Source organism: Frankia sp. CpI1-P, from assembly GCF_001421075.1.
Taxonomy (GTDB): Bacteria; Actinomycetota; Actinomycetes; order Frankiales; family Frankiaceae; genus Frankia; species Frankia torreyi.
In genome coordinates this window covers 1-57671 of record NZ_LJJX01000021.1, presented here as the reverse complement: position 1 = coordinate 57671, position 57671 = coordinate 1, and the positions used below count along the sequence as shown (strand labels likewise).

Sequence of the window (57671 nt, the reverse complement as noted above, 5' to 3'; positions counted from 1 at the left end):
ACCCACTGTGGCCAGGGACGGCCGTCCACGCCGGTGGCCCTCCGCCACGGTGGGTCGGCGCATCGACCTGGCCTCCTATGCGTTTGCCGAGCCGGACCTGATCAGCGCCTACGCGGCGGAGCTCATCGAGCATCTCAACGTCGGACATGCGGATCAGATGCGCCAGCTCGCCCGACACGCTCTGCCGGCGACGATCGAGGGCGACATCGCCGGCGTCCAGGTCAGCGGCCTGGATCGGTACGGCATGGACCTGTGGCGGGTGGACGGCGCCGGAGCCGAGCAGGTACGGGTCGCCTTCCGGCAGCCGCTCGTCGAACCGCGCTCCCTCGGACGCGAACTGCGTCGATTGCTCGACCAGTCGGCCAACGCCTCGGAATGACGCCCATAATCGGCGCCGGACGTTCCTGCCCCACGCCCGGAGGCTCAGATGCCGCGATCACATCACCGTCTGAGCCTTGCAGTCACGGCACTCGTCACGCTTGCGACGCTGACTACCGCAGCCTGTTCCGGCGGATCGGACGGTCCCGACGCTTCCGGTCCAGCCGCNGGATCCGCGCGGCCGGCGAGCCCGGCGTCGCCGAGAAACGAGAACCCGGCGGTCACCCGAACCACTCGGCTCACTGCCGGCAAGGATGGCCCCGTCGAGATCGGGCTCGTCGACCTGCATGTCAGCGGCAGACTCGCCGTCCTGCGGCTGATCTTCACACCGCACCTGCGCACAGACCGGCCCGGCGGCGTCTCCCTGTTGGACATGGCGGGTGGTCGAGGCGCCAGCGTGAGCCTGGTCGATACCGAGCACCTGCGCCGCTACCTGGTCGTCCGCGACAGCCACAATGAGCCGCTCGGTCCGAACCCGGTCCTGGCTCGCACCGCCAACGACAGTCCACTGGCTGCGACCTTCACGTTCGCCGCGCCGCCGGCCGAGGTCAAGAAGATCGACGTCTATCTGGACGATCAGATCGTCTTCGACGGTGTGGACGTCGCCTCGTGAGTGGACGTCGCCTCGTGAGTGGGACGGCCCGAGCGATGTTGGCGTTGGTCGCCGTGCTGGCGCTCGTCGCTGCGGCCCCCGTGCCGGACGACGAGCTGCGTACCGCGGTGCACGAGCTGCGGACCGATGAGGCGGTCCGCCCGATCGACCTCGCCAGGAGCGTCGTCGAGCTTCGCACCGAGGAACATCGTGGCACCGAGACCACGCTCACCCTGAGCGCGGACGTGCTGTTCGCCTTCGACTCAGCCGAGCTCACCGCGATCGCGCGCCGCCAGATCGCCGACGTGGCGGGCCGGCTCGCCGACTCCGTCACGCCGGTCCGGGTAGACGGGTACACCGACAGCTTCGGCACCCTGGCCTACAACGTGATCCTGTCCCAACGGCGCGCCAGCGCCGTCGCCGATCTTCTGCGTCCCGCGGCGCCAGCGGGGGTGCTCGTCTCCGCCAGGGGACATGGATCCGCCGATCCGATCGCCCGCAACACCCTGCCCGACGGCTCGGACGACCCGGCCGGACNAGCGATCAACCGCCGAGTGACCATCACCTTCGGCGACCAGTGAGTCCAATTTGACATCGGCATCGAAAATCGTTTCCAATTAGGTCATGTCCCGACCCGCCGCGATCGTCTTCGACCAGGCGAGCATCGCCTATGGGCGGGTGCCTGCGTTGGAGCAGGTCCACGGCACGGTGCGCCGAGGGGAGATCGTCGCGCTCGTCGGGCCCAACGGCGCCGGCAAGTCAACCCTGATCAAGGCGCTGCTTGGCCTGGTGCCGGTCGCGTCGGGTTCGATCACCGTCCTCGGCCAGGCNCCCGCGCAGGCGCGCCGGCTGGTCGCCTACGTNCCGCAGGCGGACACGCTCGACCCGGACTTCCCGATCTCGGTGGCACAGGTCGTCCTGATGGGCCGCTACCGGCGGATCGGCTGGCTGCGGCCACCCGGGCGGGCTGATCGAGATGCGNCCGCCGAAGCACTGGCGGCAGTGGGCCTCGCGCACCGGGCGGCAGACCGGTTCGGCACGCTGTCCGGGGGGCAGCGGCAGCGGGTGCTGCTCGCGCGGGCGATCGCGGCGCAACCGGAGGCTCTACTGCTCGACGAGCCCTTCAACGGGGTCGACGCGGTCTCCCAGGAGGCTCTGCTGGACACGATCAAGACTCTCGCCGCCGGCGGCGCCGCGGTCGTCGTGTCCACCCATGACCTGGGCCTGGCGCAGTTGACGTGCGACGGTATCTGCCTGCTCAACCGGCATCAGTTCGGTTTCGGCCCGCCTGCCGACGTGCTCACCCCCGACCTGCTGCGGGCCGCCTACGGCGGGGCGGCGTTGGAGCTGGGCGATCGCGGGCTGATCGTCGCTCGCTCATGATTGACATCCTGGTCACGCCGTTCGACCGGCCGTACATGACACGGGCTCTCGTCGAGGCACTGCTCCTCGGTGCGCTCTGCGGCGCGGTCGGCGTGTATGTGCTGCTACGACGGCTGGCGTTCCTGACGGACGCCGTCACCCACACCGTCTTTCCCGGGGTCGTCGTCGGGTTTCTGGTCTCGGGCCGGTCCGGCATCGTGCCGGGCGCGCTCGTCTGCGCGGTGGCCGCCGCAGCCCTGTTCACGGCGATCGCGGCGACCCGGCGGGTGAACGAGGACGCGACCCTGGCCGTGCTGCTGACGGCCTTCTTCGCGGTGGGGGTGATCCTCATCTCGCGGCAGCATTCCTACACCGCCGATCTCACCGCCTTCCTGTTCGGGCACGTGCTGACCATCGACACGACGGACATCGTGGTCACCGCGGCGGTGACCGTCCTGGCCGNCCTGGTTCTGCTCGGGCTGGGCAAGGAGCTGCTGCTGCGGGCCTTCGATCCGGAGTGGGCCCGGGCGACGGGCTACCGGATCACCGCGCTCGATCTGGTCAGCAACATGCTGATCGCGCTGGTCGTGGTCGCCTCGGTCCAGGCTGTCGGGACCGTGCTCGTGATCNCGATGCTCGTCGTGCCGGCTGCGGCGGCGCGGCTGCTGTCCGAGCGGCTCGGCGTCATCGTCGCCGTGGCGGTGCTCGTCGGCATGGTCGGCGCCTGGCTGGGTCTCGCCACCAGCTACGAGGCGTCGGTCGGTCACGACCTGCGGCTCGCCGCCGGGGCCACGATCGTGCTCGTCCTCGTCGCCTTCTACGCCCTGGTGACGCTCGGCCAGGCCACCCGCCGGCTGGTGCGGCGGTGATTCTGCTCACCTCGCTCGGCGACGGCTACGTGCGGCGCGCGCTGCTGGAGGTCGTGATCGTCGGGGTGCTCTGCGGTGCGGTCGGCGTCCATGTCGTGCTGCGTCGGCTGAGCTTCCTGACCACGGCGTTGACCCACGCGACCTTCCCCGGAGTGGTGATCGCGACGCTGCTCGGCCTGGGCCTCGTCCTCGGCGCGGGGGTGTTCGGCGTGCTTCTCGTGGCTGTCGTGGCGGCGCTGACCGGCCCGCGCGGCGCTGAGCACGGGCGGGAGACGACCAGCGTCACCGCCGTGGTGCTCTCCGGCGGCTTCGCCCTGGGGATGGCGCTGATGTCGACACAGGAGGGCTTCAGCCGGGACCTCACCGCCTTCCTGGTCGGTTCGGTGCTCACCGTCCAGCCGAGCGATCTCGTCGTCAGCGCGGTGACGGCGGCGGTCGTGCTGGGGATGCTGGCGGCGCTGCGCAAGGAGCTGCACCTCGCCGCCTTCGATCCGGACGCCCTCNCCGCCGCGGGCTATCCGGCCCGCCGGCTCGATCTCGTCCTGCTGCTGGCACTCGAGGCGACGGTGGTGACCTCCCTGCCCGCTGTCGGCACGATCATGGCTGTCGCCCTGATCGTGGGTCCGGCGGCAACCGCCCGGCTCTGGTGCTCCCGGACATCCACGATGACCGCCGTGGCCATCGGCGTCGGCGTCGCCTCAGGGGTGATCGGACTCNCTGTCAGCGAGCAGTGGAATGTCGCGGCCGGCGGTGCAATCGTCCTCTCCGTCGCCGCATTCTTCATGACCTCGCTGGTGTTGCGGTCACTCCCGTGGGGTGAACTGGCCGTCGCGGTCGTGGGCCGCCGGAAATCCGCTGGACGCCCCACCTACTCTGGGTAGATGGAGTTCACCCAGTCCGACAAGCTCGCCGACGTCTGCTACGACGTCCGCGGGCCTGTCCTCGACGAAGCGACCCGGCTGGAAGCCGCGGGCGCGCGCATCCTCAAGCTGAACATCGGCAACCCGGCGCCGTTCGGCTTCTCCGCACCGCCGGAGGTACTTGAGGCCGTCGTGGCAAACCTGGCGGACGCACAGGGGTACAGCGACTCCAAGGGTCTGCGCGCCGCGCGCGAGGCGGTCGTGGGCTACCACAACCGCAAGGGCATCACCGGAATCACGTCCGACAGCGTGTACCTGGGCAACGGCGTCTCCGAGATGATCATGATGTCGTTGCAGGCGCTGCTCAACAACGGCGACGAGGTGCTGCTGCCGGCGCCGGACTACCCGCTGTGGACGGCCGTGGTGAGCCTCTGCGGCGGGCGGCCGGTGCACTACCTCTGCGACGAGACCGCCGGCTGGGCGCCGGACGTGGCGGACATCGCTCGCAAGGTCACCCCGCGGACCAGGGCGATCGTCATCATCAACCCGAACAACCCCACCGGCGCCGTCTACGACCGGCGGGTGCTGGAGGACATCGTCGAGGTCGCGCGGCGCCACCATCTGATGCTGCTGTCCGACGAGATCTACGATCGGATCCTCTACGACGACGCTGAGCACATCGCGACCGCGTCGCTGGCTCCGGACCTGGTCTGCATGACCTTCAACGGGCTGTCGAAGGCGTACCGGCTGGCTGGGTTCCGCTCCGGCTGGATGGTGCTGTCGGGCCCGCGTGGACACGCCTCGTCCTACATCGAGGGGCTGAACATCCTCGCGAACATGCGGCTGTGCGCGAATGTGCCCGGGCAGTTCGCCACGCTCGCCGCACTCGCCGAGAACGGCGGTGCGGGTGATCTCGTCCTGCCCGGCGGCCGGCTGCGGGAGCAGCGGGACACGGTCGTGAAGCTGCTCAACGACATCCCGGGCGTGTCCTGCGTGCCGCCGCGAGGCGCGCTGTACGCGTTCCCGAGGCTCGACCCCGAGGTCTATCCGATCGAGGACGACGAGCGGTTCGTCTTTGACCTGCTGGCGGCCGAGAAGATTCTTCTTGTGNAGGGAACCGGCTTCAANTGGCCACATCCCGACCATGTCCGGATCGTGACGCTGCCCTCGGTGGACGATCTCACCGACGCCGTCGGGCGGATCGACCGGTTCCTGGCCCGGTACAAGCAGAACTAGTCCTATCGACACCATCGACGAGGTTGTCCACAGGCAGGCGGCGGCTTGTGGACAACCTGTGGACAACTCGCGCCGCGACCTGCGGGTCGCGCTTCTGCTCGCCGTCGCCGTCATCGCGGTGGAGATCACGCTGCACGCCCGGATCGGGCGTCCGCTCTGGTACGACGAGCTCTGGCGCCCGCACTTCGCCGGCGAGCCGTGGCCGACGTTCTGGCCGGAGCTCAAGTCGGCAAACGCGCCGTCGTCGCTGGGATCGATCGCGCTGACCCGGCTGACCGGCAACGTTCTCGGCTGGCATGCCTGGACGCTGCGCACCGTCACGGCCGGCATCTGNCTGCCGGTGCTGGCGGTGGCGACATTCCTGTCCGCGCGGCGCTTCACCGGCGTCCTCCCGGCCGCGGGCGGCGCGGTCGCGGTGGCGCTGAGCGGCACCGTCGTCGACTCCGGCACCCAGCTCAAGCCGTATGTCCTCGAGGCCGTCGTCTCCCTCGCGGTGTTCGCCCTGTGGACGGCGCCCGGCGCGCCGCTGCGGAACCGAACTGCCGCCGGCGCCCTGGCCGCGGTCTCGCTGCCCGCCGTGTTCCTGCTGGTACCGCTGGCCGTGGGCGACCTCGTCCGCGACCGCCGAACCGGCTGGCGCGCCGCGCCGGCGCTGCTGCTGGCCGGCGGGCACACGCTGCTGTTCGTCTCCCACCAGTCCAGCCAGCGCGCGAGCCACTTCTGGGACGATCAGTTCCTCGCCGGGCGAGGCGTTCTCGGCGGGCTGCGCTTCACCGCCGACCAGGCACTCGCGGTGCTGGGCGGCGCGCCACCCGGCATCGACCGCTACGACCCCAACCTGGTGCATTCCCTGCTCGAGGGCCACCGACTCGCCACGGCCCTCGTGGGAACCGCGACGNCCGTCGCCATGCTCGCGGGCGCCCGGGCGCTGCGCCGCCGGACGGACGGCGCGACCCTGCTGTGGAGCCTGGTCGGCGCCGAGCTCCTTCAGCTCGCGGCGAGCGGCGGACGTTACTGGCCCTTCGGGGCCTGCCGGCCGAACCTGTTCCTCGTCCCGTTGCTGACCATCGTCGCGGCGGTCGGCGCGGGCGAGCTGGCGGCCGCGGCCTGTCGGCGCCGCGGTCACGTCATCAGGGCGGCCAGCGTGCTCTGCCTCGCGGGCGTCGCGGCGACGCCGGTCTGCGCGGCCGCCGGGATCGGCACCATGTGGCGGGAGCGCCACGATGTGCGCCCGATCGAGGGCATGGTGGACGCCACTCTGGCAGTGCGCGACCAGTACCGCCCGGGTGACGCCGTCATCGTCGGCGGCCGCCTCGCTCGGGCGGGCTGGCTGTACGGGATGGAGCTCAGCGCCGACGGCCCGCGGCGACCAGGTGCACGGGTGCCGCGCTCGGCGACGACGTTCCTGACCGCCATCGGTCGCGGTGGGGCGGAGCGGGCCGTGCGGACCCGCCAGCATCCCCCGCGGCGCGTCCTGCTGTTCGTCCTCGCCTACGACCGCCGGGGCACGGCCGCAGAGCTCGCCACCCTGCGCCGCGGCGGATGGTGCAACCGCGGCGTCCGCTCGTTCCCGCTGACCGGGACGTTGCACGAGCTGGACCGCTGCGCGGTCACGGGGCGGCGGGGGCCGCCGTCGCCATCGGCTGGCCGATGATCGCCGCCAACGCCGCCCACTCCCGGTCACCGTCGGCCAGCGAGGTGCGGATGCGCTGCTGCAGAACGCCGACCTCGATGCGGGTGCCGTCGAACAACTGGGCGCAGGAGGCCGTCGCCGCGGTATAGCCACGGCCTCCTGCGTCGTAACGGGCCCGTGCCCCGGCGGTGGGTGGCACCGGCGCGGTGATCGCCGCCGAGATGTCGGTTCCAAGGGTGGCGCACGCGGGTTTCAGGGCGGCGCCGTTCTGCGCGGCGAGCTGGGAACGGACGGTGGCCACGTCGGTGGCCACCCGGATCCGTAGTCCCTCGCTCCCGTGGTACCAGGACGCCAGCTCCGCGGCGTCGTTCTCGGCGGACACCGGGACGGCCGAGACGGGGGCCGTCGAGACGGGGGCGGGGGTACTCGCGTGCGTGCCACCGGCGGGCAGGCCGGATGCGGGCTGCTCGCCCCCGGTCACGATGGCCACGGCGCCACCGATGATCAGCGCGATCATGCCGAGAATGGCGAGCCGGCTCCCGATCGGATTCTGCAACGGGTCCGGCTCACGCAGCCAACCCGGCCGGCCGCCCTGCCGCGCCATGCCGATCCTCCTCCGCCCATCCGGCCCTGACACCCGACGCAGGGCAAAGGTTATGCCGCGGGGAGGGGCCGGCCGGCGCCGGGGGAGCTCAGCAGTTGACGAGCTCGGGCTTCTGATTGAGGATCTGCGCCTCGCGGGACACGAACTGCCGGTACTGCTCCCCACCGATCGCGTCGAGGCCGAACATCCCGACCCGGTGGCAGTTCTGAAACACGAGGGCCACGCCGAAACGCCGCTCCAACGCTGAGCGGATGGAGGTGCTGGCCATCGCGCGCAGTAGCTGGCCCCCCTCCGCGTCGGTGGGCGGCGTGCCGTCGAAGGCGGTGAAGTCCGACCCGGCGGCTTGGGCCGGCCCGAGCTCGGCCGCGAGCCGCTCGACCAGCTCATAGGCGAACGGCAGCGAGGTGCGGACGCAGTCCAGGAACGCCTCGTCGGTCAGTTCGCCGACACGGGCGGCCTCAACGAGCTGCGGAGTGACTGTGAGTGACATCGGAACCTCCGGGAGTGGTGGCGAGCCTGTTCCCGCCGCGATCCACCTTTTCAGAAATGAATTCCATTGTCAATAACGTTGCCATCGGAGTGCCATCCGGGTCGGCCGAACGGCCCTGACAGCGCGCGAAGGTGAGAAAATGAGATCGTGAAGCACCCCGAGCCGCGACCCGAGCCGCGAGGACGTCGCGGCCCGGCCGGGGTCGACGGCACCTCGGATCTCTGGGGCGTCTCGGACCTCCGGGGCGTCTCGGACCACAGCACGGACGCGGCGAAGGGAGTGACGGTGAGCATCGCGAGGAACGAGCCCAGATCGCCCGATGCGGACCCGTCCCCTCGGCCGGTCCCCGGCGCGGCGGCGCGCGGCGCACCCGGCCGCGGCACGACGGTGCGCGCCACCCGGCAGGGCGACGCGGTGTGCGCCGCCCTCGCCGAGACCGACGCCTTCACCAGCGCTCAGGACCTGCACGCCCTGCTGCGCTCACGGGGCGCCGGGGTCGGGCTGACCACCGTGTACCGCCATCTCCAGGTGCTGGTGGACCGGGGTGAGGTCGACATGATCCGCCGCGACGACGGCGAGACGGTCTACCGACGCTGCGCCACCGCGGCGCACCACCACCACCTCGTCTGCCGGGTCTGCGGGCGGACCGTGGAGATCGCCGGCCCGGAGATCGAGGCGTGGACCGCCGCCATCGCCGACGCCGAGGGCTTCGTCGACGTCGAGCACACCGTGGAGATCTACGGCACGTGCGCCGACTGCGCGGCAGCGTCCGCCGCCTCCTGAACCATCACGGACCAAACCAGCACGGATCAAACCATCACGGGGCGGTGGCCGCGAGGCCGGTGCAGCCACGCAGGGCGTTCCAGGCGGCGAGCGCCTGGCTGCCGGCGGCGCCGCTCAGCGGCCGCGGTGCGCCCCCCACGATCCGGGCGGGCACCCAGGTGGCGTCGGTGACCGCCCTGCCGGCCACGGTCAGGCGCAGCACCCCGGACTCGGTGTTGCGTCCGGTCCCGGAGGAATAGAAGACGAAGTTCCCCAGGCCGTAGTCGACGTAGACGCCGTCGCTGGTCCAACCCGCCCCGAGCAGGACGTGGGCGTGGCTGCCGACGACGACGTCCGCCCCGGCTGCGGCGAGCCGGGGGACCAGGGATCGCTGCGTGTCGCTCGGGCACTGCTGCTGCTCGACCCCCCAGTGCAGGAACACGACAACGGTGTCGGCCCGCGCCCGCGCGCCCCGCACAGCGGCGACCAGCTTGTCGACCTCCTTCGCCGAGGCGAGGCCAGGCTTGTGCGGCCCGGCGGTCCAGGCGGCGATGAGCTGGTCGTCGAGGACCTGGGTCGCCCCGATGACGGCGATGCGCTGCCCCTTCACCGTCGTCGTGTACGGGGCGAAGGCGCTGGTGTCGTCCTCGCCGATGCCGATGACCGGGAAGTGGGCGTCGCGGGCGTGGCGCAGCGAGTCCTGCAGCCCGGTCAGGCCGTAGTCCATGCCGTGATTGTTCGCCATGGTCACGACATCGATGCCGGCGGCGCGCACCGCGTCGAACGCGGTGGGCGGGGCACGGAAGGTGAACTCCTTCGGCGCCGGGGTGCCGCCGTCGGTCACCGCGGTCTCCAGGTTCGCGACGGCGAGGTCCGCGGCGGCCAGGGTCGCCGAGATCGGCCCGATCGCCGTGGCGGGATCGGCCGCGAGGCGCTGGCCGGGCGTGCCGGCAAAGTGGATGTCACCGCCGAACGCGATCGTGACGGGCTGCCCCGTCGGCCGTCTCGGACCGTTCCCGACCGGGCTGGAACCGTCGGCCGAACCGGTGCCCCCGGCGGCCGCACCCGGGGTGGCCGGGGAACCGGTCCCGCCCCGGCTGGCCGCTGTGGCGGTCGCACCGGTCGGCGCGGGAGTCGGATCCGCGTCGTCGCCGTAGGGCATCGAACAGGCGACGAGCCCGACCAGCAGGACTCCGGCCGTGCCGAGGGCCAACCCCGCGACTGCCGACCGACGCCCGGTCAACCGCCGCGCGAACCCCCCGCCCCCGCCCATGCCGCGTTCCTCCGTCCGACGTCCCCGTCCGGCAAGCCTCGCCGACCCGGCCGCGCCGGGCCAGTGGACGTCACCGGACCGACAGCCGGGACAGGGTAACCAGCCGAGACCGCGCTGACGGCCACCCGGCCGACAGCGGCCACCCGGCCGACAGCGGCCACCCGGCTGACAGCGGCCACCCGGCTGACAGCAGTTACAGGGCCGACAGCGCCGACAGCGCCGGTGCCAGTTCGCGCCACTGCCGGCGGGGCAGCCCGCGGCGGTCGAAGTCCAGGACCTGTACGGCGACCTGGTCGGCCCCGGCGTCGAGATGCTCCTTGATCCGGCCGAGCAGGACGTCGGGGTCGCCCCAGGGGACGATCGTGTCGACCAGGCGGTCGGAGCCCGCGCCGGCGAGGTCGTCGTCGTCGAACCCGAACCGGCGCAGGTTGGACGTGTAGTTCGGCAGCCGCAGGTAGGACCCGGTGTGCCGGCGCGCCAGCTCCCGAGCCTGCTCGGGGTCGTCGTGCAGGACGAACGCCTGTTCGGGGACGAGCAGCTTGTCCGGGCCGAGGATCTCGCGGGCCGCCGCGGTGTGCTCGGGCGGGACGAAGTAGGTGTGCGCGCCGTCGGCGCGATCGCGGGCAAGACCCAGCATCTTCGGCCCGAGCGCGGCGAGGACCCGCGGCGGCGGCTCGGCCGGCGCCACCGCCCGGTACTGCTCGGCGGCCATCCGGTCCATCTCGTCGAGGTAGGCCGCCATCTGCGCGAGCGGGCGGGTGTAGGCGGCGCCCCGGATGTGCATCAGCTCGGCATGGGAGACGCCCAGCCCGAGCAGGAAACGGCCGGGGAACGCTTCCGCGAGGGCGAGCTGCGCGGCGGTCATCGTCAGCGGGTTGCGGGCGAGGATCTGCGCNATCCCGGTCGCGATCGTGATCCGTGAGGTGGCCGCGAGGGCGAGGCTCGCGGTGACAAGGACCTCCCGGCCCTTGACCTCACCCGTCCACAGGGTGGGGTAGCCGAGCTCGTCAAGCTCGGCGATGGCCTCCCGGACGACGCCGGCCGGGGAGAAGTCGAACTGCCCGCTCCAGATGCCGACCTTCCCGATGTCGCGGCGGGCCGGCGGGCGGGGCACGTCCTGCGCACTCGTCACCGCGACACCGTACCGACCCGCGGCCCCGGCACCGAGCGGGGAGGCGTGACCACCCGCGCGGCGGACTCGCAGATCGGGTTGCCGGCCTCCGTCTGAGGTCTATCGTTGCCGAGTGTGACGGAGCTCATGCAGCTACTCACTCCGACCGGTCATCGGATCACCGTCGCGTCCCGGGCCAGGACGCCCGAACCGGACGCGCCGCCCGCCGCGCCGCCCGACCGGCCGGCAGACACACCGCCGACCCCTGGCCGTCCGACGCCCGGCCGACCGACCCCCGGCCATCCGAAGGCTGGTCCGGACGCCGGACCGCCGAGTGGAGAACTCACCGCCGTCGACATCGACCTGCCCGCGTACGTCGCCGACCTCACCGACGACGAGCTGTTCGGTCTGTACCGGGACATGGTGCTGGTCCGACGCATGGACGAGGAGGCGACCAGCCTGCAGCGGCAGGGCGAGCTCGGGCTGTGGGCGAGCCTGCGCGGCCAGGAGGCGGCGCAGGTCGGATCCGGGCGGGCGCTCGGGCCCGACGACATGGCGTTCCCGTCCTACCGCGAGCACGGGGTGGCCTGGTGTCGCGGCGTCGACCCGGCGGCGGTCCTGGCCATCTTCCGCGGCGTCAACCTAGGCGGTTGGGATCCGGCCACGCACGGCTTCGCCCTCTACTCGATCGTCGTCGGTTCGCAGACGCTGCACGCCGCCGGCTACGCGATGGGGATGACCTGGGACCGCTCGGCCGGGGCCGCGATCGTCTACTTCGGGGACGGCGCGTCCAGCGAGGGCGACGTCAACGAGGCGTTCGGCTGGGCGAGCGTGTTCTCCGTCCCCCTGGTGTTCTTCTGCCAGAACAACCAGTGGGCCATCTCGGAGCCGACCCGCCGGCAGAGCCGGACCGAGATCTTCCACCGGGCGGCCGGATTCGGCTTCCCCAGCGTGCGCGTCGACGGTAACGACGTGCTGGCCTGCCTCGCCGTGTCCCGGTGGGCGCTGGCGATCGCCCGGGCCGGTCGGGGGCCGGTGCTCGTCGAGGCGGTGACCTACCGGATGGGCGCGCACACGACGGCCGACGACCCCACCCGCTACCGGTCGCCGGTCGAGCTCGAGGTGTGGCGTCGGCGGGATCCGCTNGACCGGATGCGCGCCCATCTTGCGGCCCGTGGCCTGCTCGGTGAGGAGCGTGACCGGCACCTGGCCCTCGAGGCCGACACCTTCGCCCACGAGCTGCGCGCCCGCTGCACGGCGATGCTCGACCCGGACCCGACCAGCCTGTTCGACCATGTGCAGGTCACCGAGAATGGGCTGGTGGCGGAGCAGCGTTCGGCGTTCGCCGCCACGCTCGATCCGGGTGACGGCGGGACGGACGACCGGCTCGACCGGGAGGATCGACCCGGCACCGGGGATCGACCCGGCACCGAGGATCGACTCGGCGTGAGGAATGGGCTCGGCGTGAAGGGTGGACTCGTGGCGGGCGAGACGCACGTACCAGGCGAAACGCAGCTACCAGGGGAGGCGTGGTGACCAGCGGAGCCGTCATCACCGGCGAGCAGCCCGCCGAGGTCGGCGGGGAGCGAACCGGCGAGCCCGCCACCCCCGTGCCGATCACCCTCGCGAAGGCGTTGAACCTGGGCCTGCGCTCGGCGATGGCGGCCGATCCCAAGGTGATCGTGATGGGCGAGGACGTGGGCACCCTCGGCGGCGTGTTCCGGGTGACCGACGGCCTGCAGAAGGAGTTCGGCGAGGCCCGGGTGATCGACACGCCGCTGGCCGAGTCGGCGATCATTGGAACCGCGATCGGGTTGGCCATGCGCGGCTACCGGCCCGTCTGCGAGATCCAGTTCGACGGCTTCGTCTACCCCGCGTTCGACCAGATCGTCAGCCAGCTCGCGAAGCTGCACTACCGCTCCGGCGGGCGGATCAGGCTGCCGGTGACGATCNGCATCCCGTTCGGCGGGGGCATCGGCGCCGTCGAGCACCACAGCGAGTCCCCGGAGGCGTACTTCTGCCACACCGCGGGGCTGAAGGTCGTCGCCTGCTCGCACCCGGTCGATGCCCACCAGATGATCCAGCAGGCGATCCGCTCCGACGACCCGGTCATCTTCCTGGAGCCGAAGCGGCGGTACTGGGAGAAGGCGGTGGTGGACCCCCGTCCGCTGGGCGAGGTGTCCCCGGATGGGACCACCGGCCTGCACAGCAGCGCGGTGGTGCGGGCGGGCACCGACGCGACCCTGGTCGGCTACGGCCCGACGGTGCGGACCTGCCTGGATGCCGCCGAGGTCAGCGCGGCCGACGACGGCCGGTCGTTGGAGGTCGTCGACCTGCGCTCGTTGTCCCCCCTCGACCTCGAGCCGGTGCTCGCCTCCGTGCGGCGGACCGGACGGCTGGTCGTGGTGCACGAGGCGCCGTCGAACGTCTCGGTCTCCGCCGAGGTCGCCGCCCGCGTCGCCGAGCAGGCGTTCTACTCGCTGGAAGCGCCGGTGCTGCGGGTCACCGGGTTCGACACCCCTTACCCTCCCGCCCGTCTCGAGGACCACTACCTGCCCGACGTCGACCGCATCCTCGACGCGGTGGACCGGTCCTTCGGCTACTGACCCGCCCGCACTATCCGAACTGGGGTTCCCCGTGGCGCAGCGACAGTTCCGGCTCCCTGACCTGGGCGAGGGTCTGACCGACGCGGACATCGTCCGCTGGCTCGTCCAGGTCGGCGACTCCGTCACGGTGAACCAGCCGCTCGTGGAGGTCGAGACCGCCAAGGCGGTCGTCGAGATCCCGAGTCCGTTCGCCGGGGTGCTGGTGGAGATCCACGGCGAAGCGGGCAGCACCCTGGCCGTCGGCGAACCGCTGCTGACGGTCCGGACGGCCGATGCCGGGCAGCCCGAGCCCGCGGACGCGGCCCCCGCACCGGCGACGGCCGCGTTCGGGTCCGCCGGCGGCGCGGCGGGCGGGGGGCGGCTGCCGGCCTCCCGCGACGGTGGTGCCGGCGAGCGCGTGCCCGTGCTCGTCGGCTACGGGCCGCGCCAGGGTCAGCAACGTCGCCGCAGTCCCCGCCGTCAGGCTGCCCCGGGACCCGCCCGCGGGAGCGGACCGGCGCGGGTGGACGGCGCGGGGCTCGACAAGCCCGCGGTGCTCGCCAAGTCCGCGGTGCTCGCCAAGCCACCCGTCCGCAAGCTGGCTCGCGACCTCGGTGTCGACCTCGCCGGGATCGCCGGTACCGGCCCCGACGGCACGATCAGCCGGGACGATGTCCAGGCCGCCGTGCACACCGTCGCCCGAGCGGCGCCCGCGGCGACTCCGGCGTCGCAGCCGACCGCACCGGAGGCGACGGCTACGCCCACCGCACCGGAGGCGACGCCGCCCGCCAACCGGCGGATCGGCGCGGTCCCGGCCGACGCGGCTTTCTCCTCCGCGACCGGGGCCTGGCACGTGCCCGTCGTCGGGGTACGGCGGTCGATGGCTCAGGCCATGGTCGCCAGCGTCACCGCCGCGCCGCACGTCACCGAGTTCCTCAGCGTCGACGTGACCGCCACCATGGCCGCGCGCGAGCGCGTGGCGGCGCTGCCGGAGTTCGGCGGCATCAAGGTCACGCCGCTGCTGTTCGTCGCCAAGGCCCTGCTCGTCGCCGTGCGCCGGCATCCGATGATCAATTCTCGCTGGGTCGAGGACGGGGGCGCGGGGCGGGCGGAAATCCAGGTCCCCGACCGGGTGAACCTCGGCATCGCCGTGGCGGGGCCGCGCGGCCTCGTCGTGCCGAACATCCCCGACGCGGGCCGGCTCGATCTCGTCGGCCTCGCGCGGGCACTCGCGGGGCTCACCGCATCGGCCCGGGCGGACCGGCTCGACCCGACGGATCTTCGTAGCGGGACCATCACCATCACCAACGTGGGGGTGCTCGGCGTCGACGTCGGAACGCCGATCCTGAACCCGCCGGAGGCCGCCATACTTGCTCTGGGCTCGATCCGTCCCACTCCCTGGGTGCACGACGGTCAGCTCACGGTACGTACGGTGGTGCAGCTCGCCCTGTCCTTCGATCACCGCATCGTCGACGGGGAACTGGGTGCGGCGGTGCTCGCGGATGTGGGTGNAGTGCTGACGGATCCCACGCTCGCCCTCGCCTGGTCGTGATCGACTCATCGGATCCACCAGCACGCCACAAAGCACACGAGAGGGGCGCACAACGGCGCACAGTCGGCCCCCTGGTACGGTTGCGCCTCTGACCGGCTTCCGGCACAAAGAGGTGGAACCATGACGCGAGTGGAGGCACTTCAGGCCGCGGACGAGTTCGTCGCCAAGGTTCTGACCTCCGCCAACTCCAGCGGCCGGTTCACCGGCACGCTGAACCTGGCCGAACGGGTCGACCTCACGCTCCGGGTGGCCCGGTTCCTCCTGGAGGGGCAGTCCTCCTCGGACACCGACGACCTGCTGAAGCGGGACATGCGCAACGAGCTGGACCAGGCCTTCCCGCCGCTGCGCACGTCCTGACGCCGACCCCGGACGAACAAGCCGCCCGGAGCCCGGTTCCCCGGACCCGGATCACGGGTCGTTCGGGGAGCCGGGTCGTTCGGGGAGCTGGGCCGGGCGGCGGCGGGCAGGCGGACGGGCCCGGCAGGAGACAGGAGACAGGAGCTCACCGCCGCGACGCGGAGCGCTCCTCGCTGCCGACGTGCACGACGGGCTGCGGCTCGGGGTTCGCCTCCGGGTGGCGCGCGGAGTTCAGCTTGCGGTCCTCCTCGGGCGTGAGGTCCGGCTCACGCCGACGCGGTGCCTCGACCGGGGTGACCGGGTCGACCAGGATCGTGTCGTCGACCGAGATCGGCGTCGGCACGCCGCTCTCCACCGACTCCTCGACGATCTTGCGGCGCCACTGGTTCTGGTACAGCGTGATGCCGAGACCGACTGCGCTGACGAGCATCATGATGAGGCCGACCATGTCGAGGCTGAGGCCGGAGGGATCGGAGCGGANGGCGAAGGCGAGGATGGCNCCGAGGGCGAAGAAGGCGAGGCNCAACGGGATTCCCATGCCGCCCCATCTACCCGCGGAACCGCCCAATACAACCCCGCCGGGCCGGCAATTGCCACGGACCGCGCGAGACCTTCCGCGATCCGTGGCAACCCTCGCGGACCCACCGCGACTCGTGGATCATCGAGCTCAGAACGCATCCTCGGGGAGATCCATGAGTCCGAGCCCGGTCGACTCGACCACGGCCCGGCGCGCCTTCAGCTCGGGCAGCACGTTCGCCGCGAACCAGCGGCCCGCGGCCACCTTGCCCTGGTAGAAGGCCGTGCCCTGGTGCCCGGCCCGGGCCGGGCCGGTGCCCGCCTCGTCGAGGGCGCGCAGTGCCGCCTCGGCGCCCCGCAGCAGCAGCCAGCCGATGAGCACATCACCGATGCTGAGTAGCAGGCGGGTGGAGTTCAGGCCCACCTTGTAGACCTGCCGGGCGTCGTCGGCGGCACCGGTGAGGTAGCCGACCAGCGAACCCACCATCGCCTGGACGTCGTCCAGCGCGGCTCCCAGCGCCTCCCGCTCGTACTGCAAGGCGCCGTTGCCGGCCTCCGCCTTCACGAAGGTCTGGATCTCCCCCAGCACGGCGGTCAGCGCCTGCCCGCGATCCCGGACGATCTTCCGGAAGAACAGGTCCTGGCCCTGGATCGAGGTGGTGCCCTCGTAGAGGGTGTCGATCTTGGCGTCCCGGATGTACTGCTCGATCGGGTAGTCCTGCAGGTAGCCGGAGCCGCCGAAGATCTGCAACGAGGTCGAGAGCAGCTCGTAGGACCGCTCGGAGCCGACCCCCTTGACGATCGGCAACAGCAGGTCGTTGATCCGGACCGCGAGTTCGTCGTTCTCGCCGCGTGCCGCCGCCTGGGCCACCCGGTCCTGGAACGTCGCGGTGTACAGCACCAGTGAACGCATGCCCTCGGCATACGCCTTCTGCAGCATGAGCATCCGGCGGACGTCGGGATGGTTGATGATCGCCACCCGGGGCGCGGTCTTGTCGGCGGACCGGGTGAGATCGGCGCCCTGTACCCGGGTGCGGGCGAAGTCGAGCGCGTTGAGGTAGCCCGACGACAGCGTGGCGATGGCCTTCGTACCGACCATCATCCGGGCGTACTCGATGACCTGGAACATCTGCGCGATGCCCTCATGCACGTCGCCGACCAGCNAGCCGACCGCCGGCGCCCGCTCGCCGAAGTTCAGCTCGCAGGTCGCGGAGACCTTCAGGCCCATCTTCTTCTCGATGTTGGTGACGTACACGCCGTTGCGCTCCCCGGGCGCTCCGGTCGCCGGATCCGGCATGAACTTCGGCACGACGAACATCGACAGGCCCTTCGTGCCCGGGCCGTGCCCCTCCGGCCGGGCGAGGACAAGGTGGAAGATGTTCTCCGGAACATCCCAGTCGCCGCTGGTGATGAACCGCTTGACGCCCTCGATGTGCCAGGTCCCGTCGGTCTGCTCGACCGCCCGGGTCCGGCCGGCGCCGACGTCGGATCCGGCGTCCGGCTCGGTGAGCACCATCGTCGCGCCCCAGTGCCGCTCGATGGCGTAGCCGGCGAGTGTGCGCTGCCACTCGTTGCCCAGCCGGTGCAGGATCGCCGCGAAGGTCGGACCGGCCATGTACATGAACACGGCCGGGTTCGCCCCGAGCAGCAGCTCCGCGGCAGCCCAGGCAACCGTCGGCGACGCGCCGAGGCCCCCGAGGTCCGTCGGGACGAACAGCCGCCACCACTCGCCGTCCTGGACCGTCCGGTAGGAGCGTTTGAAGGACTCGGGCAGGGTGACCGAGCCGGTGGCCGGGTCGAGCGTCGGCGGGTTGCGGTCGGCATCGGCAAACGACTCCGCGACCGGGCCGGTGGCCAGATGCTCCAGCTCGGCGAGCACCTCGTGCGCGGTCTCGGCGTCCATCTCCTCGAACGGAGCGGTGCCGAGCGTGCGATCGACGCCGAACACCTCGAACAGATTGAACTCGAGATCCCGCAGGTTGCTCCGGTAGTGGCCCATGAACGGCTCCTTTCCGGGAGCGCCGGGCGGCGCGCACGGCCGGGACCGGCTTGCTACTCGTGAGTACGGTGTTCCCATGCTACCCACGAGTAACCCGTTGACAAGTAGGGCGACGCAGTAAACAGCTCCACCAATCCGCACCGACCGCGACAAGCGCGGATCGGGCGATGTCCGGCACGTCTACCCTTGCCACCATGCGTGACGAGACGACCCAGGAAGTGCGGCTTGCGGTCGTCATGACCGGTGGCGCCAGCCTCGCCGTGTGGATGGGCGGAGTCGCCACCGAGATCAACCTGGCCACCAGCCCCGGGCACACCCGCGCCGACGATGCCGACGCCGCGGTCGCCGCCCGGTACGCGCGGCTCGCGGCCATCCTCGACGTCGAGCTCAGCGTGGACGTGCTCGCCGGGGCCTCCGCCGGCGGGATCAACGCGACCATGCTCGGCTTCGCGAACGCCCGTCACGGCGACCTCGCCCCGCTGCGCGAGCTGTGGCTGTCCCTGGGCTCGCTGGACACGCTCATGCGCACCCCGGACGAGAAGGCGTACCCGTCGCTGCTGCGGGGGGACGCCGCCGTGCTGCCCGCCCTGCACACCGCCCTCGGCGCCGTGGCCGGGACGACCGCACCGCAGCAGGCCGCCGCCCGGCCGACCTCGGTGTTCGTCACGACGACGATCCTTCGGGGCGAGGTCGCCGAACACTCCGACTCGCTCGGCGGCACGATGTACGACGTCGACTACCGGGGCCTGTTCGTGTTCGGCACACCGGACCTCACCGATCCCGCGGCGATCCCACGCCTGGCGCTCTCCGCCCGGGCCAGCTCCGCGTTCCCTGGGGCGTTCGAGCCGGCCTACGTGCCGGTCGGTCACGCCCTCGACGACACCCACCCGGACATGGCGCGCTTCGTCAACGCCNCCCGTTCCTTCCACGCCTCCGACGGCGGGATCCTCGTCAACCGGCCGATCGGCCCGGCGCTGGCGGCCATCTTCGACCGCCCCGCCGAACGCCAGGTCCGCCGGGTGCTGACCTACGTCGTGCCCTCTCCCCGTCCGACCCCGGCGACGCGCGACGCGCAACCCAGTGACCGGCAGACCCCCGGAACGCACCAGCTCCCCGAAACGCACCAGACACACGGGCCTGGGCTGTTCCGCGGAACCCGGCTGTTCCGCGGAACACAGCCCGAGCCGGGGCGGGCGACCGATGCGCCGCCAGCGCCACCAGCGCCGCCGCTGCCGTCGGTGAGCGGCACCCTGCTGGGGGCGCTCGGCGCGGCCCTGAACCAGTCGATCGGCACGGACCTCGCCGCGCTGCGCGAGCACAACGAGGCCGTCCGCGGAGCCCGGGCCGGCCGCCGGCGTCTGCTGCGGCTGGCTCCGGCGGGCTCGGCCCGGCTGGCCGACGACAGCGTCTACGACGCCTACCGGCGCGCGGTGGCCGAACAGATCGCGACGCCGGTCATCGAGGCGCTGCTGCACGTGCTCACCGACCGCGCGGACCTGCCGCGCCCACCGGACGCCGATGCGCTGCGCACCGATGCCGCGGGCCGCGCCCGGATGACCAACGCCGCCGTCGGCGCCGTCCTGGAGACGTTGCCCGGCCGGTTACCGGGCGTCGGAGACCTCGACGAGCTGTGGCGGCTCGGTCAGCCCGCCCTCGACGGTGTCCGGGGCATCCTCGTCTCCATGATCAACGAGGGGTACGTGCTGTGCCCCGAGCCGGTCGAGCGGGCCCGCCTCGCCCGGCTCGCCGCCGCCGTGCACGACGCCGCCCTGGCCGGATCCGGCAGCCCGCCGCACCCCACCGGATCCGGCCGCGCAGGGGGGTGCGCGGCCGGGTCGGAAACCGCGGACGCGCGCGGGCCCGCTTCGCTCTACACCTCGTCGCCGCGGCCGGGGGTGTTCACGACAGTCAGCGAGACCCTCGCCGCGATGCCCGGAGCCCCGCTGCTCGACGTCCTCAAGGAGGCGACCCGCCGGTGGCTGCGCTCCGATCCCGCGGGGGCGGCGGATTCAGCGGGTCCCAGCGTTCCAGCGGGTCCCAGCGTTCCAGCGGGTCCCAGCGTTCCAGCGGGCCCCGGCAGCCCAGCGGGGCCCGACGACCCGGCGGGGCCCGACGACCCGGCGCAGCCGGGGTCCGGGTGGGCGTCCCTCGCGCCGGTCGTCGGCGAGCTGCGCGGTGAGATCGCCGCCCTCGTCCGCCGCTGGACCCCGCCCACACCACCCCCCACGGGGCCCGGGATCCAGCCGGCGGGGCTCAGCGTCGGGCAGCGCCGGGCGCTCGCCGCCCGCACGCTCACCGACTTCGTCCACTACCTGCCGACGACCGGTGCGGACGCATTGATCGCCCTGCTCGATCTGCACCTGGTCGAACGCGCCACGACCGGCGGCGTGCTGGACCAGCCGGTCGAGCTCGTTCAGATCAGCGCCGACCTTCCGACCGCCCTCGACCCCGCCCGCCGCCTCGCCGAAGACAAGATCACGGGCCTGCAACTGGGCAACTTCGGCGCCTTCGCGAAGTCCTCCTGGCGGGCCAACGACTGGATGTGGGGGCGGCTCGACGGCGCTGGCTGGCTCGTGCGCATCCTGCTCGACCCGCGCCGGCTCGTGCTGCGGCGGGACCTCGCCGTGCCCACCGGCCCCCCGGCCGGCCCAGGCGGTGCTGCCGACGACGGGCGGGTCGCCGGCACCGCGGCGCTGGCCCGGCGGGGCTGGCTGGTCGCGCTCGTCGACGACCTCGCCGAGGTCGCGGGCACCCCCGTCTCGCAGGACGCGCTCGACGAACTCGCCTTCCTCGCCGATCCGGAGGCGCCGGTGCCGCCCAGCCTGCCGGTCACGGCCACCTGGGTGGCCGCCGGAATTCAGCGGGACATCGCGGCCAAGGAGCTCGTCGGCCTTGCCCGGGCCGTCCGCCAGGACAACGACTCCGGCCTCGATCCGCGACCCACCGCCGACTTCCTCGCCGCCGTCGACCGAGCCCTCGCCCCCGAGCCGGCCAGCACCCCACCGGCCAGCACCAAGCCGCCGACCAGCACCTCCCCGGCCGGGAACGCTGACGGGACGATGGCGGGTGCTTCCACCGGTGCGGAGGTGATCTCGCTGGCGGCTGCCGCAGCCGCCCGGGTCGCAGCATCGCAGCGGGCCGCGGGAGCGCCGGCGACCGCGCAGGAGCCGCCACCCGCCACGACCGCCACCTCACAACCGTCAACCCCGCCACGACCGCCGGGCCTCAGCGGGGTGCCGGTGGCACCGGGAATGCTCGCGCCGCGAGCCGTGGACGACGTGCTGCGGGCCTGCCAGGTCCCGGCGGAACGCATCACCGACCGGGCGCAGGGCCCGATCCTCGTCACCGACCTGGTCCAGATCGTCGCCGTGGTCGCCGCCTGGATTGCCACGATGCGGATCCTGCCGCGGCCCCTGCGACCGGCGGCGTTCGTGGTGCGCACGGCGGCGCGGCTGGCCTGGGAGCTGGTCCGGGACGTGTCCCATGGCCGGCGGCGGGTGGTGATCGGGCTGGGGGCGGCGCTGGTGGTCCTGGGGATCGTCGGTGGTGTGGTCAGTTCCGGCGTGGTCGGGGGACTCGGCATCCTCGTCGCCCTGCTCGGCCTGCTGATGATCGGNCTGACGAGCTGGCGACGGGTGCCCGGCGGGCTGGCCGTGCTCGCCGCCGGGCTGATCGCGGTGATCGCGGCGGCGGGAGTGTTCCCGGTGCTGCACGACCGGCTGTTCGACTGGTTGGAGGACGACGCGGTTCCCTACCTCGCCGACCATCCCTGGGCCTGGGCGACCGTGTTCGGCGCGCTCGTGCTGCCCGGTGCCTGGTCGCTCGCGGAGGCCCTCACCACCCGCCGGGCCCGCCGCCGGGGCTGAGCGCGGGCTGGCCGACCCCTCCGCGGTCGCTCAGGAGACGTCCGACCAGCTCAGCAGGCCGTTCGGGTCCCGCAGACAGGACACCGGCCGCCCGGCGGAGTCCCGCAGGACCCGGCCGACGTCCGCCGGCTGGCACGACCCGCCCTCTTCCGGCCGCGACTGGGCGGAGGACGTCGGCGGCTCGGTGGACCACCGGCCGTCGGCGGAGGACACACCACCGACGGCGGAGGACGCACCACCGTCGGCCGGGACGCAGTACAGCACCAGGCCGTTGACGGCCATCGCCGGGGCTTTGCTGCGGTCAGGCGCGCACGCCTCGCCGAGGAACACCGCCGACGGCTGCGGGGTCGGCACCGCAGTGGTCGCGGCGGCCCCGCCGGCACCGGCACCCCCGCTGGTCGCGCCGGGGGCGGGGCTCGCCCCGGGAGCCGCCGGCGCCGCGCCCGCACCCGACCCGGCCGACCCAGCCGCGCCCCCCGACCCAGCCGCGCCCCCCGACCCAGCCGCGCCCCCGGACCCGGAGGCGCCGGACGAACCACCGCCGGCCGTGGCGCCGTCGGGCGCGGCGCTCGCCGACCCGGTGGCACCCCCGGCGGCCGGCGGGGTCGCCGCGGGCGCGGCCGAGGTGCCCTGGTCCGGCGGGAAGGGGCTGGTTGTGACCGAGGTGTCCGACCGGGCGGCGACGTCCTCGCCCGTCGAGCCGGACTCCGAGCAGCCGACCAGAACCGCGAGCAACAGTCCGCCCGTCATGGCCAGACCGAGCCGCCCCGGGCCCGAACGGGCGGCCGGCCGGCCGTTCCCCGGACGCGGGCGGGCGGACCCGTGCCGTCCCGGTGCTTGCGCACCACTCACGGCGAACCTCCCGTCGCAGGTCGGGAGCCGAGTCATACCCGGTTTCGGGCCCGGCCGACCAAGGCCCCCGGTCCAGCTTAGGTAGCCTCCTGCTCCCGCCGGGGCAACTTGCCGGGAACTGGGCCGTCCGGGCTCGTTCCCGGCGATGTGGGGACCCGTTGGGCAACGCTGCGCATTGTCGCGGCCGCCTCCACGTCACGAACGCACAACGCAAGCACCGTCACCACCAATGCAAGTTCCGCCACCACCAATGCAAGCTCCACGGGGACGAGGAGGGCCCAACGTCTCGCGAGCGCGTCGGCCGCGCCGAAGCCCGCGGCCGGCAGCGCCAGAACGGTGGCCACGAGCGCGACGCCGAACGCGGAGGCGAGCTGCCGCTGGGCGGTGGACAGCGCCGAGGCGTCGCCGGTGCGAGCCGGGGTGACGGTCGCGAAAGCCGCAGTCTGGGTCAGCAGGAAGACGAAGGACTTGAGACGGGCCGGTCGACAGGGCGTACCGGATGCCGGCCAGCCCACCCCCGGCGAGCAGGTAGCCGACGAGGTCGAATCCACGCGCCGCCGTCGTGGACGTCGGCGGGGCGCAGCACGCGAATCGCGGCCACCTACCCGACCGGGCCCGAGCGCGCCGAACCGACCGGCTGCACGGCCCCGGCGGTCGTCGCGACCTGGTCCGGGACGGCTGCGGCGACGGGCCGCAGCGTGCCGTCCACGGCCAGCTCGGCGGCGACCCGGTCGAGCGGGACCGCGGGCCGCGGCGGCAGCGGCGCGGCCTGGGCCTGCGTGCCGAGCTCGACCCAGCCGACCAGCTCCTCGCCGTCGGCCAGCCCGAAGGCAGCCCGGACCTGCGCGCTGTCCGGCAGCGGCACCGACTTCCAGGCCGAGGCCAGGCCGAGGGCGTGGGCGGCCAGGCAGATGTTCTGCGCCGCGGCGGCGGCGGAGGCGTCCTGCTCGGCGACGGGCACCTTCGACTCGACGCGGGCCGCGACGACGGCGATGAGCGCCGGGGAGCGGGTGGCCTTGCCGGCGGCCTTGCGCACGACCGGCTCGGGCAGGGTGCCGACGGCCTGCGCGGCCGCGGCGATGGCGCCCGCGAGGGTCGCCCGCGCGTCGCCGCGGACGACGACGAACCGCCACGGCCGCAGCATCTTGTGGTCGGGCGCCGTGGTGGCGGCGCCGAGGAGGACGGCGAGCTGCTCGGTCGTCGGCCCGGGCTCGACGAGTCGGGTCGCGGTGCGACGCGTCATGAGGCAGGCGAGGGCATCCACGTGGGACTCCTTCATTGGCGAGGTACCCTCACTATGAGGAATACCATCCTAAGATAACGCCATCACCACCGTAGACGAGGAGGGCGCCCGGATGCCGCCACCGGACACCGGCGACGAGGTCGTGAACCTGCTGCTCGCCGCCGGCCACCAGGTGCGGAACGCGGTCGACGAGGCGTTGCGGGCCAGCGTCGGGCTGACCCTGCGCCGGTTCAAGGTCCTGCAGTTGCTCGCGGACAGCGGGNCCTGCCGGCTGCGCGACCTCGCGGACGCGGTCGCGGTGGCGCCCCGGACGATGACCGAGACGGTGGACGACCTGGAGTCCGACGGCCTGGTGGCGCGCCGCTCGCATCCCACCGACCGGCGTGCGGTGCTGCTGGCGCTCACCCCGGCGGGCCGGGAGGCGCTCGCCGTCGGCCGCCGTCGGCGGGCGGCGACGGTGGCCGGCTTCACCCGCCATCTCACCGCGGCGCAGCGGGCCCAGCTCATCGAGCTGCTGGCGTCCATCCCGCGGCACGTACCCGCCGCGCCCGGACCCACCCCTTCCGGGGCAGCCCAACGGGAGACCGCGGGGAGCGAGCCGCTACCGTAGAGGTCGCCCCGATCGGACGATCCGCCGGGAGGCTCCCGTCACCGCCGTCGTCCAGGTAGACCGCCTGACCAAGCGATACGGGTCGCATCACGCCGTGCGGACCATCAGCTTCGCGGTTCGCGAGGGCGACGTCACCGGGTTCCTCGGCCCGAACGGCTCCGGGAAGACGACGACGCTGCGCGCCATGCTGGGCCTGGTGGCCCCGACCTCCGGAGCGGCCCTGGTGTTCGGTCACGCCTACCGTGACCTCGATCATCCCGCCCGCAGGGTCGGCGCGGTGCTGGACAGCGCGTCCCATCCCGGCCGCAGCGCCCGTGACCACCTGCGCGCCCTGGCGCTGCCGCTGCGCGTCGGCCGGCGCCGGGTGGACGAGGTCCTGTCGACGGTCGGGCTGGACGCCGCCGCGGACCGCCCGACCGGCGGGTTCTCCCTCGGCATGCGGGGCCGCCTGGCGCTCGCCGCGGCCCTGCTCGGCGATCCCGCGCTGCTCATCCTCGACGAGCCGACCGGCGGCCTGGACCCGCAGGGCATCCGGTGGCTACGGGGTTTCCTGCGGTCGTGGGCGGCCGAGGGACGCACCGCGCTGCTGTCCAGCCACGTCCTCGCCGAGGTCGGCCAGACCGTCGACCACATCGTGATCATCAGTCGGGGTCGCGTCGTGCTCGACGCGCCCGCGGACCGGCTGGGAGGCGGCCACGTCGAGGTGCGCACGGCCGACGCGGCGCGGCTGGCCGGCCTGCTCGCGGAGCAGGGTNTGGTCCCCACCATCGTCGGACGCGACGGGCTGCGGCTGCCGGCCGGAACGGCCGAGCGGGNCGGCCGGGTCGCCGCCCGGCACGGGATCGCGCTCGTCGAACTGCACACCCACGGCCAGGACCTGGAGGAGATCTACTTCGCACTGACCAACCCCGGCGCCGCCGGCCCAGACGGTCTGGACGGTCTGGACGGCCCAGACGGCCCAGCCGGGCCGGACGGCCCAGACGGGCGACCCGGTCCGGGCGGCCCAGCCGGCCGGGCGGGGCCACCGCAGGGTGCCCGCTGAGATGCCCGGACGACAGGCCGGAACAGGCCTGCTGGTGCGTACCGAGCTGTTCAAGATCGCCAGCAGTCGCTGGCAGCCGGTCGCCCTGACGGCGGTCCTGATCCTGCACGTGCCACCGATGCTGTGGGCCGGCCAGGACGCGGCGGCGAGCTGGAACGGGCTGCGGTCGCGCTCGGGGTTGTTCNCCGGCTACGCCATGATGGCGTTCGGTGTCCTCGTTGTCGCGCAGGAGTACCGTCACCGAACGGCGGCTCTGGCGTTCCTCGCCGTTCCGGGGCGCCGTCGGATCACGATCGCCCAGTACCTCGCCGTCGCCGCCGTCGGCCTGGTGCTGAGTGCGGCGCTGTTCGCCGGGTGGCTCGCCGTCGGGGCCGTCCGCTACGGCAGACCCGGAATGCACCTCGACCGCCCGGCCGACGTCGCCGCGGCCTACGGGATCGTCGCCGTCACCGTGTGCGCGGCGGGCGCCGTTGGCGTGGGAGCCGGCACCCTGCTGCGCGGATCGACGGGCGCGCTGCTCGCCCTGGGCTGCTGCGGCGCGTTCGAGCCGCTGCTGGACGCGACCCGCTTCCGCGGACCGGTCACCGCACCGTTGGGCGTGCTGGCCTGGCCGACGTCCGAACTTGACACCGCCTCTCTGGCGAGTGCCGTCGGCTGGGGGATTCTTGCCCTGGTCGCCGGGCTGTTCGCGGTGGGACGGGACCTGTCCTCGTGATCGAGGCATCTCGCCCGGCAGCCGGCGGCCCACGCGGTCCGGACCGATCGCCCCGCCCCGCGGGCCCACCGTACGGACGGGGCAGAAATGTGGCACCAGTGTGGGACGGATCACCTCCGACGCGTCGGGTAGGCGCATCCCCCACCGCGCCGGCCCGAGATCGGCCTACCATCCGGCACATGGTGCCGTGCCCGACATGCGCGGAGGACAACCCCGAGCGGGCGCGCTTCTGCTCCGGGTGTGGGAACCCCCTGCCCACCGCGGGAAGCGGGGCGCGCAAGACTGTAACGATCATGTTCGTGGACATCGCCCGGTCGACGGACATCGGCGAGAAGATCGACTCCGAACCGCTGCAGCAGGTGATGTGGCGGTTCTTCACCACGGTGCGCGAGGTGATCTACAACCACGGCGGCTCGGTCGAGAAGTTCATCGGCGACGCCGTCTTCGCCGTCTTCGGCATCCCGGTGCTGCACGAGGACGACGCGCTGCGCGCCGTGCGCTCGGCACTGGACATCCGGGCCGCCATGGAGGCGCTCAACGCCGACCTGCAGGAGAAGTGGGGCCTGCGGCTGCGGGTGCGGATCGGGATCAACACCGGTGAGGTCACCGTCGCCGGCGGCGGNGTCACCGGGGACGCGGTCAACGTCGCCGCCCGGCTGGAGAGCGCCGCACCGCCGGACGAGATCCTCATCGGTGACACCACCCACCGGTTCATCCGCCACAGCGTCACGGTGACCCCGGTCGGCCCGCTGGTCGTGCAGGGCAAACGTGACCCACTGCGGGTGCACCGGCTCACCGGCCTGGTCGACCCGACGGCGGGCCCGGGCAGCCGGGCGCAGATCCACGGCTTCACCGCGCCGGTGATCGGCCGCAACCGGGAGCGCCGCCGCCTGCAGGACGCGTTCGAGGCGGTCGTCGAGGAGCGCGCCTGCCACCTGTTCACCGTGCTCGGCTCGGCGGGCATCGGCAAGTCTCGGATGGTCGGCGAGTTCTGCACGTCCATGGCCACCAGGGCCACGGTGCTCACCGGCCGTTGCCTGTCCTACGGCGAGGGCATCGCCTACTGGCCCCTGATGGAGATGGTGCGCCAGGCCACCGGGCTGACCGCCGACGAGGCCGCCCCGGACGGCCGGCGCCGGCTGCGCGAGCTGCTCGACGGCGTCGGGCAGGCCGCCGAGATCGTCGAGGCGCTCGCCCCGCTGGTGGGGCTCGGCGGCGCCGAACTCGGCCCGCAGGAGAGCTTCTGGGCGGTCCGCTCGTTCTTCCAGGCCCTGGCGGCGCGCCGGCCACTGATCCTGTGGTTCGACGACGTCCACTGGGCCGAGCCGACGCTGCTCGACCTGATCGAGAACATCGCCGACTGGTCGCGCGACGCACCGATCATGCTGCTCTGCCTGGCCCGCCAGGAGTTGCTGGAGGACCGACGGGACTGGGGCGGCGGCAAGTTCAACGCCACCTCGATGCTGCTCGCCCCGCTGACGGAGGCCCGCTGCCAGCGCCTGATCCGTAGCCTCATGGGCTCCGACGACCTCGATCCGGCGCTGGTCACCCGGATCACCACCTCGGCCGCCGGCAACCCGTTGTTCGTCNAGCAGATGGTCGCCGCCCTCGTCGACGACGGGCTGCTACGCCGGGAGGGCAGCCGCTGGATCGCCACCGGCAGCCTGCGCAACGTGACGGTACCGCCGACGATCTCCTCGCTGCTCGCCGCCCGGCTCGACCGCCTCGACCCGCCCGAGCGCCGCGTGCTGGAACGCGCCGCCGTCGTCGGGGAGCGCTTCTACCTCGACGCCGTCATCGACCTGTCCGATCCGGCCGAGCGGGCAATGGTCGCCGTGCACTGCCTGAACCTGGTCCGCAAGGAGCTGGTCCACCCCGACCGCTCGGACCTGCCCGGCGTCGAGGCCTTCCGGTTCCTGCACGTCCTGCTGCGCGACTGCGCNTACGAGTCCACCGCCAAGCGCCGCCGGGCCGATCTGCACCAGCAGTTCGCCCACTGGCTGCAGGCCCGACTTGTCGGCGGCCCGGGCGAACACGACGAACTCGTCGGCTACCACCTGGAGCAGGCGTTCCGCTACCGGGTGGAGATCGGCCAGCGCGACGCGGAGACCGTCGAGCTGGGCAGGTCCGCGGCGACCTGCCTCATCGAGGCCGCCGACCGGGTGCGTCAGGGCGACGAGACGGGCGCCGCCCAGCTCCTCAAGCGTGCCATCACCCTGCTGCCCGAGACCGACCCGCTGCGGCTGCGCGCCGAGATCGACCTCGGCTGGGCGCTGCACTCGTTCGGCCGGTTCTCCGACGCCGAACGCATCCTTCGCCAGGTCACCGAGCGGGCCCGGCGCGCCGGTGAGGATGGGCTGCGGGCGCACGCCCGGCTCGCCCATCTGCGGGTGCTGTTCTCCACCGACCCGGAGGGCCTGGTCGCGACCACCCTGACCGAGGCCGCAGCGTCGCTGGCCAACTTCGTCCGCTCCGGCGACGACGTCGGCGCGGCACTGGCCTGCCGCAGCCAGGCCAACGCCTACCTGGCCGCCGGCCAGTTCGCCGCGTCCGAGCGGGCGATGGAGAACGCCGTGCGCCACGCCGAGGAGTCCGGTGTGCCGCGGGCGGCGCAGTCATTGCGCCGCGAACTCACGCTGCTGATGAGCTGGGGGCCGCGGCCGGTCGCGAGCAGCCTGGCGCGCGCCGGCGAGGCCCTCGACGCGGCCGGGGACGACCGGGCCCTGCGCCGCGCCCTGCTCGCCCAGCTCGCCGTCCTCACCGCGATGTCGGGCGACCTGGAGGGCGCGCGCATCCACCTCAAGGCCGCCGAGGAGATCGTCCACGACCTGCGGGCCCCGCGGGCCGATCCGTTCCACGGCGGGTTCATCGTCGCCCGGGTGGCCCTGCTCGCCGACGAGCTGATCGTCGCCGAGCGGGAGCTGCGCCGCAGTTGCCGGGCCCTGTCCCGGATGGGGGAGCGGGCGCTGCTGGCCAACCGCGCCGCGGCGCTGGCGGACGTGCTGGTGCGCCTCGGCAAGGTCGACGACGCCGGCAAGTACGTGACCCGCTGCCGGGACGCCGCCGCGGCCGACCAGCTACCCGCCCAGGCCGGCTGGTGCGGGGTGCACGCCAGGCTGCTGTCTCTGCGCGGCCGGGACGCGGAGGCGCTGCGCTTCGCCGACACCGCCGTCGACCTCGCCGGGCGCACCGACGACGTCGACGGGCAGGGCCACGCGTTGCTGTCGCGGGCGGAGGTGCTCTACCGGGCCGGGCGCAAGGACGACGCCGCGGAGAGCATGGAGGCCGGCATCACCCGGTACCTGCAACGCGGCAACATCGCGGCGGCGAATCTCGGGCGCCGGCTGTTCGAGACCCTCGACCGGCCATCGTCGCTGTCCGGCTGAGCTCGCCACCGGCCTGGGTCGCTACCGGCCTGGGTCGCCACCGGGCCTGGAACCCGGGCCGTCAGCGCAGCAGGCCGCGCAGCCGGGCCTGCTCCTGCAGCCAGTGCAGCTCCTGGGCCCACAGCCGCAGCCGCTCGACCGCGGCGAGCTGCCGGGCGAGCGCCTCGGCGACCGCCGGCCGGCTCAGCGCCTCGACCCCGGACGGCGACCACTGCCAGTCGGCCTCCTCCTCGCAGGCCCGGCGGTAGGCGGCGCGCCGCAGGACGATCTCGGCGAGGGCGTAGTCGACCTGCTCGGTAAGCAGATGAAGCCGCGCCAGCAGGTCCGCATCACCGACCCCGGGACGGCCGCTGTAGGCGGGCAACGGTACGGGCCGCACAGACATGTTGTTCGAAGCGTACGAGCGAACCGCCCGCGGGAACAGTACCGGGGGTGGACAGATCGGTGACCTTCCACCCCACCCCGGGGGATACCCGGGTCGGGTGAGATGGCCGCCCGGATGTGAGCAACCGGGGTAGGAGGGAAGGCATACGGTACGGCGCCGGCGGCGTCGATCGGATCCGTAAGTCGGCCTGGGGGTCTTTCGGTGAGTCTCACACCACCCGTCCTGCTGATGGTGCTTGGATTTCCGCTTCTCGTCATGGCTGGAATGCTGATGATGGGTGGGATCGAGAAAAAACTGATCGGTTCACGCAGCATGCTGTCCCGGGTCGCCGAGGAGGCCGCCGCCGCGGTCGGGTCCGCGGCCGCGGGCGGCACCGAGAACCCCGCCGGTGGCGGGTTCCCGCCGTATCCGGCACTTATGGGCCCCTTCCGGACAGACGACGTCCCGACCGCCCCGCTCCGCTTCACGCTACGGACAGTGATGTCGGACGACGGCGTCCGCGCTCCGCGGAACACCACCGCGCCCAGCCTCGCGCCCAGCCTGGCGGCCGCGGTGGCGAGCTCCGCCGCGGTCTCCGCCGCCCACACCCACCCGCTGGACCGCTCCCAGCCGGCTCCCGCCGCCAGCCCCCCACCACTCGCGGGCTGACGGCGGCAGTCAGCGTCGGCGAGCGCCCTCGCCGACGCGGAGGCGACCGTCGAGGCCGGTCTCGTGCACCAGGGCGGCGAACGCCGGGGTCGGCGAGGAGATCCGCAGCTCGCAGTGCACGCGGCGGAGCAGCAGATCGGCCCGGAGCAGGGCGGCGAGCCCCGGGATGTCGATCGAGCGCAGGCCCGCGACGTCCACGGTCACCGTCCCCCCGCCCCGGCCCAGCAGCTCGCCGATCTGCTCCCGGAACCGCAGCCGGCCGGCGGTGTCGAGCTCACCGGCGAGCTCGATGACCACATCCTCGCCCGACCGCCGCACGGACATGGTCAGGGCTCCGGCGTCGACCCGCATGCTGCCCCCGCCCCCCGAAGTCCTCGTCACCGTGCGGGGCCGCCCCCCCGAACTGTTTACGGAGAGTAACATGACGAGGTCGGCCCGATGCCTGTCCGGCGGCCCTCAGGCGCCGCGCAGGCGCCTGATCAACGCGTTCGTCGAGCTGTCGTGGCGCGGCTGCGAGTCCGGGGCCGTCAGCTCCGGCACGATCCGCCCGGCGAGCACCTTGCCGAGTTCGACGCCCCACTGGTCGAAGCTGTTGATGCCCCAGACGGTCCCCTGGGTGAACACCTTGTGCTCGTACAGCGCGATGAGCTGCCCGAGCACGAACGGGGTCAGCTTCGGGGCGAGCAGGGTGTTGGTCGGCCGGTTACCCGGGAACGTCCGGTGTGGGACGAGTTCCGGCGCGACCCCCTCCGCCGCCACCTCCTCGGCGGTCTTGCCGAAGGCGAGAGCCTCGGTCTGTGCGAGGAAGTTGGCCAGCAGCAGCGCGTGCTGATCCGGCCCGTCCGCCGGTCCCACGCCAGGATGGTTCGGCTGGGCGAAGCCGAGGAAATCGGCCGGGACGATCGTCGTCCCCTGGTGCAGGAGCTGGTAGTAGGCGTGCTGGCCGTTCGTCCCGGGCGTTCCCCAGACAATCGGGCCGGTCTGTGCCCCCACCGGCCGGCCGGCGAGATCGACGCTCTTGCCGTTGCTCTCCATGTCGAGCTGCTGGAGATAGGCGGGAAAACGGTTGAGGTACTGGCTGTAGGGCAGCACGGCGTGCGCGGTGAATCCGTGGAAGTCGCGGTACCACACGCCGATCAGCCCGAGCAGCACGGGCAGGTTCCGCTCGAACGGCGCGGTCCGGAAGTGCGTGTCCATCGCGGCGAACCCGGCCAGGAACTCACGGAAGGCCGCCGACCCGATCGCGATCATCACGGACAGGCCGATCGCCGAGCCGACCGAGTAACGGCCGCCCACCCAGTCCCAGAACTCGAACATGTTCTCGGTGTCGATGCNGAACGCCGCAACCTTCTCCGCATTCGTCGAGACCGCGACGAAATGCCGGGAAACCGCCTCCTCACCGAGGGCCGCCGTCAGCCAGGAACGGGCGGCCCGCGCGTTGGCGAGCGTCTCCAGGGTGGTGAACGTCTTCGACGCGACGATGAACAGGGTCCGCGCCGGGTCGAGGTCGACCGTCGCCTCCCAGACGTCGGTCGGGTCGACGTTGGAGACGAACCGGACCGCGATCCNGCGGTCGGAGTAGTCGCGCAGCGCGTCGTACGCCATGGCCGGACCCAGATCGGAGCCGCCGATGCCGATGTTGACGACGGTGGTGATCCGCTCGCCGGTCGCCCCGCGCCACTCCCCCGAACGCACCTTGTCCGCGAACGCGGACATCCGGTCGAGCACCCGGTGCACCTCGGGCACCACGTCCACGCCGTCGACCTCGATGCGGGTTCCCGCCGGGGCCCGCAGCGCCACGTGCAACACCGGCCGGTTCTCGGTGACGTTGATCCGCTCGCCGCGGAACATGGCCTCGATGCGCTCGGTGAGCCGGGCGCGGCGCGCGAGCGCCACGAGCAGCTCGACGGTGCGTGCCGTCAGCCGGTTCTTGGAGTAGTCGAGGTAGAGNCCGTCCGTTTCGGCGGTGAACGCCTCACCCCGGGCGGGATCGGCGTCGAACAGACCTCGCAGCGACACCTCGGACATCTCACGCAGATGCGCCCTCAGCGCCGTCCATTCCTCCGTCGCGGTGATGTCGGGCGGAGCCGCCAGGGCGGCGGACTCGGTTGTCGACATGACGTGGGACGCCCTTCCTCGCAGGTTCAACACGTTGCCGCCACAACCACCATCGGTGTCCGTGGCACGTCATCCGGACTCCTGCCCGTCATCCCGACACCTGTCGCATCATCCCGACACCTGTCGCATCATCCGGACCNTGGCGGCGCCGACACTCGTCGGCCCCAGCAGCATGCACATGTCGCCGATCCGACGTCACAGGGCGCCCCCGGACGGGCGGCGGAATGGGAAGGTCGTGGTCGTAGGATCGCCAGGAACCCGACGAAGGCGTCATTGCAGGCCAGGATGCCGCGGTCGGGACGGGGACGGCGGTGCGGCGGGCTGCCCGACGGCGTTAACGGACGGATCTGAACCTTGTTGATTGACAGATCACTCGTGGAGGCGGCGCTTCCGGGTTACACCGTCGAGGGCGACCTGGGCCGGGGTGGCTACGGGCTCGTGCTCGCCGGGCAGCACCGACTCATCGGACGCAAGGTCGCCATCAAGATCCTGCTGGACACCTCCGACGACGCCGATCTGCGCGCCCGCTTCCTGGCCGAGGCCCGGGTGCTGGCCGAACTGGACCACCCGCACATCGTGCGCATCCACGACTANGTGGAGCACGAGGGCACCTGCCTGCTGGTGATGGAACTGCTCTCCGGCGGCACCCTCAAGCAGCGGATCAGCACGGGTCCGGTGTCCCCGGAGACGACCTGCTCGATCGGCCTGGCGGCCGCCGCGGCCCTGGCCAACGCGCACACGCAGGGCGTGCTGCACCGCGACGTCAAGCCGGACAACATCATGTTCGCCGGGGACGGCCTGCTCAAGGTCACCGACTTCGGCATCGCCAAGATCTTCGACGGGGCGGAGACGACCGCCAGCGCGATCCTCGGCACCCCGCGGTACATGGCCCCCGAACAGATCATGGGCGTGCGACTGTTCCCGTCGACCGACCTCTACGCCCTCGCCGGGGTGCTCTACGAGATGATCGCCGGCCGGCCCCTGTTCGGCCGCCAGATGGCGGTGCAGCCGCTCACCCACCACCACCTGACCNTCATGCCGGAGCCGCTCACCACGGTTCCGCCGCCGATCTCCACCGTGATCATGCGGGCGCTGGCGAAGGACCCGAACGCCCGGTTCGCGGACGCGACCGACTTCGCCCTCGAACTCGCCCGGGCCGGCAGCCGGGCCTTCGGGCCGAACTGGCTGTCCCGGTCGGAGATCAAGGTCCGGGTGGACGACGAGATCCGCGAGGCGGCGCTCGGCGTCTCGACCACCCCGCGGCCGCCGCTCTCGGGCGCGCCGGGCTACCCGGCCGGACCCGCCCACGGATCCGGCCCGGCCCGCCCCGGCTACCCGGCGGGTCCGGGCGCGTTCGGCAACCCCGCCGGCGCCGGTGGCCCGGGCCGGGCCAGCGGTCCCGGCGGACCAGGCGGTCCCGGCGGACCAGGCGGGCCAGGCGGACCCGGAGCCCGGAGTGGGCCTGGGCCCGCCGGATCTGGGGCTGGGCCTTCCGGACCTGGGGCTGGTGGACCGGGGGCTGGTGGCTACCCGCCGCCCGGCGGCTACCAGAGGCTTCCCGGCACGCCGGCCGGCCTCGGCGGCCAGCCGGGTTCCGGCGGCGGCCCCGGAGGGCTCGGTGGCCCCGGCGGCCCCGGGTTCACCGGCGCCCCCACGGTGCGGGGCAACCAGGGGCCCGGACCGAGCGGGTGGGGCGGATACCCGCCGGGAAACACGCCTGCGCCGTACACGCCGCCGCCACGCCCCCTGGGCGGTGGTTACGGCGGCGCGCCCGGGGCCGGCGGACCGGGCGGCGCGCAGTTCGGCCCGCGTCCGGGCGGCGTGCCGCTCGACCCGACCCGGCAGGCCGGGCACCACCAGACCGCGGGCACGCGCATCCGCGCCTCCTGGATCATCGGCGGCATCGTCTTCGCCTTCGTCGTGGCGGCCACCGTCGGCATCGTCCTGGCCGTGGCGACCTCCGGCGGCGGAGGCGACGACCGCGCCGCCTCGGCCGCCCCTCGGGTCGCCACCGCGTACCGCGGGCAGGCGCTGACCGTGCAGGGGCTGAGCCCGTACAGCCTCGCCCTCGACCCCGACGGGTCGCTGCTCGTGTCCAGCCTGGCGACCGACCGAATCCAGAAGATCCCCCCGACCGGTGCCGAGAACGACTTCGCGGGCACCGGCGCGGGCGGGAGCGCCGGCGACGGCGGCCCGGCCACCGCGGCCCAGCTTGACGGCCCGGGTTCCACCACCCGGGACAAGGCCGGAAACATCTACATCGGGGACGCGAAGAACAACCGCATCCGCAAGGTCACGCCCGCGGGGGTGATCTCCACGGTCGCCGGCACCGGCACCGCGGGTTACAGCGGCGACGGCGGCCCGGCCACCGCGGCCCAGCTCAACAGCGCCGAGAAGGTGACCACCGGACCCGACGGCAGCGTGTACTTCTCCGACTACGAGAACCACCGCATCCGGAAGATCGACCCGGCGGGGATCATCACGACGTACGTGGGCACCGGCGTCGCCGGCTACACCGGTGCCGGCGGCGCGGCGACCCAGGCGAAGATCAACGGCCCGAACGACATCACGATGACCGACGACGGCACGCTCTACTTCGCCGATCTCGGCAGCGACACCATCCAGAAGGTCACCCCGGACGGCATCATCAGCACGATCGCCGGCACCGGGGAGGCCGGCTACGCCGGCGACGGCGGCCCGGCCCGGTCGGCCAAGCTGAACGTGCCATCCCTGTCGATCGGACCGGACGGGAAGACCTTCTATATCGCCGACTACCGCAACAACCGGGTTCGGAAGATCGACCCGAACGGCATCATCACCACCATCGCGGGCACCGGCACCGAGGGCTCCGGCGGCGACGGCGGTCCGGCGACGGCGGCCCAGTTCAAGAACCCGAGTTCGGTGGTGGTCGACGGCAGCGGCGCCGTGTACGTCGCGGACAACGGCAACGACCGGGTCCGGCGCATCGACCCGGCCGGCACGATCGCGACGATCGCCCAGCCGGGCTGAGCCGACCGTCCGGGTCCGAGTTTCCGGTCGTGGGCGCCCGGCTCGGTGTCCTCGCGTGGGCCTCGACCGGCCACCGGCAGCCCACTCGTGCCGCCAAGGCGCCGTCGCCGCCTGAATTGGCATACCTTCGCCGTGAGACCTGCCTGCCGGTCAGGCCTGCCTGCCGGTCAGTCTCGCCCTCCGGTCAGACCGCAGGCCCGGTCAGACCTGCAGGCCCGGTCAGTCACGCAGGCCCGGTCAGTCACGGTCAGTGCCGCAGGCCCGATCGGTGCCGCAGGCCCGATCGGTGCCGCCCGCCGGACGCTGCCGCTCCCGGTCGGTTCCACGGGCCGGAGGTCGATGCTGCCCCGGCCGGTCGGAGCGCCCGTGGCACACAGTGGCGAGCGGGTGGTGGGTTGCGGACGGCTCTCTGGGAGGACGCGTGGGCGGACCCGACCGCCGGTCGGTGTTACGGGCCGCGGGCGGCGGGCTGGCGCTCGCCGGCGCCGGGCTGGGCAGCACGCTGCTCGCCGGGTGCCGCGGGGATACCCGTCCCGCACCCTCCGCCGTCGACTGGCAGGCCCTCGACGCGCGCCTGACCGGCCCGCTGCTGCGCCCGGCGGACCCGCGATACGCCGCGGCCAGCACGCTGTTCGACCCGGCCTTCGACGCGATCCGACCGCAGGCGGTCGCCCGGGCCACGTCCACCGCCGACGTCCAGGCCTGCGTCGAGTTCGCCCGCCGGACGGGGCTGCCACTGGCCGCCCGCGCCGGCGGGCACAGCTACGGCGGCTATTCGACGACGACCGGCCTGGTCGTGGACGTCACCCCGATGGCCGAGGTGGCCGCGGCGCCCGGCCAGGTCGCGCGGATCGGGGCGGGCGCCCTGCTCGTCGACGTGTACTCCGGTCTCGCGCGCGGGGGGCTGGCGCTGCCGGCGGGTTCATGCCCGACCGTGGGCATCGCCGGACTCGCCATGGGCGGTGGGATCGGCGTGCTCGGCCGGCGCTACGGCCTGACCTGCGACCGGATGGTCTCCGCCGAGGTGGTGCTCGCCTCCGGGGAGGTGGTGCACACCGACGCGGACCACGAGCCGGATCTGTTCTGGGCGCTGCGCGGCGCGGGCGGCGGCAACGTCGGCATCGTCACCTCGTTCGCCTTCGCCCCCCACCGGGCGACGCCGTTGGTGCTGTTCACCTATCGCTGGGCCTGGGATGGCGCCGCCGACGTGGTGGCCGCGTGGCAGGACTGGATCTCCGCTCCCGGCGGCGCACCGGAGAGCCTGTGGTCGACATGCGTCGCCTTTTCGGCGCCCTCGGCCGGTGTCGGCGGCACCCCGACGCTGCGGGTGAGCGGGGTGCTGTCGGGCGGTGCCGGTGACGACGCGATGGCCGGCCTGCGCGCGCGGCTCGCCGACCTGGTCGATGCGGCCGGCCACCGGCCCACCGGGACCTACGTCACCACCCGGGGTCACCTGGAGGCGATGCTCATCGAGGGCGGCTGCGCGGGCCGCGCGGTCGAGACCTGCCATCTGCGCGGCCGGACGCCGGGCGGCACACTGCCACGGGTCGCCCAGCGGGCCGCGTCGGCGTTCCTGCACAGGCCGATGCCGTCGCGCGGCGTCGAGGTGCTACTGGGCGCGGTCGAGGAGCGCCAGCGGACCGCCGGGGCGGGCTCGGGCGGGGTGATCCTGGATTCCTGGGGCGGAGCGATCAACCGGGTCGCCCCGGGCGACACGGCGTTCGTCCACCGCGGCGCGATCGCCAGCGCCCAGTACGTCGCCGGCTACGCCCCGAACGCCACGCCGGCCGCGCAGGAGGCCAACCGCCGCTGGCTGCGTTCCACCGTCGAGGCGACGGCGCCGTTCGTCTCCCAGTCCGCCTACCAGAACTACATCGACCCCGAGCTCGCCGGCTGGGCGCAGGCGTACTACGGGACGAACCTGGATCGGCTGCGGCAGGTGAAGCGGGCCTACGACCCCGACGACCTGTTCCGCTTCGCCCAGGGCATCACGCCGGCCTGATCGCGGCGGCCGGGTGATCCGGCCGGTCCACGCCCGGCTTCACCCCGCCAGGCGGGAGGCGACGCCTCAAGCCGCCGGCCCGCAGCGATGATCAGTCACCTCTGGTAGCCACCCCGTGCCAGGAGTCGACGTCAGCCGGCCCGGGGTGGCTTGAACTATTAGAGCCTGTCGCTTCCACGTCGCCAAGTGGCTACCAATGGTCAACTCGCTGTCCGTTCGGTGTCCCGGCGAGGGGTACGCCGTGTCCGCGACGGTGTCCGCCGGCGCGTCCGAGGACGGGCGGGGCTGCGGGTCACCCAGGCCGGGTGGAGAGGCGGCCGTCCGTGGGGGTGCCACCCGCCCCTCGGCGATTCCCCTTGCGACGACTACTCAAGGTGAGTACACACATGCTGTCGGTGACTTATCGACGTTGGTGTCCGTCCGGCCTTATCGGCTGGCTGTGCTGCGAGGTCCTGCATGAAGAGACTGATCTGNCCGTGGGGTATCGGGTTGTTCATCCTGTTCTTCGCGGTGACCGCCCCGAGTGACGCCGCTGACGTGGTGCACAACACCGTGGGCGTGCTGGGCGGGGTGGCCAACGGGCTGTCGGACTTCGTGTCCGAGGCGACCGCCTGAACCGTCGCCGATCCGGCCGGCCGCCCGCGACACCAGTCGGACCGGCCGGGCGGACCGGCCGGTCTAACGGAGTTCCTTGGCCAACGGCCTGGTCACCGCGACCGTGCCGGTCCAGTCCGAGATGTCGGACTCCACGACACCCCAGCGCGCTCCCTTGGCCGCGATGACCCGGCCGTCACCGATGTACATGCCGACGTGGCCGGGTGCGTCCGCGGTGCCGTCGGTGCCTGGCGTGAACAGCAGGTCCCCGGGTTGCGGGTCGACCCCGGCGACCACCGGGCCGAACCGAAGCTGGTCGGTGGTCACCCGGGGCAGCTCGATGCCGATGTTCCGGTAAGCGGCCTGCACGAGCGAGGAACAGTCCCAGGCGTCCGGCCCGATCGCCCCCCAGACGTAGGGCTTACCGATCTGTGACTCCATGAACGCGACCACGGGGGCGATCGTGCCGGCGGGGATCTCCACGCCGAACTCGAGCGAGTCCCCGTAGACCTGTGTCTGGGCGAGGATCGTGCGCACGTAGTTGCGGGTCTCGGTGTAGGGAGGGATGCCCGCGAAGGCGAGCACCGCCCCGGCGCCGGCGTTGTAGGCGGCCAGCATCTTCTCCTGCCCGTCGCCGGGCACGGAGGCGACCGACGCCGCCACCGCGCAGTCGTAACGGGCTGCGGCCGGGATCGCGTCGGTGGGGTTCCACACGTCGCCCTGGCCGTGGCTGGCCCAGGTCGCGGGCATGAACTGGGCGATCCCCATCGCCCCGACGGGCGAGCGGGCCTGCGGGTTGAACCCGGATTCCTGATGGAGCTGGGCGGCCAGCAGGGCCGGCGTCACCTCTTCGCAGCCGGCACCGTTCGCCGCGTCCGTGATCAGTTGCACGTACTCCGCCGGGATGCCGTCGGCGTTCTCGATCGACTTGTTGCCCCGGCCGTGGTCACCGACGAACGGCCCGGCGAGGGACATGATCAGGATCGAGATCAACAGGATGATCCCACCGATGACGATCGCCGAGCCGGTGCCCAACCACACCAGCCACCCGGTTCGCTTGGGCGGGAAGCGGCGGGCCATCCGACCTCACCGCCCCGGCGCGTCGCCGGCGACGCTCGCGAGATCCGCCCCGGCGACCCGCCACGTCCCGTCGGCCTGACGCAGCAGCGTCAGGGCGGGGGTGGACAACGTCGCTACCGGAGCCTCGTTGCCCGTCGTGCTCTCGCGACGCACGTTGAGCTGGAGCACGACGCGGCCCGTGGCGGTGGTGTCGACGCCGCCCAGGGGTGTGGTCGCCAACACCGACACCTGCGAGCGGGCGCCGTGGGCCCGTAGATCCTCCCAGGCCTGTCCGTCAGCGCCACCATCAGCGGCGCTGGTGGAGCCCGCGCCGAGCGAGGCGGCGAAGTCCTCGGTGAGGCAGTCCCGGGCCCGCCCGACGCCGGCCGATGGTCCCGAATCGGTCCGGGCGTCGAACGACTGCCAGCGGGTGAAGCAGTCGGCCGCGACCGCGGCCGGGTTCGTGCGGTCGACCTCNCCGGTCGCCGGGGCGGTCGCGGTGGCCAGCGGGGGCCCCGGAGCCTGGCTGGCACCCGGCGGCGGGCCGGTGGTCACCGGCGGACTCGGGGTGGGGTCCGCGGCCCGGCCCAACGTCCCACAGCCCGCCAGCACCGCCAGCACCGCCAGCGGGATCAGCAGGGCACGCAGCGGCGCCGACCCGCCCTGGATCACTAGCACGTCCGGGCGCCGCTACGCCGAGCCGCCGTGGCGCCCGATCATCGGCACGCCGCCGCATTCGGGGGCGCCGGCATCGGCGATCCTCGTGGCCGCCCTTGCCACGCCGCCGGTCATTCCCGGCCGTCCAGCCAGTCCCGCACGCGGCCGCGGCGCACCCGCCACTGGTGGCCGACCTTGCGGGCCGGGATCGCCCGTTCGGACAGAAGCTTGAGGACCGTGCTCTCGGACAGGCGGAGCCAGGCGACCAGCTCGTCGACGGTGAGCACGTCGTCGTCGTCGGCGGGCCGGGCCGCCGGTCCACCAGCCGTGGGCGTCGTGCCCGCGCCGCTCGTGGGAGCGCCGACGGCCCCCAGCCTGGTGGCCCCGCCGGTGCCGCCGGACACCGAGGTCCTGGTCCCCGGCGGGGACAGCGGCGGCGCGAGCGGCGCGACCGGAGGCGCCGCAGCGGCGGGCGCGCCGGGCGGCGTGCCCGGGGCGGTCGCGGACGGCATGCCCGCCGGCCCGCCGGAGCTCGCCCGGGGCCGACTCGCCCCGGTGAGCGTGGAGCGCGCAGGAGACGATCCGATCGGCGCGGTCCGGCCGGACAGCGGCGCACCCTGCGGGGCGCCCGAGCGCCCCGGACGGGCGGAGGGCCGGGGCGTCGCCATCGAGAAGCCGTCCTGCGCCACCGACGCTCCTTTCGCTCTGCCGCACGATTCGCGCCGCGTGAACCTGGCCGCCCCCGCCGGCCCCCGGCGCGGATCTTCCACCGGACCCGCCACCGGTTCGCCTCGGTAATGGCGGATCGCACATCTCCGGTTCCGGAAGGTACACCGACCCATCCGTTGTGGGTAGCCTCAACCAGAGCTTGTCATACTCGAATGGCTCGTGTTACATCGATCCGACCGCAGCCAAAGGCAAGTAACCGTAAGTAACCTTAACTGGCACTAGCTAACCTGTAGAGAGCCGGGAGGGCGACGGCGCGTGAGCGATGTGCCACAGGCACCGTACGGTGAGGAAGGCGACGCGCGGCCCGTTTCGCTCATAGGAGCCCGCATCCCCACGTCGGCCTCCCGTTCCAACCGGCTGCCTGACCGAGACGACCAGTACGGGCGCGACGAGTCACCGAGCACCGAGGACGCCGAGTCACCTCCCTACGCGCGCTCCGGGCGCCGGCGGCATCGGCGGCGGAGCGGGTCCGACTCGCCGCAGCCACCCGACGAGGCGTGGCAGAGCGAGGCGTTCCACCTCGATGATGCGACATCGGCGACCGAACCGGGTGCGGACCGTGCAACCGCCGCGGAGGCCACATCCCCGACGGATCCGCCGGGTGCCGGGCGCGGCGTCCAGACGACGCCGGGCGCCGAGCCGGCCGAGGACCTCCGGCAGACGCGCGGCAGCCGGACGCGCCGCGCCGGCCGGCCGGCCGCGATCGCGCCACGCAACCAGGCAGACCCTTCCCGCCGCCCGGCGCCGCCCGGCGGCGCCGACGCCTCGGCCCCGGGATCGTCGCGGGACGTGATGGTCCCGTCCCGAGCGGACGGCTCCGACCATGCCGCCGGCACCGGAGTAGGCACCGGCACAGGCACGACCGCACAGACCGCGGGCTCCGGTCCCGGGGCCGATCACGGCCCCGCAGCCGCCCCCGCCGAAGCAGTCGCCGCAGGTCCCGGGCCTACCGCGATCCCCCCGCACGCCTCCGGGCCGCTGCCCGTCCCTGATCCCCCCGCCGCCGCGACGCCCCCGCGCAGCCGGCCGCCCAGGGCATCGGCTCCACCCCGGGCGGCGGCCACCCGGCCGGTCCCGGCCGGGGGACCCCCGGGGGCCCCCGGTGCGGCTGCCACGGAGCGGGGCGACCGGCCCGTCACCGCCGTTCCGACGCCCGCGACCGGCCCGATCGTGGTGACCGATTCGATCGCTGTGGGCGACTCCATCCCCATGACCGACTCCGTCGCCGTGACCGATTCCATCGCCGTGACCGGCCCGATCGAGGTGACCGGCCCCACCGGAGTGCCCGGTTCCGGCACGGCGGCCCCGCCCGCCCCCGTCACCGGGCCGGCCCCGGCGGAGCGGACCACCGCCGCCACCGGACCCATCGCCCGCTCGGCCCCGCCGACGCCGAGCCGCACGCCCACCCCCAGCCGCACGGCCACCCCCAGCCGCACGCCCACCCCCGGCCGCACGGCCTCACCGACCCCGAGCCACACGGCCTCACCGACCCCGAGCCACACGGCCTCACCGACCCCGAGCCACGCGCCGACCGCGCCCCGCCCGACCTCGCCGCCCACCCCGCCCCGGGCGCGCGCGGCGGCGGGCGGGCCCGCGGCCCCCGCCACGCCGACGGGCCACCGCGGTGCGAAGCCGGACCCGTCCACCTCGCCCGCCCGGACAGCGGCGCTAGCGCCGGCACCCGGCGCGGAGCCGGCGCCGCGGACCGCTCGCCCGTCCCGCCCCTCCCGTAAGGCGACCGTGCCGGTTCCGGACCGGCCGGGCTCTGCGCGCCGGCCGGAATCGGACAGCCAGCTCAGGCCGTGGCAGGAATCGCGCCGGGAAGCGGGCGGTCTGCAGCCATGGGAGGAGATCCCGGTCCGGCTCTCGGTTCGCGACCGGGCCCNCATCCCGCTGCCGGGCTCCTGGCGGGTCACCGTGACGTCGCTGTTCCCGTACTCCGGGACGACGACGCTCGCCGGCGTGATCGGCCTGACCCTGACGGGGGTGCGTGCGCATCCGGTGCTCGCCGTCGACCTGTGGCCCGGGGAGTTTCCGGCCGGGGGCACGGCACCGGCCTCGGGCGGCGACGAGGACGAGCCCCGCGGCGACCCGCTGACCAGTCGGGTCGGCTCCGCCGGCACGACCACGGTCGCGGACGTCGTCCGCTACCAGTCCGCCGACGGGTCAGCCGCGGAGCTGCGCCTGATGATCAGCGGCCACCGTTCCGGGGGCGCCCGGGACCTCGATGTCCTGCCGGTCCGGCCGGACGCCGGCCAGATCACCGCGGACTCGCCGTCCGCCGACGACGGCCCTGAGGGCCAGGACGCGCCCGCGGTCCCGTCCGGCGCCCAGCCGGTCACACCGACCGGGCTGCGCTCGGCGTTGGGCCTGCTCGCGCACTCCTATCCGCTGGTACTGGTCGACGCGCCGACCGGGGCTCCACTCACCGAGGCCGCGGTAGAAGCCGCGGATCTCGTCGTCCTGACGACGCTCGCCACGGCGGCCGATCTCGAAGCGACTCTCATGCGGTTGCGGGCGTTCCGCGAGGCGCCGGGCCGCCGGCCGGCCCGCGACGGGGGGCCGCCGATCGTCGCGGCGATCGTCGCGCCGCGGCGCGGTCGGCCGTCACCCCGTACCCGAGCGGCCGCGGCACGGCTCGGGCGGCAGGTGGACTCCCTCGTGCGTATCCCCTACGACGCCCGACTGGACCCAAGCCGGCATACGCCGGTCCGTATCCCACGGCTGCGCCGACGTACTCGCCGTGCCTACATGCGACTGGCCGCAGCCACCGTGGAAAGCCTGTTCGCATTGGCAAAGGCCGAGGTAGCGGCCCCTCCGGCGGCCAGCGAGCGGCCGACAGGGACCTCACACGACGCCATCGGACCGGTCACCCCACGCAAGGAGGCCGGCGCGACCAGCGGCCCCACGAGCACTACCGGGGATCACCCCACGCCGCCAGGCGTATCATTCGGCGACCTACGGTCACCAACGGCACCCTCAAGGATCGCCGGACCGGATCGTCCGGGCGGACCCCGCCCGTGAGAAAGGAACCCCGATGATCCTGGACGCCGCCGCCAAGGCGACCGTCATCCTGGCCGACGTGAAGGTGAACCCGGACGACACCAAAGCGCCCGGCATCAACGCGCTGAAAGACCTGGTCAACGGCCTGGCCGCCTATGCGGTGATCGCTGCCGTCGCCGCCGTGCTACTCGGCGGGATCGCCTGGGCACTCGGCGAACGGATGGGACTCGAGCGAGCTTCCACGGTCGGAAAGAGCGGCGTCATCGCCGGCTTCGGTCTGGCATTCCTCGTCGGCGCCGCCGCAGCCTTCATCAACTTCTTCCTGGCCACCGGCGCAACGGCCACCGCCCCCGCGCCCAACCCAGGGGGACAGCGCCCACCCGCCGTCGTTGTCACTGTCGCCGTTGACCCCGGCGTGGTCCATGACCCATCGTCAACGCTCTTCTGACCGGTTCCCCGGGTACCGGCGGGCGGACATTGCGATGATGACCGTGCCGTCTTGTGAGGGGAGTGGGCGTTGCCGGGCCTGATGGAGAGTGTGGCCAGACGCCTGATCATCATCATCGTAGCCACCGGCGCGGTGAGTGTGATCGGCGGAGTGGTGATCGGACGCTATGTCATCCCAGACAAGGGCGCGAGTCCAGACACCGCCTCAGTCGCGCCCGCCCCCGCTCCTAGTACAGCTCCGGCCACTAGTCCGGCGGCCATATCACCCACGCCCACTCTGGTCCCGAAACCAGATTCCGCCGAAGGGAAACCACTAGACTCCGCGAGTGGTAGCCAGGTCCCCGGCCTTCCCGCGCGGATCAACGAGTTCGGCATCCCAGTTGGTTACCCTCATACCGAAGCCGGTGCAGTGAGCGCCTGCGCAAACTACGATGCCATCACCGGGACACTGCGAAATCGCGAGCCTTCCCGGATTAGAAAGATGTACGAGTCGATTGCGCTACCTGAATCTTCTAAGCGGATCGCTGACCTGATCATCAAGAATGATGAAGACAGCNCTAAGGCATACGACGTCCCGTCGATTCAGAGTCCCAACTTTAGCCTAATCGGGCGAGGAACGGGATATGCGGTCCGCTCTTACAATGAAAATGAAGCGAATGTAACCATCTGGGGCACTATCGCATTCGGAATTTATGGGAATCCAAACCCCAACCTAGCACCTAGGCAGGGCTGGGGTACGGACTTCTGTCAGATCGTATGGAATGAGGGGGACTGGAAGCTTAAGGACGCGAGCGACGGTCCAGCACAGCCGGATATTACTGAGCGCGCTGCCGAAGGTTTCAAGGAATTTCTATTGGTCGGAGCCGGTACGTGACCGAAGGTAACGAAGTTCTTGCCGCACCCTTCAGTTCCCTGAATCCCCTAAGCGCAATTAAGGGCGCTATTTCGGGGAGCGTGGATGCCTACTTCAATTCGATGGGGACTGCGTTCTGTGGGATGGCCGCGGACCTGTCGAGTTCCGTGTTCAGTTTCGCGGCGCAGAAGACGACCATCGATCTGAAGGCCGACTACGTCGTCGAGAACTACAACATCGCGTTCGGGATCGCGGTGTTGATCGTCACCGGCCTCTTCCTCTGTGCCNGCATCATGGGGGCGGTGCGGGGTGACCCGCACATCTTCGTTCGGGCGCTCACGGCGACCGGCACCTCGATCCTGGGCTCCTTCATCGCGCTTGCCCTGCTTCAGATGATTCTGACCGCCTCGGACGGAATCGCCGACGCCTTCGGCAACGGGAAACCGCTGGGATCCGATCTCGTGGCTCAGGTACGCGCGCTACCGGAACAGGGCAACTTCGCCCTCGATCTCGTGCTGTCGCTGCTCGTCGCGATGTTCTCGTTCGCGCTGTTCGTGGTGCTCTACATCCGCAAGGTCGCGATCATCGTGATGGCGGTCTTCATCCCGCTCTACCTCGCCGGGCAGCCGACGATGTCGACGAGCGCCTGGCTCAAGCGTGCCACCGAACTCCTCCTGGCCCTGATCTTCGCGAAGCCAGTCATATATGCCATTTTCACGCTCGGCGCCGGGATGGCCAGCGACTCGACCGGGTCTACGGTCGATCAGACCCTGACGATCCTCGGCGGGACCGTGGTCATGATTGCCGCGGTGTTCGCCCCGTTCGTCCTCATGCATCTGATGGGATTCGCCGACGTCCATCTGATGCGGGCCGTCGGCTCGGCGGGCCGGCGCAGCGCCGCATCCTTCGGCCAGGGTGCGGGCGCGCTGCTCGGATCGACGTCCCGGGAGACCTTCCGCGGAATTGGTGCCCGGCTCCAGACGCGTAATCGCGGCGTCCTCGGAGACACCGGCGGCATTGGTATGGAGCCCGGACTCGCTCGGCCGGCCGCGCTACGGACCGGACGCAGTGGAATCGGCGCGCCCGTGGGTGGGTCCTCCCGGGCCGGTGCCGCGACCGCGTCGGTGCGGGGCTCCGGCGGCAGACCCCGGACCGGCGGCTCCGGCGCGGGCGGCGCCGTGCGGCAGCCAGCCCGGTCCGGCGGCCCCAGCCGGACGGCCGTCCCGGTCGGCGCCAGTGCCCGGCCGAACGGTGCGACCCCCCGGACGGCCGCCCGCGTAGCACCGGCCAGGAACGGCGCGTCCCCGCGGACGAGTCAGGCCCGACCGCCGGTCGCTCCGGCGGCCCGACCGGCCACGGTCGCGGCACCAAAACTGCCACCGTCCCGCACCGGCGGTCAGTGAGCACGACATGCGAGCTGGCCGCAGCGTGCGGGCGGCCGGCACCGCGCAGAGGATCAACCGGCGAGTGAGGTAGTAGATGGTCGCGGAACGCAGCTATCGGTTCGGACCGCTCGAACGCGGCGGCGTCATGCTCGGCATGCGCTGGCCACAGCTCGCTCTGATGATCGGCGTGATGCTCTGCGTCCTCGGCGCCCTCCGGTCACCGTTGGTAACCATTCCGATCTGGGTGCTGCTCGCGGTGGCCCTGCTGTTCGTCGCCTTCGTCCGGGTGGAGGATCGTAACCTCGACCAGTGGGTGCCGATCCTTTTCGGCTTCACGATGCAGAAGGTGACGGGCGAGACGGTGTTCCGTGGCGCGTTCTTCCGGCTCGGCGCCGGGGAGGACCAGCTCAGCCGCACGGTCCTTCCCGGGCCGCTGTCCTCCCTGGTGATGTTGTCCGTCCCGGTCGGTGGCGGCCGGTACGTGGCGGTGGTCAAGGACGCCAAGAAGCAGACCTACACCGCCGTCCTGCAGGTGCAGGGCAGCCAGTTCGCTCTGCTGGAGTCCGGTGACNAGCAGGCCCGGGTCGACGCCTGGGGTGAGCTNCTGGCCGGGTTGACGGCCGGCGGCGGCAAGCTGTCCCGCATCCAGTGGCTGGAGCGCACCCTGCCCGATTCCGGGGACCAGCTCCAGCGCCATTGGCGGGTGCGCGGCCACCATGACGACTCCTGGGCCGCGGATGCCTACCAGCAGGTCATCGACGCCGCCGGTCCCGTCGCCCAGCGGCACGAGACGTACCTGTCGTTCCAACTGCGCGCCAAGGACGCCCGTCGGGCGATCCAGCGGGCGGGCGGCGGCGACCAGGCAGCCTGCGCGGTCCTGCTCGGCGAGCTGCGCACGATGGAGGCGGCGCTCGCCCGGGCGTCGATCAACACGGTCGGCTGGCTGCCCCCGCGGGCGCTGGCTGCGGTCATCCGCACGACCTACGATCCGTACTCGATCGAGATGATCGACGCTCGCGGCGGCGCGAGCACCGACCTCGCCGGCGGGTTGAAGGGCCTGGCGTCCGGAATCGACCCCGCGGTGGCCGGACCGGTACGGACCGTCACCGCATGGGATCACTACCGTACGGACTCGGGCTTCCACACCACCTACTGGATCAACGGCTGGCCCCGGGTGCCCTCGCCCGCCGCCTTCCTCGCCCCGCTGCTGATGGAGACGACCTGTCGGCGCACGGTGTCGCTGGTCGTCGAGCCGCTGCCCGGCCGGAAGGCGGAGAAGGCGGTGAACCGGCGGCGGATGGCGCACCTCGGCGAACAGCAGATGCGGGACAAGGTCGGCAAGGTCACGACACAGCGGGACGTGGCCGAGGCCGACGAGGTGGAACGGCGCGAGCAGGAGCTGATCGCCGGTTTCGGGGCGTTCCGCTTCCACGGGTTCGTCACCGTCTCCGCCGACGATCTCGATGGCCTCGCCGACGCCTGCGGCGAGGCCGAAACGCTGGCGTCACGCAGCCGGCTGGAGATGGTGCGCCTCGTCGGGGAACAGGACCAGGGCTTCAGCGTCGGGGCCCTACCGTTGGCGGTGGGAGTGGCGTGATGAACGGCAACGGCAACGGAGCGGTCGACGGCAACGGAGTGAGCCCCGATCCGGCGAGTTCGGCCGGCGGTCGGGGCGGCTTCATACCGATCCCGGCCGCGTACCCGACGGGTGACCTCGCCTCCGCGGTGGCCGGCCCCAACGGGGCCACCCCCGAGGCCGCCTACCAGGCGAACGGGTATGGCGGCGCCGGCGACGAGGTCGGATACGACGGCCAGCCCGGATACGACGACAGGCCCGGGTACGACGGCCAGCCCGGGCACGAGGACGAGGCGGGCTTCGAGGATGCCGGCTTCGACGACCTCGACCCGCCCAGCTACGACGAGGCCGGCTACGACCCGGACGGCTACCAGGCCGCGGCCTACGAGGCGGCCGGGCACGACCCGGGACGTGACGCCGAGGGTTTCGTCGACCTGGGTGGCGGTCCCCGCCGGCGCCGGTCGACTCCCCCGGCGGCCCCGTCGCCCCGCCGCGGCCGCCGGGCGGAACGGGCAGCCGCCGCCGCGGAGAAGGCCGCGATGCGTCGCGCCCAGGCGGCGTTGCGCCGCGGGGCGCAGCCCTCGAAGCTGCTCGGCCCCTTCGCCGGGCGTGCGTACCACAAAATGCGGCTGCCCGCGCATATGGAGACGACCGCGCAGATCGCCGGGATCTACCCGTTCGTGGTCGACTCCGGGCTGGCCGCACCCGGGATGTACATCGGCCGGCACGTCTGGTCGGGGAACTCGTTCGACTTCGACGTCTTCGAGCTGTACCGCCAGCAGGTCATCGAGAACCCGAACTTCGCCGTGTTCGGCGCGGTCGGTTCCCGCAAGTCGGCGCTGCTCAAGACGCTGATCTCCCGCGGCGCGGCGTTCGGCTACCAGGCGGCGGTGCCCTGTGATCCCAAGGGCGAGTACACCCGGCTGGCTCGCCGGCTCGGCTGTGAGCCCACCTACATCGGTCCGGGCATGGCGACCCGGCTCAACCCGCTGGACGCCCCGCCGCNCCCGATGGGCATCGCCGACGCGGACTGGGCCCGGGAGGTCAAGCGGGCCAGGTCGTCGCTGCTGTCGTCGCTGATCGAGACGGCGAAGGGCGTGCCGCTCACCCCGGCCGAGCACACCGCCGTGGACCTCGCTCTCGACGTCGTCACCCGGCAGATCAGCGGGGCGTCGCCGGAACGCTGGGCGACCCCGCTGCTCCCGCACGTCCTGGAGGCGATGACCGATCCCGCCGAGGAGGACTGCGTCAACCTTCCGATGACGGCCACCGAGCTGCGCGACGCCTCCCGGGACGCCACCCTGACGCTGCGCCGGCTCACCCACGGCGCGCTCGGCGGACTGTTCGACGGGCCGACGACCTCCCCGCTGGACTTCGACCGGCCGATCGCGGTACTCAACCTGGAGCGGGTCCAGGGCAGCGACGAGATGATCGCGCTGATCATGACCTGTGCGCAGGCGTGGATGGAAGCGGCCCTGATGCGCCAGGACGGCGTCCAGCGCTATGTCGTCTACGACGAGTGCTGGCGGCTGATGCGCTTCGCCGGGCTCGTCCGCCGGCTCTCGGCGCAGCAGAAGCTCGCCCGCCAGTGGGGCTGTGCCAACGCGATCGTCGCCCATCGCATCTCCGACCTGCTGTCCGCCTCCCCGGACTCGGTGGAGATCGCCAAGGGGCTGCTCGCGGAGACGGCGATCCGCATCCTGTACAAGCAGGNGTCCGACCAGATCGCCGACACCCAGGAGGCGCTCGGGCTCACCGACGTCGCCGCCGACCTGCTGCCGCGGCTCGATCCGGGCTTCGCGCTGTGGCTCATCGGCGCCCGCGCCTTCTACGTCGAGCACGTGGTCGGCGACCTGGAGATCCCGGTGGTCCTGAACGGGTCGAAGATGCACGGCGAGGTCGACGACACCAACCTGACCCCGGACGACCTCGATCCGGCGGAGCTGGACCCGCCGGATCTCGGTCCGGCTCGGCCGCGCCGCAGCGGCGCCGAAGGCGTCGCCGACGACGCAGGGTTCGACGGCGACGCGTTCGGCGAGGAGCCGTTCACCGGAGGCTACGGCTACCCCTCGGTCGAGCCCAGCTCCACCGGCTGACGCAGCTCCACCGGCGGACGCAGGTCCGCCATCGCCCGCTCGGAGGACGGCGGCCAGTCCAACCCGATGGGGTTGGGCCAGGTGAACCCGCCACCCAGCGCCACCCGCTCGGCGAGCCCGTACAGCGTTGCGTACAGGTCACCGAGCTCCGCCGCGCTCAGGGCCAGGTAGGGAGTCGAGGCCAACTGGTCGGTGGCGTCCTCGATCCCGGCCCGGGCCTGGGCGCCGAGCTCGGTCAGCGCGCCGTCGGCGGTGAGCCAGCCCCGCGCGGCAAGGTTGTGGACCGCGTCCGCCCACTCCCGCTCGCTCCAGCCGCGCGAGATCCGTAGCTGCTCACCGGGGCTGCGCCCGGTGGCCGCGGCGAGGACCAGCGCCTCGCAGGGGCCGACCTCGGCGTGCACGAGGGCGGCGATGTGCCCGTCGCCGCGATGCTCCCGCAGCGTCGTCAGCGCCTGCCAGAGCGCCAGGTGCGGCTCGGCGGGCAGGGGCAGGGCGGCGTTGGCGGCGGCGAGCGGCCGCCCCGCGGTGACCGCGGCCGCCGCCGCCCGGGCGGCGAGCGCCGCGGCGCGCCGCACCGCCACGCCCGTCGTGTCCAACCCCCACAGCTCGCGCAGGACGGCGTCGATCGCCGCGAGGCGGGCGTCGAGCAGCCGGGCCGGCGAGGAGTAGGCCCAGACGTCGGGCACCGAGCGCGCGATCCGGCGCGGCGCGAAGTTGTAGAAGGCCGAAGTAATCATCGCCGCGGACGCGGCCCCGAGCGGGGCGGCCCGCATGCCGATGTACCCCATCCAGAAGCCGTGGGAGCCGGCCTCCTCCCCGAAGCGGCGGACCGCGGGGTGGAAGTAGATGATCGCGTGGATCGGCTCCCCCACCTCCCAGATCCGGCGGGCGTCATAGGCGCCGGCCGCGCCGACACCGCTCACATCCGTCTGTCTACCGTCGCCCATGCAGTTCCTCCCGAGCGTGAGTCGGTTCCAGACTCCCCCCGTGCGGGGGCGGTATGCCAGGAAAAGACGTCATGACCGACCGTCGGCCGGGGCCGACACCCCGGCCAACGGTCCGCTTCCAGCGGGAACGCGGTGGAAACGCGACGGAAATGACGGTGCTTCGGTTCCCACCGTGGTGCCGGGGGGGTCGCCCGCCACCGCCTGCCGCCGCCCGCCGCAACGGCGGGGGGTGCGGCCGGCCGGCTGATACTCAGTGCTGGTAGGTCACCCGCAGCACGGCCCGGGCGAGGGTGTGGAAGGCGAGGTTGAAGCCGACGACCGCCGGCGAGACCTCGTCGTTGATCTCCAGCTTGGGCACGTCGACCGCGTGCACGGTGAACACGTAGCGGTGCGGCACGTCGCCCTGCGGGGGCGCGGCGCCGCCGTACTCCTTGGTACCCCAGTCGTTGCGGACGTGATACGCCCCGGGCGGCAGGCCGGCGGACGCACCCCCGCCGGCACCGCGCGGCAGCTCCGTCGCCGAGCCGGGAAGGTCGACCAGCACCCAGTGCCAGAAACCGCTGCCGGTCGGCGCGTCCGGGTCATAGGCGGTGACGACGAAGCTCTCCGTCCCGGCGGGATGACCGGACCACGACAACTGCGGGGAGAGGTTCGCGCCGCCGGCGTCCTTGTACACCTGGTCAAGCGGCATGACTCCGCCGTCGACGAGATCCGTGCTGGTCACGTCGAATGACGGGCGCACGGGGAGCACGTCATACGGGTCGGGGGGAGTTCCGCGGTCGAGCAGGGACATCTACTATTCCTTTCGTTGCACCATCCGATGACNTTCCCGATCCGATGACGTTCCCGAGACGAAACCGTCACCTGTCGGCTCTACGCTTCCCCGCGATGAAACCTCACCCTGGAAGCGAGGACGAGAAAACGCCGTGAAACTGGTCACCGCGATCCTGCGCCCCCATCGCGTCGACGACGTCCGGGCCGCCCTCGGCACCTACAGCATCCATGGTATGACCCTCAGTCAGGTGACCGGATTCGGCACCGAGCTGTGGCGCACCGAGACATACCGTGGACGGACGTTTCATGACGAGTCGGTGAGCGCCGCGCGGATCGAGTGTGTCGTCGNCGATTCCGACGTCGAGGACGTGGTGAGCGTGATCCTGCGCTCGGCCGGGTCGACGGCGAGCGGGGCCGGGAAGATCTGGGTGCTGCCCGTCGAGACGTTGACGCGGGTGCGCACGGGCGAGCGCGGGCTCGACGCGTTGTGATCAGGACCGCGGCCTGCTTCGGGGCCCGGTCTGAACGGCGCGGCGGGGCGCCACGGGACGCACCGGGACAGGCCTGGTGCCGTGCGCCGCAGACCGATCGGCCACCCGCTTCGAGTGAGATGATCGTCACATTTTTCTGACATTGCTCACGCTACCTGCATTTCCGTACTTCGGCGAGCGATCAGCGGGGCGACAATGCCCCGTTGACCCGATACGGTTGAGAGGTCCCGGCGGGCGTCCCGTCGACTCCCCCCGTATCGGCGCGGAGCCCGTCGGGACCCATCTGGCCAGGCCGTTTCCCCTTGAACTGGCGGCTTCCTCGCAGCCTGGCGGCTTCCTCGCGGACGGACCGGCGTCGCCGCGGCGTCGCACTCTGCGGGGTGCGGCGCCGGCCGCCAGAAACCGCCCGGCGCGACCTTCCCGCCAAGCCGACGGCATCGCCGCCCACGCCGAGTCGCCACACCGGCCACTCCGGAAGCGCCGGTCCGGCGCACTGTGACCCGCGCCGGATCCCTCAGAAGCACCGCGATCTTCCGGTGAAGGCGCCGCGTCGGCCGCTGCCGGGCTCAGTCCCGGGCGGTCTCGCGGCGATGGGCCGCCGAGTGACGACCACCGCCACCACCACCGCCGCCGCCACGGCGCAGGCGCATGGTGACGGACGGGTCTGCGCCCTGGTCCTCGCCCTGGCGCCAGCCGTCCTCGTCGCCGCCGTCGGCCGGCAGACCGTCGTAGCGGTCCTGACCCCCCGCCGGAGCCTCGGTCGTCGGACCGGCCGCGGCGGTCGCCCGCGCACGCTTCCGCCGGTTCCGGAGGTATTCGACCATGATCGGTACCACCGAGACCAGGACGACCAGGACGAGCATGGCCTCGATGTTGTTGCGGATGAAATCTATCTTTCCGAGATAGAAGCCGAGCAGGGTCACTCCACAGCCCCAGAGCAACCCGCCGATGATGTTGTAGATGGTGAACATCCGGTAGTTCATCCGACTCGCCCCGGCGATGACCGGGGTGAAGGTCCGCACGATCGGAACGAACCGGGCGAGCACGATGGAGCGCGGACCGTTCTTCGCGAAGAACGCCTCCGCCTGCTCGACGTACTCCTGTTTGAACAACCGGGAATCAGGGCGCCGGAACAGCGCGGGGCCGGCCTTTCGGCCGATCAGATACCCCACCTGGTCACCCGCGACCGCCGCCAACCCGATCAGGATCATCGCGACCGGCAACGGCGTGGAGACCTCGTCCCTGGCGATCAGCATCCCCATGGTGAACAGCAGGGAGTCACCGGGCAGGAAGAACCCGATCAACAGCCCCGATTCCGCGAAGACGATCAGCAGGACGACGGCCAGCCCCGCCTTGATGAGGCTGTCAGCGCTGATCGCGCTGGGGCCTAGGGCGAGCGTGCTCGACGCGAACGTGCTCGACGCGAACGTGGTCACAATCGCGGGCCTCCGACGGCTTCGGGCGACGGGTCGGACGCGTCCGTTGAGATGACGGTGACGTCCNCCCCNCCGCNCCGGCCCCGCCTGCGGACACCGTAAGGGTATCGAGCGCCCGGGCAGCCACGACCGGCACCTGCGGGTATCTGCCCCGATCCACAGAAGGTCCACAGTTCCGGTCCACATCGGGCGCACGGATCGGCCTCGCGCGGGAACCCGTCGGAAGGAGCCGTCGGAAGGAGTCGTATGGCGCCGGCCGGACCGTCCGCGGCTGATCCAGCCGCGCGGCTCCTCCGCCCCGGCAGGGCAGGGAACGAGCCCGCATCGACCGTCAAGCCGAGGACGACACGGACCGTTACTTGTACGACGGAACAGAACCATAGTCTTCATTCGTGCTTTTCTCGTGGCTCGGTCCGGACGATGATTCACCGACTTCCACCGGTCCGTGCCCGATCCCATCGGACGTCCGGGAGCACTGCTGCCGTTCCCCGGCCGCACCCGGCGCCGCCGGCCGGCCCGCACGGCGGGGGTCCGAGCGCCGGCCCGGTCCCAGAGTGGTCCGCGTGCCGCTCCTCGTGCTGCTTGTCGTGCTGGGGCTGATCCCGCTGGCCAGCTGCGGCCGGCGGGGCGACATCGACGGCGGGCAGGGCATCGCGAGCAGCGACGACGCACCCGCGGCCGCTCAACCGACCCGGCCGCAGGGTGCCGCCGGGGAGCTGCTCTCCCGGGAGGTCGTCACGCCGGCCCCGGCCGGCATCCGCGCCTGGCGGGTCATCTACTCGTCCCGGCCGACCGGCAAGGGCGCAGGCGCGGTCTCCGGCATCGTTCTTGCTCCGGGCACAGATGTTCCAGTGCCCGCCGGCGGCCGCAAGGTCGTGTCGTTCGGACACGGCACGACCGGCATCCAGGATTCCTGTGCGCCCTCGCGCGCCCGGCCGCCGCTGGCCGCGGCCGCCTGGACGTTCCCGCTGGTCCGGGCCGGATACGTCGTCACGTTGACCGACTACGCCGGGTTGGGTGTCCCCGGCGAGCATGCGATCTACGTCGCCGCCCCCGAGGGGCGGGCGGTGCTCGATGCCGCCCGCGCCGCCCGCTCTCTCACCGAGACGGGGGCCGGCCGCGATGTCGTCCTCTGGGGTTATTCACAGGGCGGGCAGGCGGTCCTGGCCGCCGGCGCGCTGGCCGCCGGCTATGCCCCGGAGCTACGCATCCGCGGCGTGGTCGCGACCGCGCCGCTGGCGGACCTGCCCGCCTCGCTCGCCACGCTGCAGCGCGGCGCCGACGGCGTCGGATACCTGCTGCTGGCGATGATCGGGTTGTCCGTCGACGATCCGCGGATCGACCTGGACCGCTACCTGACCCCGACCGGCCGGCGGCTGCTGGCGGTCGCGCGCACACGGTGCGCCGACGAGGTCACCAGGGCGAGCGTCGGCTCGACGATCCGTACGGCCTTCACCGCGGATCCGCTCACGCACCCGCCGTTCGCCGCCGGATTCGCGCGGCAGCGGGACGAAATCATGCGACGAATGGCTCCCACGCTCATCCTTCAGGGTGACCGCGACAAGATCATTCGCCAGCCGGTCACCGACGACGTGGTCAGCCGGCTGTGCGGCGAGGGCACGACGGTGGACTACCGGCGCTACCCGCTGGCCGACCATGGCTCGATCCTCGGCGCGTCGATGAACGACCTGATGAGCTGGGTCGCGCAACGCTTCGCCGCACGTCCGCCGGTGGTCGCCGACAGCTGCCCACTCGGCGCGGCCGCCCGCAGGTAGGCCCTGTGGAAAACCTCGGGGTGCCCCACTGACGGTCACGGTTGAATCGGTGCACGGTCCCCACGCGGGATCGGCGTCCGCCCGGTGGCCACGGTGCCCACCCTCGCTGACCACGGCCACGCCGAACCCGACGAGTGCCCCGCCGCACGGTGACCACCCCGGCTGCAGGGCAGGACAGACGATGCCCACCACGGAGCTGGGGACAAGCCAGCAGGGGGCTCGGGGGTGCCGAGCCCGGCAGCGCCTGTGGGCACCGTCCAGGCAAGGCGGCGGCGACCCGGCAGGCGGCCGTCGCCGCCGCACCGTTCCAGTCCACGGTGCCCACGGATGGCCTGTGGATTTCCGAGCCGCCGGGTTTCGGGCTCCAACCCGGGTAACCGTTCGACACAACAACCATGACCGGTCGGGGCGACGGCAGGTTCCGTGACCGCACTGCTGTGGACAGGTACCCGACGGATCGCGAACGCGACGTCCGCCCGGGCACGCGACCCCGTCGGGGTCAGCGTCCGGCCCCAGCACGATGCCCGGCGCCGAGCCCCGTAGGAGCAGGACGGGAGCCCGGGAAGGCGACNGTGGCGCGCCCTTCGCCACGAGTTTGCTCGACCCTGTGGATAACGTCCGACCGTTACCCACGCTGCTCATCCGTGGGCATGGTGCCCAGCACAGTGCCCCTCCTCGAGGCTGGTCGGTAGGGGGCGGGAAGTTATCCACAGGACGCGTGGCGTGCGGCGCCGAAGGTGGATCCCGGGGCCCCGGCTGGCGACCGGCGACGGCCGCCGACCTCCCTGTGCATAACCGAGATAGCCCCTGGTCAGCCGGGCTGTGCGTGACTTGATGCGCGGTTCCGGCCGTGGGCATGGCCGGTCCGCACGGGTGCCCTCCCCGCGCACCGATGAGCCGGGCCGCTGCCCATCGCCGGTCATGCGGACGCCCGCGGACCCGCCGCCGCTTGTGCACCGAACGCGCGGGGCTCCCGCCGGGCGCCGGGCCGCCCGGTGGAGCGCGGGCCCCGGAGGCAGGCGACGCCGACGGTCACCGTCACCCCTGTGGACAGCTCGGTCCCCCGCGCCGGTTCGGCGTGCTCACGCGATCATCCGTCGCTGCCGGCGGTGAAAACACGATGCCCGCGGACGGGGGCCGGTCGGCAGCAACGCTCTCCTTGCGGGGGGAGCCTGTGGAAGGCGCGATGCCCATGGACGGTGTGCTGGCGCCGGTGCGGGTCGTCCGCGGGCAGGCACCGAGGGCCCGCTGTGGATGGTGTACGTCCGGCCGCGCCCTCCTCGACGTCGTCCCCAGGCGCCGGGGACGACGATGCCCACCGGAGAGCTGGGGACAACCGCCACGCGGCCCACCCCGGGTTCCCGGACGACAGCCGCGCCCCCGCGCACTCGCCAGAGGTTGGGACACCGCGCCCGCGCCCGCGGATTTCCGGCAGGCGCACCCGGGGTGGTCATGGGCGGGCCTCGGTCTGACCCGGCATTGCGCCGCACGGTGCCCGCGGGAGATCCGCGGTCACCGCGCCCCGGCCGCACCCGTGGACACCGTCGCCGGCCCGGCGGTGACGACGGAGTCGGATCCGCGCGACGGCGCTGATCCGCGCACGGTGCCCACGGATGACATGTGGACTTCCCGGCTGGCGGATATCCCCGTGTTTCGCACTTCGGATTCTGCTGCGCCGACCGGCCCCTGTGATCTTGTTTTCGGGTCATGGGGGTTAGGTGGGGTCGATGCCGAGGAGGTCGAGCAGGTGCTGTTGGAGTGGTCCGGGTCTGGGGATGTAGGCGGGCTGGCCGG

Annotated in this window: 37 protein-coding genes and 33 pseudogenes (1 of these 70 running past the window's edge); 48 read left to right on the top strand and 22 right to left on the bottom strand. The window is 72.7% G+C overall.

The window, feature by feature from the left end:
- The 14 genes and pseudogenes from FF86_RS15580 to FF86_RS62490 all read left to right on the top strand — a co-directional run.
- On the top strand, window positions 1-379 hold part of the coding region annotated (locus FF86_RS15580; protein WP_242418834.1) for a DUF2470 domain-containing protein (this coding region is incomplete at its 5' end). 188 nt of the annotated region lie to the left of the window's left edge; 379 of 567 annotated nt are visible.
- A gap of 168 nt (window positions 380-547) precedes the next feature.
- The coding region (locus tag FF86_RS15575) for a hypothetical protein (RefSeq protein WP_242418833.1) at window positions 548-991 on the top strand (444 nt) is incomplete at its 5' end.
- Window positions 992-1026: 35 nt separating this feature from the next.
- Window positions 1027-1507: pseudogene (locus FF86_RS15570) on the top strand (OmpA family protein); the annotation flags it as partial.
- An 87-nt stretch (window positions 1508-1594) separates the two neighbouring features.
- Window positions 1595-1800 (top strand): annotated as a pseudogene (locus FF86_RS49505) (ATP-binding cassette domain-containing protein); the annotation flags it as partial.
- A gap of 34 nt (window positions 1801-1834) precedes the next feature.
- A pseudogene (locus FF86_RS49495) lies at window positions 1835-1951 on the top strand (ABC transporter ATP-binding protein); the annotation flags it as partial.
- Between the two features lies 1 nt (window position 1952).
- The coding region (locus tag FF86_RS49490) for a metal ABC transporter ATP-binding protein (RefSeq protein ID WP_242418832.1) at window positions 1953-2353 on the top strand (401 nt) is incomplete at its 5' end.
- Window positions 2350-2794 (top strand): annotated as a pseudogene (locus FF86_RS49485) (metal ABC transporter permease); the annotation flags it as partial. The gene FF86_RS49490 and the pseudogene FF86_RS49485, both read left to right, overlap by 4 nt.
- A 1-nt stretch (window position 2795) precedes the next feature.
- A pseudogene (locus tag FF86_RS49480) lies at window positions 2796-2961 on the top strand (metal ABC transporter permease); the annotation flags it as partial.
- A 1-nt stretch (window position 2962) separates the two neighbouring features.
- On the top strand, window positions 2963-3201 hold a 239-nt coding region (locus tag FF86_RS49475), incomplete at its 5' end, for a metal ABC transporter permease (protein WP_242418831.1).
- A pseudogene (locus FF86_RS49470) lies at window positions 3198-3704 on the top strand (metal ABC transporter permease); the annotation flags it as partial. The gene FF86_RS49475 and the pseudogene FF86_RS49470, both read left to right, overlap by 4 nt.
- Window position 3705: 1 nt before the next feature.
- Window positions 3706-3917 (top strand): annotated as a pseudogene (locus FF86_RS49465) (metal ABC transporter permease); the annotation flags it as partial.
- Window position 3918: 1 nt separating this feature from the next.
- Window positions 3919-4082: pseudogene (locus tag FF86_RS49460) on the top strand (metal ABC transporter permease); the annotation flags it as partial.
- Window positions 4083-5171, top strand: a pseudogene (locus FF86_RS15550) (pyridoxal phosphate-dependent aminotransferase); the annotation flags it as partial.
- Window positions 5172-5189: 18 nt separating this feature from the next.
- Window positions 5190-5297: hypothetical protein (locus FF86_RS62490; RefSeq protein WP_255355811.1), on the top strand; the 108-nt coding region annotated here is incomplete at its 5' end.
- 1610 nt (window positions 5298-6907) lie between these two features.
- On the opposite strand, the gene FF86_RS15540 is transcribed toward FF86_RS62490, so the two are convergent.
- Both FF86_RS15540 and FF86_RS15535 read right to left on the bottom strand, forming a co-directional pair.
- A complete protein-coding gene (locus FF86_RS15540; protein WP_044885434.1) occupies window positions 6908-7534 on the bottom strand; it encodes a hypothetical protein in 627 nt (208 codons plus the stop codon).
- Window positions 7535-7622: 88 nt separating this feature from the next.
- Window positions 7623-8024 (bottom strand): SCO5389 family protein, encoded by a 402-nt coding sequence (locus FF86_RS15535; RefSeq protein WP_044885433.1) that lies wholly within the window; start codon window positions 8022-8024, stop codon window positions 7623-7625.
- 387 nt (window positions 8025-8411) lie between these two features.
- On the opposite strand from FF86_RS15535, the gene FF86_RS15530 reads away from it, so the two are divergent.
- Window positions 8412-8807, top strand: coding sequence for a Fur family transcriptional regulator (locus FF86_RS15530; protein ID WP_044885490.1), 396 nt, complete (start codon window positions 8412-8414; stop codon window positions 8805-8807).
- Between the two features lie 34 nt (window positions 8808-8841).
- On the opposite strand, the gene FF86_RS15525 is transcribed toward FF86_RS15530, so the two are convergent.
- The 3 genes and pseudogenes from FF86_RS15525 to FF86_RS49450 form a co-directional block, all read right to left on the bottom strand.
- Entirely contained in the window at window positions 8842-10059 is a 1218-nt protein-coding gene (locus FF86_RS15525; RefSeq protein WP_044885432.1) for a CapA family protein, read from the bottom strand.
- A gap of 193 nt (window positions 10060-10252) precedes the next feature.
- Window positions 10253-10954 (bottom strand): annotated as a pseudogene (locus FF86_RS15520) (TIGR03620 family F420-dependent LLM class oxidoreductase); the annotation flags it as partial.
- A 1-nt stretch (window position 10955) separates the two neighbouring features.
- Window positions 10956-11173, bottom strand: a 218-nt coding sequence (locus FF86_RS49450; protein WP_242418847.1) for an LLM class flavin-dependent oxidoreductase, incomplete at its 3' end; no start/stop codon positions are given.
- A 144-nt stretch (window positions 11174-11317) separates the two neighbouring features.
- Between FF86_RS49450 and FF86_RS15515 the strand changes: the two are divergent.
- From FF86_RS15515 to FF86_RS15500, 6 genes and pseudogenes are all read left to right on the top strand, one after another.
- Window positions 11318-12315 (top strand): annotated as a pseudogene (locus tag FF86_RS15515) (thiamine pyrophosphate-dependent enzyme); the annotation flags it as partial.
- Window position 12316: 1 nt separating this feature from the next.
- Window positions 12317-12706 (top strand): annotated as a pseudogene (locus tag FF86_RS49445) (hypothetical protein); the annotation flags it as partial.
- A pseudogene (locus FF86_RS49440) lies at window positions 12703-13122 on the top strand (alpha-ketoacid dehydrogenase subunit beta); the annotation flags it as partial. The pseudogenes FF86_RS49445 and FF86_RS49440, both read left to right, overlap by 4 nt.
- 1 nt (window position 13123) lies before the next feature.
- On the top strand, window positions 13124-13776 hold a 653-nt coding region (locus tag FF86_RS49435), incomplete at its 5' end, for an alpha-ketoacid dehydrogenase subunit beta (protein ID WP_304438146.1).
- Window positions 13777-13807: 31 nt separating this feature from the next.
- Window positions 13808-15266: pseudogene (locus FF86_RS15505) on the top strand (dihydrolipoamide acetyltransferase family protein); the annotation flags it as partial.
- Window positions 15267-15427: 161 nt separating this feature from the next.
- Window positions 15428-15664 (top strand): hypothetical protein, encoded by a 237-nt coding sequence (locus tag FF86_RS15500; protein WP_009741405.1) that lies wholly within the window; start codon window positions 15428-15430, stop codon window positions 15662-15664.
- Between the two features lie 667 nt (window positions 15665-16331).
- Here the strand turns inward: FF86_RS15500 and FF86_RS49430 are convergent.
- Window positions 16332-17343, bottom strand: a pseudogene (locus FF86_RS49430) (acyl-CoA dehydrogenase); the annotation flags it as partial.
- Between the two features lies 1 nt (window position 17344).
- A partial coding sequence (locus FF86_RS49425) for an acyl-CoA dehydrogenase family protein (RefSeq protein ID WP_242418830.1) occupies window positions 17345-18179 on the bottom strand: 835 nt, incomplete at its 3' end.
- A gap of 167 nt (window positions 18180-18346) precedes the next feature.
- Here FF86_RS49425 and FF86_RS49420 point away from each other — a divergent pair.
- The 3 genes and pseudogenes from FF86_RS49420 to FF86_RS49415 all read left to right on the top strand — a co-directional run.
- Window positions 18347-19093 (top strand): annotated as a pseudogene (locus tag FF86_RS49420) (patatin-like phospholipase family protein); the annotation flags it as partial.
- 1 nt (window position 19094) lies between these two features.
- Window positions 19095-21795: pseudogene (locus tag FF86_RS15485) on the top strand (DUF3376 domain-containing protein); the annotation flags it as partial.
- A gap of 1 nt (window position 21796) precedes the next feature.
- Window positions 21797-22045 (top strand): hypothetical protein (locus FF86_RS49415; RefSeq protein ID WP_242418829.1); only part of this gene is annotated, 249 nt, incomplete at its 5' end.
- A 30-nt stretch (window positions 22046-22075) separates the two neighbouring features.
- Here FF86_RS49415 and FF86_RS15480 read toward each other — a convergent pair.
- The 3 genes from FF86_RS15480 to FF86_RS15470 all read right to left on the bottom strand — a co-directional run bounded on the left by FF86_RS15480 (window position 22076) and on the right by FF86_RS15470 (window position 24161).
- Complete coding sequence (locus tag FF86_RS15480; protein ID WP_044885427.1) at window positions 22076-22795, bottom strand: hypothetical protein; 720 nt, start codon at window positions 22793-22795, stop codon at window positions 22076-22078.
- Between the two features lie 179 nt (window positions 22796-22974).
- Window positions 22975-23448, bottom strand: a complete 474-nt coding sequence (locus FF86_RS15475; protein WP_199865389.1) for a hypothetical protein — start codon at window positions 23446-23448, stop codon at window positions 22975-22977.
- A 50-nt stretch (window positions 23449-23498) separates the two neighbouring features.
- On the bottom strand, window positions 23499-24161 hold the full coding sequence (locus tag FF86_RS15470) for a nitroreductase (RefSeq protein WP_044885486.1): 663 nt from the start codon (window positions 24159-24161) through the stop codon (window positions 23499-23501).
- Between the two features lie 91 nt (window positions 24162-24252).
- Here FF86_RS15470 and FF86_RS62485 point away from each other — a divergent pair.
- From FF86_RS62485 to FF86_RS49390, 7 genes and pseudogenes are all read left to right on the top strand, one after another.
- Window positions 24253-24402: pseudogene (locus tag FF86_RS62485) on the top strand (MarR family transcriptional regulator); the annotation flags it as partial.
- 1 nt (window position 24403) lies between these two features.
- Window positions 24404-24750 (top strand): MarR family winged helix-turn-helix transcriptional regulator (locus tag FF86_RS15465; protein ID WP_255355809.1); only part of this gene is annotated, 347 nt, incomplete at its 5' end.
- A gap of 64 nt (window positions 24751-24814) precedes the next feature.
- Window positions 24815-25504 (top strand): annotated as a pseudogene (locus FF86_RS15460) (ATP-binding cassette domain-containing protein); the annotation flags it as partial.
- Window positions 25505-26686: 1182 nt separating this feature from the next.
- A pseudogene (locus tag FF86_RS49405) lies at window positions 26687-27129 on the top strand (adenylate/guanylate cyclase domain-containing protein); the annotation flags it as partial.
- Between the two features lies 1 nt (window position 27130).
- Window positions 27131-28096: pseudogene (locus FF86_RS49400) on the top strand (ATP-binding protein); the annotation flags it as partial.
- Between the two features lies 1 nt (window position 28097).
- Window positions 28098-28449: pseudogene (locus FF86_RS49395) on the top strand (guanylate cyclase); the annotation flags it as partial.
- Window position 28450: 1 nt separating this feature from the next.
- Window positions 28451-29893, top strand: a 1443-nt coding sequence (locus FF86_RS49390; RefSeq protein ID WP_396229900.1) for a tetratricopeptide repeat protein, incomplete at its 5' end; no start/stop codon positions are given.
- A 61-nt stretch (window positions 29894-29954) separates the two neighbouring features.
- Here the strand turns inward: FF86_RS49390 and FF86_RS15445 are convergent.
- On the bottom strand, window positions 29955-30278 hold the full coding sequence (locus FF86_RS15445; protein ID WP_082121896.1) for a hypothetical protein: 324 nt from the start codon (window positions 30276-30278) through the stop codon (window positions 29955-29957).
- 201 nt (window positions 30279-30479) lie between these two features.
- Here FF86_RS15445 and FF86_RS15440 point away from each other — a divergent pair, with 201 nt between their 5' ends.
- Window positions 30480-30926, top strand: coding sequence for a hypothetical protein (locus FF86_RS15440; protein WP_044885422.1), 447 nt, complete (start codon window positions 30480-30482; stop codon window positions 30924-30926).
- 9 nt (window positions 30927-30935) lie between these two features.
- On the opposite strand, the gene FF86_RS15435 is transcribed toward FF86_RS15440, so the two are convergent.
- The 5 genes and pseudogenes from FF86_RS15435 to FF86_RS64140 form a co-directional block, all read right to left on the bottom strand.
- A complete protein-coding gene (locus FF86_RS15435; protein WP_044885421.1) occupies window positions 30936-31277 on the bottom strand; it encodes an STAS domain-containing protein in 342 nt (113 codons plus the stop codon).
- A gap of 105 nt (window positions 31278-31382) precedes the next feature.
- Window positions 31383-32260: pseudogene (gene pgi / locus FF86_RS49385) on the bottom strand (glucose-6-phosphate isomerase); the annotation flags it as partial.
- 1 nt (window position 32261) lies between these two features.
- Window positions 32262-32494: pseudogene (pgi, locus tag FF86_RS49380) on the bottom strand (glucose-6-phosphate isomerase); the annotation flags it as partial.
- Window position 32495: 1 nt separating this feature from the next.
- Window positions 32496-32876, bottom strand: a pseudogene (pgi, locus tag FF86_RS49375) (glucose-6-phosphate isomerase); the annotation flags it as partial.
- Window position 32877: 1 nt separating this feature from the next.
- A partial coding sequence (locus FF86_RS64140; protein ID WP_313954340.1) for a hypothetical protein occupies window positions 32878-32954 on the bottom strand: 77 nt, incomplete at its 3' end.
- A 444-nt stretch (window positions 32955-33398) separates the two neighbouring features.
- Between FF86_RS64140 and FF86_RS49365 the strand changes: the two are divergent.
- The 4 genes and pseudogenes from FF86_RS49365 to FF86_RS15420 all read left to right on the top strand — a co-directional run.
- Window positions 33399-33637: pseudogene (locus FF86_RS49365) on the top strand (protein kinase); the annotation flags it as partial.
- A 1-nt stretch (window position 33638) separates the two neighbouring features.
- Window positions 33639-34076: pseudogene (locus FF86_RS49360) on the top strand (serine/threonine-protein kinase); the annotation flags it as partial.
- A 1-nt stretch (window position 34077) separates the two neighbouring features.
- A partial coding sequence (locus tag FF86_RS15425) for an SMP-30/gluconolactonase/LRE family protein (protein WP_242418828.1) occupies window positions 34078-36053 on the top strand: 1976 nt, incomplete at its 5' end.
- Between the two features lie 421 nt (window positions 36054-36474).
- Window positions 36475-38055 carry an FAD-binding oxidoreductase gene (locus FF86_RS15420; RefSeq protein ID WP_044885418.1) on the top strand — a complete coding sequence of 527 codons (1581 nt, stop codon included), beginning with the start codon at window positions 36475-36477 and terminating at the stop codon, window positions 38053-38055.
- A gap of 678 nt (window positions 38056-38733) precedes the next feature.
- On the opposite strand, the gene FF86_RS15415 is transcribed toward FF86_RS15420, so the two are convergent.
- The 3 genes from FF86_RS15415 to FF86_RS15395 form a co-directional block, all read right to left on the bottom strand.
- The gene (locus FF86_RS15415) at window positions 38734-39729 is read right to left on the bottom strand and encodes an NlpC/P60 family protein (RefSeq protein ID WP_044885417.1); all 996 of its coding nucleotides are present in this window, start codon (window positions 39727-39729) and stop codon (window positions 38734-38736) included.
- A 767-nt stretch (window positions 39730-40496) separates the two neighbouring features.
- Window positions 40497-40769, bottom strand: coding sequence for a helix-turn-helix domain-containing protein (locus FF86_RS64135; protein WP_052681098.1), 273 nt, complete (start codon window positions 40767-40769; stop codon window positions 40497-40499).
- Window positions 40770-41990: 1221 nt separating this feature from the next.
- Window positions 41991-42701: a hypothetical protein gene (locus FF86_RS15395; RefSeq protein WP_128423308.1), complete on the bottom strand. Its 711-nt coding sequence runs from the start codon at window positions 42699-42701 to the stop codon at window positions 41991-41993.
- Window positions 42702-44131: 1430 nt separating this feature from the next.
- Between FF86_RS15395 and FF86_RS15385 the strand changes: the two genes are divergently transcribed.
- From FF86_RS15385 to FF86_RS49325, 8 genes and pseudogenes are all read left to right on the top strand, one after another.
- Window positions 44132-44545, top strand: a complete 414-nt coding sequence (locus FF86_RS15385; RefSeq protein WP_044885412.1) for a DUF6112 family protein — start codon at window positions 44132-44134, stop codon at window positions 44543-44545.
- An 869-nt stretch (window positions 44546-45414) separates the two neighbouring features.
- A pseudogene (locus FF86_RS49345) lies at window positions 45415-45684 on the top strand (hypothetical protein); the annotation flags it as partial.
- A gap of 1 nt (window position 45685) precedes the next feature.
- On the top strand, window positions 45686-46800 hold a 1115-nt coding region (locus tag FF86_RS49340; RefSeq protein ID WP_242418827.1), incomplete at its 5' end, for a hypothetical protein.
- Window positions 46801-46876: 76 nt separating this feature from the next.
- Window positions 46877-47353 (top strand): annotated as a pseudogene (locus FF86_RS64130) (SCO6880 family protein); the annotation flags it as partial.
- A 33-nt stretch (window positions 47354-47386) separates the two neighbouring features.
- The coding region (locus tag FF86_RS15375; protein WP_242418826.1) for an SCO6880 family protein at window positions 47387-48379 on the top strand (993 nt) is incomplete at its 5' end.
- Window positions 48379-49363 (top strand): annotated as a pseudogene (locus FF86_RS49335) (conjugal transfer protein TraC); the annotation flags it as partial. The gene FF86_RS15375 and the pseudogene FF86_RS49335, both read left to right, overlap by 1 nt.
- 1 nt (window position 49364) lies before the next feature.
- Window positions 49365-50071 (top strand): annotated as a pseudogene (locus FF86_RS49330) (conjugal transfer protein TraC); the annotation flags it as partial.
- A gap of 1 nt (window position 50072) precedes the next feature.
- A pseudogene (locus tag FF86_RS49325) lies at window positions 50073-50454 on the top strand (conjugal transfer protein TraC); the annotation flags it as partial.
- Here FF86_RS49325 and FF86_RS15365 read toward each other — a convergent pair.
- Both FF86_RS15365 and FF86_RS15360 read right to left on the bottom strand, forming a co-directional pair.
- On the bottom strand, window positions 50421-51401 hold the full coding sequence (locus FF86_RS15365) for an SCO6745 family protein (protein ID WP_128423307.1): 981 nt from the start codon (window positions 51399-51401) through the stop codon (window positions 50421-50423). The pseudogene FF86_RS49325 and the gene FF86_RS15365 sit on opposite strands and share 34 nt — an antisense overlap.
- Before the next feature lie 250 nt (window positions 51402-51651).
- Window positions 51652-52194 carry a YbhB/YbcL family Raf kinase inhibitor-like protein gene (locus tag FF86_RS15360; protein WP_044885410.1) on the bottom strand — a complete coding sequence of 181 codons (543 nt, stop codon included), beginning with the start codon at window positions 52192-52194 and terminating at the stop codon, window positions 51652-51654.
- A 133-nt stretch (window positions 52195-52327) separates the two neighbouring features.
- Between FF86_RS15360 and FF86_RS49320 the strand changes: the two are divergent.
- A pseudogene (locus FF86_RS49320) lies at window positions 52328-52523 on the top strand (P-II family nitrogen regulator); the annotation flags it as partial.
- A gap of 1 nt (window position 52524) precedes the next feature.
- Window positions 52525-52666: P-II family nitrogen regulator (locus tag FF86_RS49315; protein ID WP_304438147.1), on the top strand; the 142-nt coding region annotated here is incomplete at its 5' end.
- A gap of 566 nt (window positions 52667-53232) precedes the next feature.
- Here FF86_RS49315 and FF86_RS15350 read toward each other — a convergent pair.
- Window positions 53233-54102 (bottom strand): DedA family protein, encoded by an 870-nt coding sequence (locus tag FF86_RS15350; protein ID WP_044885408.1) that lies wholly within the window; start codon window positions 54100-54102, stop codon window positions 53233-53235.
- A 563-nt stretch (window positions 54103-54665) separates the two neighbouring features.
- On the opposite strand from FF86_RS15350, the gene FF86_RS15345 reads away from it, so the two are divergent.
- Complete coding sequence (locus FF86_RS15345; protein ID WP_242418825.1) at window positions 54666-55877, top strand: lipase family protein; 1212 nt, start codon at window positions 54666-54668, stop codon at window positions 55875-55877.
- A 1534-nt stretch (window positions 55878-57411) separates the two neighbouring features.
- The coding region (locus FF86_RS35955) for a hypothetical protein (RefSeq protein ID WP_055867039.1) at window positions 57412-57671 on the top strand (260 nt) is incomplete at its 3' end.

Excerpts from the sequence above, each read along its gene's own strand:
- FF86_RS15525 (WP_044885432.1), bottom strand. The coding sequence starts at position 10,059 with ATGGGCGGGGGCGGGGGGTTCGCGCGGCGGTTGACCGGGCGTCGGTCG.
- FF86_RS15540 (WP_044885434.1), bottom strand. The coding sequence starts at position 7,534 with ATGGCGCGGCAGGGCGGCCGGCCGGGTTGGCTGCGTGAGCCGGACCCG.
- FF86_RS15500 (WP_009741405.1), top strand. The coding sequence starts at position 15,428 with ATGACGCGAGTGGAGGCACTTCAGGCCGCGGACGAGTTCGTCGCCAAG.
- FF86_RS15435 (WP_044885421.1), bottom strand. The coding sequence starts at position 31,277 with ATGCGGGTCGACGCCGGAGCCCTGACCATGTCCGTGCGGCGGTCGGGC.
- FF86_RS15480 (WP_044885427.1), bottom strand. The coding sequence starts at position 22,795 with ATGACGGGCGGACTGTTGCTCGCGGTTCTGGTCGGCTGCTCGGAGTCC.
- FF86_RS15365 (WP_128423307.1), bottom strand. The coding sequence starts at position 51,401 with ATGGGCGACGGTAGACAGACGGATGTGAGCGGTGTCGGCGCGGCCGGC.
- FF86_RS15385 (WP_044885412.1), top strand. The coding sequence starts at position 44,132 with ATGATCCTGGACGCCGCCGCCAAGGCGACCGTCATCCTGGCCGACGTG.
- FF86_RS15445 (WP_082121896.1), bottom strand. The coding sequence starts at position 30,278 with ATGTCTGTGCGGCCCGTACCGTTGCCCGCCTACAGCGGCCGTCCCGGG.
- FF86_RS15360 (WP_044885410.1), bottom strand. The coding sequence starts at position 52,194 with ATGTCCCTGCTCGACCGCGGAACTCCCCCCGACCCGTATGACGTGCTC.
- FF86_RS15535 (WP_044885433.1), bottom strand. The coding sequence starts at position 8,024 with ATGTCACTCACAGTCACTCCGCAGCTCGTTGAGGCCGCCCGTGTCGGC.
- FF86_RS15415 (WP_044885417.1), bottom strand. The coding sequence starts at position 39,729 with ATGGCCCGCCGCTTCCCGCCCAAGCGAACCGGGTGGCTGGTGTGGTTG.